53 protein-coding genes (2 of these 53 cut by a window edge) are annotated in these 57,194 nt (G+C 63.8%); 28 read left to right on the top strand and 25 right to left on the bottom strand.

Annotated elements, in window-relative coordinates; all coding sequences use genetic code 11:
• Window positions 1-1,008 carry the 5' portion of a dihydroxy-acid dehydratase gene (gene ilvD, locus QQ658_RS12505; RefSeq protein WP_286025168.1) on the bottom strand. The gene continues 840 nt to the left of window position 1, outside the view, so only the first 1,008 of its 1,848 coding nucleotides appear in the window; the start codon lies at window positions 1,006-1,008; its stop codon lies off the left edge, out of view.
• 363 nt (window positions 1,009-1,371) lie between these two features.
• On the opposite strand from ilvD, the gene QQ658_RS12500 reads away from it, so the two are divergent.
• Genes QQ658_RS12500 through QQ658_RS12490 form a run of 3 tightly spaced genes read left to right on the top strand, consistent with a single transcriptional unit; the run spans window position 1,372 to window position 5,627 of the window.
• On the top strand, window positions 1,372-2,460 hold the full coding sequence (locus QQ658_RS12500; RefSeq protein ID WP_286025167.1) for an AAA family ATPase: 1,089 nt from the start codon (window positions 1,372-1,374) through the stop codon (window positions 2,458-2,460).
• A gap of 9 nt (window positions 2,461-2,469) precedes the next feature.
• Window positions 2,470-2,634 (top strand): translation initiation factor IF-2 N-terminal domain-containing protein, encoded by a 165-nt coding sequence (locus tag QQ658_RS12495; protein ID WP_286025166.1) that lies wholly within the window; start codon window positions 2,470-2,472, stop codon window positions 2,632-2,634.
• Window positions 2,635-2,645: 11 nt separating this feature from the next.
• The gene (locus tag QQ658_RS12490; protein WP_286025165.1) at window positions 2,646-5,627 is read left to right on the top strand and encodes a UvrD-helicase domain-containing protein; all 2,982 of its coding nucleotides are present in this window, start codon (window positions 2,646-2,648) and stop codon (window positions 5,625-5,627) included.
• 53 nt (window positions 5,628-5,680) lie between these two features.
• Here the strand turns inward: QQ658_RS12490 and QQ658_RS12485 are convergent, their stop codons facing one another.
• Genes QQ658_RS12485 through QQ658_RS12470 form a run of 4 tightly spaced genes read right to left on the bottom strand, consistent with a single transcriptional unit; the run spans window position 5,681 to window position 10,945 of the window.
• On the bottom strand, window positions 5,681-7,348 hold the full coding sequence (locus QQ658_RS12485; protein ID WP_286025164.1) for a dihydrolipoyl dehydrogenase: 1,668 nt from the start codon (window positions 7,346-7,348) through the stop codon (window positions 5,681-5,683).
• Between the two features lie 12 nt (window positions 7,349-7,360).
• A complete protein-coding gene (locus QQ658_RS12480) occupies window positions 7,361-8,917 on the bottom strand; it encodes a dihydrolipoamide acetyltransferase family protein (RefSeq protein ID WP_286025163.1) in 1,557 nt (518 codons plus the stop codon).
• Window positions 8,918-8,920: 3 nt separating this feature from the next.
• Window positions 8,921-9,937 carry an alpha-ketoacid dehydrogenase subunit beta gene (locus QQ658_RS12475; RefSeq protein WP_286025162.1) on the bottom strand — a complete coding sequence of 339 codons (1,017 nt, stop codon included), beginning with the start codon at window positions 9,935-9,937 and terminating at the stop codon, window positions 8,921-8,923.
• 15 nt (window positions 9,938-9,952) lie between these two features.
• A complete protein-coding gene (locus tag QQ658_RS12470) occupies window positions 9,953-10,945 on the bottom strand; it encodes a thiamine pyrophosphate-dependent dehydrogenase E1 component subunit alpha (protein WP_286025161.1) in 993 nt (330 codons plus the stop codon).
• A gap of 281 nt (window positions 10,946-11,226) precedes the next feature.
• Here QQ658_RS12470 and QQ658_RS12465 point away from each other — a divergent pair, with 281 nt between their 5' ends.
• Window positions 11,227-12,396, top strand: coding sequence for a GAF domain-containing protein (locus QQ658_RS12465; RefSeq protein ID WP_286025160.1), 1,170 nt, complete (start codon window positions 11,227-11,229; stop codon window positions 12,394-12,396).
• Between the two features lie 25 nt (window positions 12,397-12,421).
• Here the strand turns inward: QQ658_RS12465 and QQ658_RS12460 are convergent, their stop codons facing one another.
• Together QQ658_RS12460 and QQ658_RS12455 are read right to left on the bottom strand one after the other, a co-directional pair.
• On the bottom strand, window positions 12,422-13,075 hold the full coding sequence (locus tag QQ658_RS12460; protein ID WP_286025159.1) for a nucleotidyl transferase AbiEii/AbiGii toxin family protein: 654 nt from the start codon (window positions 13,073-13,075) through the stop codon (window positions 12,422-12,424).
• Window positions 13,068-13,706 carry a MarR family transcriptional regulator gene (locus tag QQ658_RS12455; protein ID WP_286025158.1) on the bottom strand — a complete coding sequence of 213 codons (639 nt, stop codon included), beginning with the start codon at window positions 13,704-13,706 and terminating at the stop codon, window positions 13,068-13,070. Before QQ658_RS12455 ends, QQ658_RS12460 begins: the two co-directional genes overlap by 8 nt.
• Window positions 13,707-13,911: 205 nt before the next feature.
• Between QQ658_RS12455 and QQ658_RS12450 the strand changes: the two genes are divergently transcribed.
• From QQ658_RS12450 to QQ658_RS12430, 5 genes are all read left to right on the top strand, one after another.
• A complete protein-coding gene (locus QQ658_RS12450; RefSeq protein ID WP_286025157.1) occupies window positions 13,912-14,169 on the top strand; it encodes a ribbon-helix-helix domain-containing protein in 258 nt (85 codons plus the stop codon).
• Window positions 14,166-14,543: a type II toxin-antitoxin system VapC family toxin gene (locus tag QQ658_RS12445; protein ID WP_286025156.1), complete on the top strand. Its 378-nt coding sequence runs from the start codon at window positions 14,166-14,168 to the stop codon at window positions 14,541-14,543. Before QQ658_RS12450 ends, QQ658_RS12445 begins: the two co-directional genes overlap by 4 nt.
• A gap of 62 nt (window positions 14,544-14,605) precedes the next feature.
• The gene (locus QQ658_RS12440; protein ID WP_286025155.1) at window positions 14,606-14,764 is read left to right on the top strand and encodes a hypothetical protein; all 159 of its coding nucleotides are present in this window, start codon (window positions 14,606-14,608) and stop codon (window positions 14,762-14,764) included.
• A 95-nt stretch (window positions 14,765-14,859) separates the two neighbouring features.
• Window positions 14,860-15,084 carry a FitA-like ribbon-helix-helix domain-containing protein gene (locus tag QQ658_RS12435; protein WP_286025154.1) on the top strand — a complete coding sequence of 75 codons (225 nt, stop codon included), beginning with the start codon at window positions 14,860-14,862 and terminating at the stop codon, window positions 15,082-15,084.
• On the top strand, window positions 15,081-15,476 hold the full coding sequence (locus QQ658_RS12430; protein WP_286025153.1) for a type II toxin-antitoxin system VapC family toxin: 396 nt from the start codon (window positions 15,081-15,083) through the stop codon (window positions 15,474-15,476). The genes QQ658_RS12435 and QQ658_RS12430 overlap by 4 nt, the downstream gene beginning before the upstream one ends.
• A 93-nt stretch (window positions 15,477-15,569) precedes the next feature.
• Here QQ658_RS12430 and asnB read toward each other — a convergent pair whose 3' ends face one another.
• Entirely contained in the window at window positions 15,570-17,468 is a 1,899-nt protein-coding gene (asnB, locus tag QQ658_RS12425) for an asparagine synthase (glutamine-hydrolyzing) (protein WP_286025152.1), read from the bottom strand.
• Between the two features lie 328 nt (window positions 17,469-17,796).
• Here asnB and QQ658_RS12420 point away from each other — a divergent pair, with 328 nt between their 5' ends.
• From QQ658_RS12420 to QQ658_RS12395, 6 genes are all read left to right on the top strand, one after another.
• Window positions 17,797-19,308: a methylmalonyl-CoA carboxytransferase subunit 5S gene (locus QQ658_RS12420; protein WP_286025151.1), complete on the top strand. Its 1,512-nt coding sequence runs from the start codon at window positions 17,797-17,799 to the stop codon at window positions 19,306-19,308.
• Window positions 19,309-19,321: 13 nt separating this feature from the next.
• Window positions 19,322-20,878: an acyl-CoA carboxylase subunit beta gene (locus tag QQ658_RS12415; RefSeq protein WP_286025150.1), complete on the top strand. Its 1,557-nt coding sequence runs from the start codon at window positions 19,322-19,324 to the stop codon at window positions 20,876-20,878.
• 8 nt (window positions 20,879-20,886) lie between these two features.
• Entirely contained in the window at window positions 20,887-21,174 is a 288-nt protein-coding gene (locus QQ658_RS12410; protein WP_286025149.1) for an FtsB/FtsL family cell division protein, read from the top strand.
• Window positions 21,175-21,209: 35 nt separating this feature from the next.
• Window positions 21,210-21,572: a biotin/lipoyl-containing protein gene (locus tag QQ658_RS12405; RefSeq protein WP_286025148.1), complete on the top strand. Its 363-nt coding sequence runs from the start codon at window positions 21,210-21,212 to the stop codon at window positions 21,570-21,572.
• A 165-nt stretch (window positions 21,573-21,737) separates the two neighbouring features.
• Complete coding sequence (locus tag QQ658_RS12400) at window positions 21,738-22,052, top strand: DMT family transporter (RefSeq protein WP_286025147.1); 315 nt, start codon at window positions 21,738-21,740, stop codon at window positions 22,050-22,052.
• 101 nt (window positions 22,053-22,153) lie between these two features.
• Window positions 22,154-22,447, top strand: coding sequence for a type II toxin-antitoxin system Phd/YefM family antitoxin (locus QQ658_RS12395; protein WP_286025146.1), 294 nt, complete (start codon window positions 22,154-22,156; stop codon window positions 22,445-22,447).
• 100 nt (window positions 22,448-22,547) lie between these two features.
• Here QQ658_RS12395 and QQ658_RS12390 read toward each other — a convergent pair whose 3' ends face one another.
• The 4 genes from QQ658_RS12390 to QQ658_RS12375 form a co-directional block, all read right to left on the bottom strand.
• A complete protein-coding gene (locus QQ658_RS12390; protein ID WP_286025145.1) occupies window positions 22,548-23,210 on the bottom strand; it encodes a hypothetical protein in 663 nt (220 codons plus the stop codon).
• Window positions 23,211-23,351: 141 nt separating this feature from the next.
• Window positions 23,352-24,611 (bottom strand): hypothetical protein, encoded by a 1,260-nt coding sequence (locus QQ658_RS12385; protein ID WP_286025144.1) that lies wholly within the window; start codon window positions 24,609-24,611, stop codon window positions 23,352-23,354.
• A 112-nt stretch (window positions 24,612-24,723) separates the two neighbouring features.
• Window positions 24,724-25,476, bottom strand: coding sequence for an SDR family oxidoreductase (locus tag QQ658_RS12380; protein ID WP_286025143.1), 753 nt, complete (start codon window positions 25,474-25,476; stop codon window positions 24,724-24,726).
• Between the two features lie 80 nt (window positions 25,477-25,556).
• Entirely contained in the window at window positions 25,557-26,687 is a 1,131-nt protein-coding gene (locus QQ658_RS12375) for an NlpC/P60 family protein (RefSeq protein WP_286025142.1), read from the bottom strand.
• Window positions 26,688-27,071: 384 nt separating this feature from the next.
• On the opposite strand from QQ658_RS12375, the gene QQ658_RS12370 reads away from it, so the two are divergent.
• From QQ658_RS12370 to QQ658_RS12350, 5 genes are all read left to right on the top strand, one after another.
• On the top strand, window positions 27,072-27,821 hold the full coding sequence (locus tag QQ658_RS12370) for a phosphoglyceromutase (RefSeq protein ID WP_286025141.1): 750 nt from the start codon (window positions 27,072-27,074) through the stop codon (window positions 27,819-27,821).
• A gap of 415 nt (window positions 27,822-28,236) precedes the next feature.
• Window positions 28,237-30,306, top strand: coding sequence for a PTS mannitol transporter subunit IICBA (locus tag QQ658_RS12365; RefSeq protein WP_286025140.1), 2,070 nt, complete (start codon window positions 28,237-28,239; stop codon window positions 30,304-30,306).
• A gap of 4 nt (window positions 30,307-30,310) precedes the next feature.
• Complete coding sequence (locus tag QQ658_RS12360; RefSeq protein WP_286025139.1) at window positions 30,311-31,357, top strand: zinc-dependent dehydrogenase; 1,047 nt, start codon at window positions 30,311-30,313, stop codon at window positions 31,355-31,357.
• Between the two features lie 252 nt (window positions 31,358-31,609).
• The gene (locus QQ658_RS12355; RefSeq protein ID WP_286025138.1) at window positions 31,610-32,410 is read left to right on the top strand and encodes a DeoR/GlpR family DNA-binding transcription regulator; all 801 of its coding nucleotides are present in this window, start codon (window positions 31,610-31,612) and stop codon (window positions 32,408-32,410) included.
• A gap of 192 nt (window positions 32,411-32,602) precedes the next feature.
• Window positions 32,603-33,595, top strand: coding sequence for a 1-phosphofructokinase family hexose kinase (locus QQ658_RS12350; RefSeq protein ID WP_286025137.1), 993 nt, complete (start codon window positions 32,603-32,605; stop codon window positions 33,593-33,595).
• Window positions 33,596-33,820: 225 nt separating this feature from the next.
• On the opposite strand, the gene phoU is transcribed toward QQ658_RS12350, so the two are convergent.
• Window positions 33,821-34,486 carry a phosphate signaling complex protein PhoU gene (gene phoU / locus QQ658_RS12345; RefSeq protein WP_286025136.1) on the bottom strand — a complete coding sequence of 222 codons (666 nt, stop codon included), beginning with the start codon at window positions 34,484-34,486 and terminating at the stop codon, window positions 33,821-33,823.
• A gap of 320 nt (window positions 34,487-34,806) precedes the next feature.
• On the opposite strand from phoU, the gene QQ658_RS12340 reads away from it, so the two are divergent.
• A complete protein-coding gene (locus QQ658_RS12340) occupies window positions 34,807-35,952 on the top strand; it encodes a sensor histidine kinase (RefSeq protein WP_502928964.1) in 1,146 nt (381 codons plus the stop codon).
• Window positions 35,953-35,955: 3 nt separating this feature from the next.
• Window positions 35,956-36,633, top strand: coding sequence for a response regulator (locus tag QQ658_RS12335; protein ID WP_286025134.1), 678 nt, complete (start codon window positions 35,956-35,958; stop codon window positions 36,631-36,633).
• Here QQ658_RS12335 and QQ658_RS12330 read toward each other — a convergent pair.
• The 3 genes from QQ658_RS12330 to QQ658_RS12320 form a co-directional block, all read right to left on the bottom strand.
• Window positions 36,630-37,001, bottom strand: coding sequence for a PTS glucitol/sorbitol transporter subunit IIA (locus tag QQ658_RS12330; protein ID WP_286025133.1), 372 nt, complete (start codon window positions 36,999-37,001; stop codon window positions 36,630-36,632). The genes QQ658_RS12335 and QQ658_RS12330 overlap by 4 nt on opposite strands.
• A gap of 189 nt (window positions 37,002-37,190) precedes the next feature.
• Window positions 37,191-37,883, bottom strand: coding sequence for a triose-phosphate isomerase (locus QQ658_RS12325; RefSeq protein ID WP_286025132.1), 693 nt, complete (start codon window positions 37,881-37,883; stop codon window positions 37,191-37,193).
• 94 nt (window positions 37,884-37,977) lie between these two features.
• Window positions 37,978-38,580: a hypothetical protein gene (locus QQ658_RS12320; protein WP_286025131.1), complete on the bottom strand. Its 603-nt coding sequence runs from the start codon at window positions 38,578-38,580 to the stop codon at window positions 37,978-37,980.
• A gap of 73 nt (window positions 38,581-38,653) precedes the next feature.
• Between QQ658_RS12320 and ispD the strand changes: the two genes are divergently transcribed.
• Together ispD and ispF are read left to right on the top strand one after the other, a co-directional pair.
• Window positions 38,654-39,400, top strand: a complete 747-nt coding sequence (gene ispD, locus QQ658_RS12315) for a 2-C-methyl-D-erythritol 4-phosphate cytidylyltransferase (protein ID WP_286025130.1) — start codon at window positions 38,654-38,656, stop codon at window positions 39,398-39,400.
• On the top strand, window positions 39,397-39,870 hold the full coding sequence (ispF, locus tag QQ658_RS12310) for a 2-C-methyl-D-erythritol 2,4-cyclodiphosphate synthase (RefSeq protein WP_286025129.1): 474 nt from the start codon (window positions 39,397-39,399) through the stop codon (window positions 39,868-39,870). Before ispD ends, ispF begins: the two co-directional genes overlap by 4 nt.
• Here the strand turns inward: ispF and QQ658_RS12305 are convergent.
• Entirely contained in the window at window positions 39,863-41,095 is a 1,233-nt protein-coding gene (locus QQ658_RS12305) for a neutral zinc metallopeptidase (protein WP_286025128.1), read from the bottom strand. The two genes, ispF and QQ658_RS12305, sit on opposite strands and share 8 nt — an antisense overlap.
• A 183-nt stretch (window positions 41,096-41,278) precedes the next feature.
• Here QQ658_RS12305 and QQ658_RS12300 point away from each other — a divergent pair, with 183 nt between their 5' ends.
• Window positions 41,279-43,015, top strand: a complete 1,737-nt coding sequence (locus tag QQ658_RS12300) for a DUF2207 domain-containing protein (RefSeq protein ID WP_286025127.1) — start codon at window positions 41,279-41,281, stop codon at window positions 43,013-43,015.
• 301 nt (window positions 43,016-43,316) lie between these two features.
• Here the strand turns inward: QQ658_RS12300 and QQ658_RS12295 are convergent, their stop codons facing one another.
• From QQ658_RS12295 to QQ658_RS12285, 3 genes are all read right to left on the bottom strand, one after another.
• Window positions 43,317-44,540 (bottom strand): S1C family serine protease, encoded by a 1,224-nt coding sequence (locus tag QQ658_RS12295; protein ID WP_286025126.1) that lies wholly within the window; start codon window positions 44,538-44,540, stop codon window positions 43,317-43,319.
• A gap of 388 nt (window positions 44,541-44,928) precedes the next feature.
• Window positions 44,929-48,330 (bottom strand): PPi-type phosphoenolpyruvate carboxykinase family protein, encoded by a 3,402-nt coding sequence (locus tag QQ658_RS12290; RefSeq protein ID WP_286025125.1) that lies wholly within the window; start codon window positions 48,328-48,330, stop codon window positions 44,929-44,931.
• Between the two features lie 324 nt (window positions 48,331-48,654).
• Entirely contained in the window at window positions 48,655-49,308 is a 654-nt protein-coding gene (locus tag QQ658_RS12285; RefSeq protein WP_286025124.1) for a TIGR03085 family metal-binding protein, read from the bottom strand.
• A gap of 214 nt (window positions 49,309-49,522) precedes the next feature.
• On the opposite strand from QQ658_RS12285, the gene QQ658_RS12280 reads away from it, so the two are divergent.
• Both QQ658_RS12280 and QQ658_RS12275 read left to right on the top strand, forming a co-directional pair.
• The gene (locus QQ658_RS12280; protein ID WP_286025123.1) at window positions 49,523-49,906 is read left to right on the top strand and encodes a DUF6394 family protein; all 384 of its coding nucleotides are present in this window, start codon (window positions 49,523-49,525) and stop codon (window positions 49,904-49,906) included.
• A 79-nt stretch (window positions 49,907-49,985) separates the two neighbouring features.
• Window positions 49,986-51,776, top strand: a complete 1,791-nt coding sequence (locus QQ658_RS12275) for a potassium channel family protein (RefSeq protein WP_286025122.1) — start codon at window positions 49,986-49,988, stop codon at window positions 51,774-51,776.
• A 54-nt stretch (window positions 51,777-51,830) separates the two neighbouring features.
• Here QQ658_RS12275 and QQ658_RS12270 read toward each other — a convergent pair whose 3' ends face one another.
• From QQ658_RS12270 to QQ658_RS12260, 3 genes are all read right to left on the bottom strand, one after another.
• On the bottom strand, window positions 51,831-53,297 hold the full coding sequence (locus QQ658_RS12270; protein WP_286025121.1) for an alanine/glycine:cation symporter family protein: 1,467 nt from the start codon (window positions 53,295-53,297) through the stop codon (window positions 51,831-51,833).
• A 112-nt stretch (window positions 53,298-53,409) separates the two neighbouring features.
• Complete coding sequence (locus tag QQ658_RS12265) at window positions 53,410-54,189, bottom strand: HpcH/HpaI aldolase family protein (protein ID WP_286025120.1); 780 nt, start codon at window positions 54,187-54,189, stop codon at window positions 53,410-53,412.
• Between the two features lie 200 nt (window positions 54,190-54,389).
• Window positions 54,390-54,704, bottom strand: coding sequence for an endonuclease domain-containing protein (locus tag QQ658_RS12260; RefSeq protein ID WP_286025119.1), 315 nt, complete (start codon window positions 54,702-54,704; stop codon window positions 54,390-54,392).
• Window positions 54,705-55,586: 882 nt separating this feature from the next.
• Between QQ658_RS12260 and QQ658_RS12255 the strand changes: the two genes are divergently transcribed.
• Window positions 55,587-56,072, top strand: a complete 486-nt coding sequence (locus QQ658_RS12255) for a hypothetical protein (RefSeq protein ID WP_286025118.1) — start codon at window positions 55,587-55,589, stop codon at window positions 56,070-56,072.
• Between the two features lie 26 nt (window positions 56,073-56,098).
• Here QQ658_RS12255 and QQ658_RS12250 read toward each other — a convergent pair whose 3' ends face one another.
• Window positions 56,099-56,833 carry a sulfite exporter TauE/SafE family protein gene (locus QQ658_RS12250; protein ID WP_286025117.1) on the bottom strand — a complete coding sequence of 245 codons (735 nt, stop codon included), beginning with the start codon at window positions 56,831-56,833 and terminating at the stop codon, window positions 56,099-56,101.
• A 135-nt stretch (window positions 56,834-56,968) separates the two neighbouring features.
• Window positions 56,969-57,194, bottom strand: partial view of an MFS transporter gene (locus QQ658_RS12245; protein WP_286025116.1) — the 3' end only. Its footprint extends 1,235 nt past the window's final position; 226 of the gene's 1,461 nt are visible here — the last part of the coding sequence; the start codon falls outside the window, past its right edge — the gene reads right to left on this strand; its stop codon occupies window positions 56,969-56,971.

Below are 57,194 nucleotides of genomic sequence, written 5' to 3'. Positions count from 1 at the left end.
TGGGATTCCGCCGGCGCGGTGCACGTCTTCGATGAAGTAGTTCTTGGTGTTCGGAGCCACCTTGCAGATGCAGGGGACGTGACGGCTCAGCTCGTCAATGTCGTCCTGAGTGAAGTCAACTCTCGCCTCCTGAGCGGCCGCCAACAGATGCAGGATCGTGTTCGTCGAACCGCCCATGGCGATGTCCATCGTCATGGCGTTCGAGAAGGCCTTCTTGGTGGCGATCGACAGCGGCAGCACCGAGTCATCGTCCTGGTCGTAGTAACGCTTGGCGATCTGGACGACGGTGCGTCCGGCCTCTTGAAAGAGTTCTTTTCGGAAGGCATGGGTGGCCAGCGTGGTGCCGTTGCCCGGCAGCGCCAGGCCGAGCGCCTCGGTCAGGCAGTTCATCGAGTTGGCGGTGAACATGCCCGAGCACGAGCCGCAGGTCGGGCAGGCAGCCTGCTCCATGCGCCACAGTTCGTCGTCCGAAACCTGCTGGTCGACGGCGTTGGTCATCGCGTCGATCAGGTCGAGCCGGTGCGACTGGGAGCCGTCGTCCATGGTCACCGGACGCCCGGACTCCATCGGGCCGCCCGAGACGAAGACTGTCGGAATATTCAGCCGCATGGCCGCAATCAGCATGCCGGGAGTGATCTTGTCACAGTTGGAGATGCACACCAGCGCGTCGGCCTTGTGGCCGTTGACCATGTATTCGACCGAGTCGGCGATGATTTCGCGGCTGGGCAACGAGTACAGCATGCCGTCGTGGCCCATCGCGATGCCGTCATCGATGGCGATCGTGTTGAACTCGCGGGCGATGCCGCCGGCCTCTTTCACCGCGTCGGCGACAATGGTGCCGACGTCGCGCAGCCCGACGTGGCCGGGTACGAACTGGGTGAAGCTGTTGGCGATCGCGATGATCGGCTTGCCGAAATCCTCGTTGGTGAGCCCGGTGGCGCGCCAGAGTGCGCGGGCTCCGGCCATATTGCGGCCGTCGGTGGTCGTGCGAGATCGCAGCTTCGGCATGATCGTCCTTCTTTCGCCTTCTCAACAAGGCTAGCTTCCGGCGCAATTGCTGCCTCGCAACCGACACCTCGTGGACGCCTGCAATGGCAGGTGGCAAGGGATGATGGCGCTTCGATCGGACCGCCTGGTGAGATGAGGCACCGTCGGTGCTTGCCCGTGCCCCTGATTCGCGGCGCGGAGGTTTGCGGGCAATAGTTCGGCTTCTGTTCGCCCTGAGCATATTTGAACGCCCTGTTAGGCTCACAAGAGCTTTGGTCTATTCATCCGGGACGGAAATGTCGCGCGAGCCTAAACCTCTCTGACTAGCGGTTATTCTCGGTTTTCGGGATGATTTGAAGCCTTCGGAGACCTACTGTGGTCGCTATGGCACAGCTGATCGATACCCCCAAGAACCCCGAAGTCGTCGACGACCAAGACCCCTTTGCCTGCGACCCGAATGCGACCACCGACAATTCGGACGAAGCCATCGAAGAGTTCAGCTTCAATTTCGGCTTCGGCGAGCTGGAGCCCGAGTTTCCGGAGATCCAGCGGGATCTGTCGTCCGAGGCCATCGTGTCGGCATTGGCCCAGGACGTTCGGGGCCAGGAGAAGGCCATCGCCACGGTGGCCGAGAGTCTCGCTGCCCCTCTCGCAGGCTTGAAGATCAGACCCGAGCGTCCACATGCAGTGTTCTTCTTCGCAGGGCCGACCGGGGTCGGCAAGACCCAGCTCGCCAAGTCGCTCGCCCGTGTCGTTTACGGCACCGACCGGGCATTGATCCGCCTAGACATGAGCGAGTACGCCGATGGCCAGGATGCGCGCATGAAGCTCATCGGGGGATCCCGGATCTGGAAGAACAGTTCAACCGAGGGTTTGCTCACCACCCGTGTGCGCCGCAAGCCGCTCAATGTCCTTTTGCTCGACGAATTCGAGAAGTCGGATCCGAGTATCTGGCCACTGTTTCTGCAGATCTTCGATGAAGGGATACTCACCGATGGCTGGGGTAAGACTGCTCACTTCGACGAGTCGATCATCGTGATGACAAGTAATCTCGGTGCCGAAGAGGCCACTGCTCCGCAGGTCGGCTTCGGCGCCACAGACGGAGAAGTGAGCTTTGACGCTGAGCGCCAGCTCGGGGTCATCGCCAAGGCTCTGCCGCCCGAATTCATAGGACGCATGAGCGCAACGGTGGTCTTCGATCCACTCGATCGCTATGCGATCCGCGAGATCGCTCGCAAGGAGGTTTCTGGGCTCACGGAGCGTCTGGATGAGCGAGGCTGGCACATCTTGTGCGACGAAAATGTGCCGGCCTGGATCGCGGACGTCGACTACGATCCGGCCCATGGGGCCCGATATCTCCAGCGGACGATTGAGCGGCACCTGTTGCGTCCGCTTGCAAAGATCCACTCCCGCAATGCCCGGGTCTCGGTCGCGGACGACGGACGCTGGCTCGAAGTCTCCGAAGCAGCGTGAGGACAGACCATGACGACCAAGGCTCGGGTGTACGAACTCGCGCGGGAACTCGGGATCAGCTCCCGCGAACTGCTCGCCACGCTCACCGAGATGGGGGGTTCGTCCGCTCGACGTCTTCGACACTGGAGGCTCCGGTTGTTCGGCGAGTGCGCGCGAAGTTCGGCGCACCGCTGAATGATTCTGTAATGACCGGTGCGGACGTGCCGGCGTCAGCGGAATCAACGCCGGGCGCGCCTGCGGCCAAGAGCGAGCTGCAGCCGGCGTCCACCTGGTATCAGCCCACTGCTGAACGCATCACCGGCACTCTTCCTGCCGACTTGGAGTGTGACTTTTGGCAGGTCACAGTGCAGATCCAGTCCAGCGGGCTACTCGACCGGTGCGACCTCGGTTACCGTTTCGATCAATGCGTCACCGATTGGGTGAGAACCCACCTGGTCGAGGAACTGACCTCCGATCCGGAACCCACTATCGGGAGAATCACGCAGTCCCGGTTGCGAACCCGGCCCAGAATCCGAGACGCGATGGACACTCAGATCGCCCGATGGTGCCGAAATGCCTTGCCGGATAGGATCAGGGGCGATCTGGCAGGCACCGATCACTTGATGGAATCCTCTTGGCTCCTCGAACAAATCGGTACCGCCAGAATCTACGAAGCCTGCCTCGTGCAGTGGCTCCAGGACGGGTTCCCGGCCGCGGGTGTTGACCTGGCCGGTCTCGGCCCACATGCCCGGTCGGTCATCATTGATCACGTCGTCGAATGGTGTCGCGAGAACGTTGCTTTCGGCAGCGGTAGACCCTTCGTCCCGAATCGGGAGCAGGCGGCCGTTATCGCAACGACCGGGCAGCATGCGCTGGTGGCGGCGCGTGCTGGGAGTGGGAAGACCGCAACCATGGTCGCCCGCACGGTATTTCTCATCAAAGGACGCGGGGCTGACCCGAAATCGATCATGATGCTCGCGTTCAACAAAGATGCGGCCAAAGAGATCGAGACCAGGCTGGCGAGCCAACTCGGACCAGAGCAATTGCCCTATGTGCTGACCTTTCACGCGCTCGCCCACCGGATCGTCCACCCAACAGGGACGCTGCTTGCCGATGCGTCTGATGCGTCCGGTACCGGTGGTGAGCTTTCCTGGTTTGTTCAGAAATGTATTGACGAGCTCATGGATGACCCGGACTGGGAGCGTCGCGTCAGGGACGTGATGCTCGAGTACTTCAAGGGTGACTGGGAACGCATCAAGGCGTTCGGCCAGGTATCTGCGAGACAGGGCCTGGCCGAGCGAGCAGGACTCGCCCGCGAGAGTATCAAGGGCGATTTCGTGAAGTCTTATGGCGAAAAAGCGATCGCAAATGCTTTGTATCTGAACGGGTTCACTGGCGACTCGGAGCACACGAACGAATGGACCTACAAATACGAAGCTGACGTCTTCTGGAACGGAGCCAATTACAAGCCTGATTTTATGATCTTCGATCCGGTTGATACGAGCTCCGGCAAGCGGCGCAAGCATGTGGTCATCGAATATTTCGGCATGGTGGGCGATCTGGAATATGACCAGATTTCGCAGAAGAAGCGCGACTACTGGGCGGAATGGATTGAGAAGAACCCGTCCGAATCTGTGACCTTCCTGGGGTACCTTCCTGAAAATGTCGCGGACCCGGGTTTCGAGGCGGCGCTGTTGCATGACCTGCGGGCTGCCGGTCTGCCTCAGCCACCGAAGCTGGGCGAGGATGACATGTGGGAGCGGGTGGGAGAACGCGCTATCGACAGGTTCACCTCAGTCGTCCGGCAGATCATTTCCCGAGCGCGGCAGCGCAGTTGGAGCAGTGCACAGCTGAAAACCGAGCTGGGTCAAGCACCGCATGGCGCTGTCGGGCCGGGCGCGGTTACCGAACTGGCAGCGGATGTGCTCGGCCGATATGAGGCGAAGTTGGCCGACAGTCACAGCAATGATTTTCCGGGTCTGATGTGGCAGGCCATCGGCAAGGTTCGCAGTGGCGAGACCGAGTTCGGCGGTGGTGCGCGGGAGGTGGGTTCGTTGGCCGGGCTTCGGCACATCGTCATTGATGAGTTTCAAGATTTTTCGCTGATGTTCGACGAGCTTATTCAGGCGATCTTGGCGGTAGCGCCCGGCTGCACGGTGATGACGGTGGGCGACGACTGGCAGGCGATCAACGAATTCGCAGGCAGCGACACCAGATATTTCCACGATTTCGAAAAGGAATTTCCGGGAGCACAACGCCTTGAATTGGTGACCAATCGCCGCTCCGCGAAGGCCATCGTGAAGGCCGGTAACACCCTGATGAGCGGGCGCGGAACACCAGCGAAACCGGCGGCCGATGCCGGCGAGGGAGTCATCCGCACCTTCGACCTGGATGGGTTTTGGCCCACTGCAGACGAGCAGAAACTGTTCGACGCCTGCGACCGGCTAACACCCGCACTATTACGGCTGATCGCCGAACACCTGGCACATGGACGAACGGTGGCTGTGTTGCGCAGAAACGGCCACGGCCGGTTCGTTCACTTTGGCAGCGGCAAGGCCGCGGCTCATCAATCGGTATGGGGTTCGTTCGATGAATACGGCTCTAAGTTCCTCGAACTGCTGGGTGTAGAAGACTCGGACAGCGTCCATTTCGGTACGATTCACAGCTTCAAGGGGCAAGAGGCCGACGCCGTCATTCTGGTCGATGTGGACGACCACAATCATCCGTTCGTTCACCCGACCTGGCAGATGCTGCAGGTGTTCGGGGACACTCCTGAGAAGTTGACCGATGCCGAACGGCGATTGTTCTATGTCGGGATCAGCCGCCCACGCGAGTATCTCGATGTGCTCACGTCCGCGTCGGGCGCGTCACCGTTCTGGAAGGCCTTCTCCGCTACTCTCGCCGTCTTGCCGGACATGCCTGGCGCATTAAGCCCGGACGATCGGGTGGAGATCCTGGTCAGTAATGCCTTGGGCCCTGACCTCGACGGATGGAGAGCGGATCTCAAGTCGTCCGGTTTTACCTGGCGAGGCGCACCTGACGATTGCTGGAGCATGACTACCGATATGGACTGGCGGCACCTGCTGGACGCCGATTCATGGGCCAAGCAAGCAGGCACTCAGATCACAGTCATTCAGCAAGACAGGGTCATCCACGAGCATTTCGTTCCAGACGAAGCTTCGCAATGATGAGTAGGAGTTTGGGCCCCTGCCGGAGGGGATCGGCAAGGGCCCAAACAGGTTTACGGCAGTGCGTGGATTGCCCGGCCCAGCGAAGCCAGCACCGACTCGTGCATTGCTTCGGAGACCGATGGATGCGGGAAGACGGTCTCGGCTAGCTCGTCGGCGGTGGCCTCCAAGCTGCGAGCGATCGAGAATCCCTGAATCATTTCGGTGACCTCCGGCCCGACCATATGCGCGCCGAGCAGTTCACCGGATTCGGAGTCGAAGATGGTCTTCACGAACCCGGCGGCTTCACCCTGGGCCAGGGCCTTGCCATTGGCTGCCAGATCGAAGACACCCATCTCGATTCGGCGCCCGAACTCGCGGGCCTGTTTTTCGGTGTATCCGAGGCTCGCAATCTGCGGACGAGAATAGGTGCAGCGAGGCACGAAGACCCGGTCCAGCGGACGAACCCCCGCAACTCCGGCGAGATGGTCCACACAGATGATCGCCTCATGACTGGCCTTATGAGCCAGGCATGGACCGCCCGCGACATCTCCGATGGCATAGAGCCCTGCCACCCCGGTGCGGCACCATTCGTCCGTGGCAATGAAGCCGCGCTCGAACCGGACGCCGAGCTCGGCCAATCCGAGTCCCTCGGTATTGGGCACCACTCCGGCGGCGACCAGCACGTGCTCGCTGTGGATGGTTTCGGATTGTCCGTTCGCGAGAGTGATCGTGGTGGTGACGCCGGCTCCGTTGTCCCGGGCGGCGTCGCCGCTGCCCGCTTCGGCTGATCCTAAGATGCTGCCCGGCGGCATGTCATGGTCGGCTGGAGATGATCCCGCGAGTGCTTCTGGCTCCTGTGAGGTGACCGAAACAACCCGTACGCCTGCTTCGCACCGCACCCCCTGAGCCTGCAGTTGACGCACCATGGCTGCCGAGACTGCTGCGTCCTCGGCCGGAAGGATCGAATCGAGCGCCTCCAACAGCGTGACCCTGGTGCCGAGGCCCGCATACAGACTCGCGAACTCGGTGCCGATCGCGCCGGAACCGATGATCACCAGCGATTCCGGCAGCTTCGTCGGACGCAGGGCGTCGGTTGAGGTCCAGATGTTCTTGCCATCCGGTGTAATGCCGGGCAGCACCCTCGGACGCGCACCGGTCGCGACGATGACGTGATCGGCGTGCAGCACGCGCGCCGGGCCCGCGCTCGTGCCGTTCCGCAGGATACGACCGGAGCCACGTGCTCCCGCATCCTCGAGCTGCGATGCGTCGGGTCGGCGGGTCCCGTCATGGGACCGCACGGTCTCCGCACTGTGCGGCTCACCCGCTCGCTGGCGTCCATCAGGTGTCGCTCCTGCCTGATCGGTAACACTCACCTCGCCCTTGCCGGTCAGTTTCGCGGAACCGGTGATGACCTCGACTCCGTTTGCTGCCAGCAAAGCACGGACGCCCGCGACCAGCTGGGACACCACCGAATCCGAGAACTTCACCAGCTGCCCGATGTCGAACACGGTTCCGCCCGGCACGGTGAAACCATACGTGCCGGCATCGGCCAATGTGTGGGCAACCTGGGCGCCGTGCAGCATCGCCTTGGTCGGGATGCAGCCCACATTGAGACAGACCCCACCTACGTTTCCGCGCTCGACGATGGCAGTTCGCAGCCCGTGCTGGGCGGCCCGGATCGCGGCGACATAACCGCCCGGCCCGGCACCGATCACCAACACATCGAACGAATCATTCATGGCAGTCATCGTTCACACCAGCATCTGGGCCGGAGCCTCGAGGATCGACCGCAACTCGGCGGCGAACCGGGCTGCCAAAGCCCCGTCGACGATCCTGTGGTCACTGGCCAGCGAGACCTCCATGATGGTGTGCACGTCGACCTGATCCTCATCGTCCACCACCAGCCGTTTCACCCCGGCACTGACCGCCAGAATCGCGGCCTGCGGCGGATTGATGATCGCGTCGAAGCTTGTCACCCCATACATTCCCAGGTTCGAGACGGTGAAGGTGCCACCTTGGAAGTCGTCGGCGGCCAGGGTCTTCGCCTTTGCCCGGGTGACCAGATCACTCACCTCGGCCGAGACCTGACCGAGCGGCTTCTTGTTCACACCGCGCACGATCGGGGTGATCAGCCCTTCGGGCAGCGAAACCGCGACGGCGATATCGGCATCGGCGAACTGGACGACGGTCTGACTGGCTTCATCGAACTGCGCGTTGACTTCGGGAATCCTGGTCAGCGCGAGCCCCGCCGCCTTCACCACCAGATCGTTGACGCTGACCTTCACGCCCGGCACCGTGGCGTTGATCTCGGCGCGCAGCGCGAGCGCAGCGTCCATTTCGATCTCGGTGTTCACCCGGAAATGCGGCGAGGTCTGGTAGGACGACTGCAATCGCTGACCGATCGTCCGGCGCATCGGGGACAGCGGCTGCGGCGTCGCCTCATTGGCCTGGACGACCGGTTGCGCGGCAGCTTGAGTCGTCGGCGTCGGTTCACCCGATTGCAGCTTGCGGATCGCCTCTTCGACATCGGCCCGGCACACGCGTCCCCTCGAACCGGTGGCCCGGCAGTCATGCAGATTGATGCCGCGCACGTGCGCGAGCTTGCGGGCAACAGGCGTGGCCGCGACGGCGGAATCATCGGTGTGCGAGCGCAGCCGCACCTGCCCGCGTTCGGTCTTCGGCTTCGCCGCGAGCTGGCCGCCACCAGCGGTGATGGCTTGCTCGACGTCGGCGATGCTGACCCTGCCGTCGCGCCCCGAACCGGCGACCTTGCCCAGGTCGATGCCGTTGGCGGCTGCGAACTTCACGGCGCGAGGGGTCGCCCACACGTCGGGCGCGGAGGCGCCCCGCAGGTCTTCGGGAATCATAAGTTCACCCGGACGAGGAGCGGGCGGTGCGGCCGCGGCCCGCTTTGCTGCGGAAGGCCCTTCAGTGGTCGCGGCGGTAGATGCGTGAGCTGGTGTGGGCGCGGAGGCCTGCGGTGCCGCCGACTCTTCACCATCTGTGGCCGCGGTGACCCCGCTCTGGGCGGCGATGAACGCATCGATCTCGGCGTCCGCCACCTCTGACGGTGCACTGACCGCGATCAGCGCACCCACCGGGAAAACCTCACCAGGCCGGGCGATCAACCGGCGCATGGTGCCGTCGAACGAGGCCTCCATGTCATTGACGAGCTTGGACGACTCGACCGTGCACAACACCTGGCCTTGCGTGAAGGACTCACCCTCGGCGATATTCCAACTGCCGAAAGTGCCTTCTTCCATGGTCAGCCCCCACTTCGGGAGGGTGATGGCTTGAATCTCGGCCATGGCTCAGGCCCCCACAACGGCTCGAACGGCGTCTTCGACCTTGGCAGCGCTCGGCACCCATTCCTTCTCCAGTGCTGGGGAGAACGGAACCGGGGCGTGCGGTGGGGTGATCAGCTTGATCGGCGCCTTGAGCTCGCTAAAGAGATTGGTCGCGATCGTGGCGACCACATCGTGGCCGAACCCGCAGCGGGCAGTGGACTCGTCGACGACGACCGCTCGTCCGGTTGATGCGACCGATTCGAGAATGCCTTCTTCGTCGAGCGGGCTCGTGGTGCGGGGATCCACGACCTCTACTGAGATCCCCTCACCAGTAAGTTTGTCGGCGACCTGATTGGCCACCGTGACCATATTGGCCAGGGCCACGATCGTCACATCGTCACCTTGGCGGGTGTAGTTGGCCACGCCAAACGGAATCGTGTACGGGCTGTCGGGCACCTCACCTTTGATGTCGTATAAGGCCTTGTGCTCGCAGAAGATCACCGGATCGTCGTCACGGATCGCCGCCAGCATCAGGCCGCGAGCGTCATACGGGCTCGACGGGCAGGCAACCTTCATGCCGGCCGTTGCGGTGAACAAGTTGTAGGGCGACGCCGAGTGCTGGGCGGCGGCACCGATACCGGCGCCGATGATGCCGCGCATCACCATAGGCGTTCTGGCCTTGCCGCCGAACATGTAGCGGAACTTGGACGCCTGATTCCAGATCAGGTCGTAGCAGACTCCGAAGAAGTCCATGAACATCAACTCGGCCACCGGCCGAAGCCCGGTCGCGGCCGACCCCGCGGCAAGGCCGAGGATCGCGGATTCGGTGATCGGGGTGTCGATGACCCGTTCGTCGCCGAACTCTGTCCACAACCCTTTGGTGACGCCGAGGACGCCGCCGAATGCTTCGATGTTTGGGTCGGGATTGGTGCCGCCCTTGCCGCCGCGCTGGTCTTCGCCGATGACCACGACGGTCGGGTCTTCGCGCATCGCGTCTGTCAGGCCGGCCCGGATGGCCTCGCGGTAACTCATTTCAGTCATGTTTGTCTCCTTGGCTCAGTAGGACGCGTAGACGTCGGTGGTCACCTGGCTGGCGTCGGGCCAGGCTGCTGCCCGCGCATATGCGACGGCTTCGTCGACTTCCTTCTCGGCGGCGACGTCGAGGGCATCGAGCTCGGCCGGATCGATGACATCTGTTGTCTTCTCACGGAAGATCTTCAACGGATCCCGGGTGGCCTTCTGTTCCTCCAGTTGCTCGGGGCTGCGGATCAGTGCCGCGTCTCCTTCGAAATGCCCGTAGAAACGCACTGAGCTGGCCTCAATAACCGATGGTCCCTCTCCGGAGCGGGCGCGGTCGACGGCCTGCCGGGCGGCCTGTCGGACGGCGAAATAGTCGGCGCCGTCCACCTTCACGGCAGGCAACCCGAAGGCTGCGGCGCGTCCGGCGATATCGCCCGAGCCAACAGAGAAGGCGGCCGCGGTGCCCTCGCCGATGCCGTTGTTCTCATAGACAAAAATGACCGGCAGATTGAGGACGACGGCCATGTTCATGGCTTCGAATGCGGTGCCCTGATTCGAGCCGCCGTCGCCGGTGAAGCTGACGGCGACGCCGTCGTTGCCGAGCGTCTTCGCTGACAGTGCTGCGCCGATGGCCAGCGGCGGGCCGCCGCCGACGATGCCGTTGGCGCCGAGCATGCCGACCGAGAGGTCGGCGATGTGCATCGAACCGCCCTTGCCGCGGCACAGCCCTTCGTCCTTGCCGAAGATCTCGCACATCATGCCGCGGATCTCGCAGCCCTTGGCGAGGCAATGCCCATGCCCTCGGTGGGTGGACGATATGTAGTCGGTTGGCCTCAAATTGTCACAGACGCCGACGGCCGTGGCCTCTTCACCCGCATACAGATGGATGAAGCCGGGCAGGTCGCCGGTCATGTTCTCGATATGCAGACGATCCTCGAAGGCACGGATCTCGGTCATCCGCCGATAGGCACCGAGTAGCTCTTCATGCGGATAGTCCATCCGGATCGCTTCGGTAGTAGGTGCACTCATGTGATATCTCCATCGATTCGTGTGAGGCTCCCGCTGGCTCTGCGGGTTGATTGACGCTACGACGGCGCCGGCATAGCGACCAGAGGATCGCGTAGGCGTGCCCGCAAAGCGAGGGGTGGCTAGGTGTGATTCGCGCATGTAACGTTCTGCAACGTTCGGGCGAGGTCATGCCGTGCGGGTAACAGGATTGTGCCGATCCGGGCAGGTGGGAATCCGCGGATCCCGGGTTACGATTGAGGCAATCGCCCACGCGTCAATGGGGTAGCGCAGGTGAGGTCATCATGGGCTCTTACGACGTGGCGTTCGCGCAGTCGGACGAAGGTTCGCACCGGGAGGTGCTGGAGCGGATTCATGCGGCCTGGTTCAGCGGTGATCGTCCGCCTGCTCAGCCTCGTCCGGTGATCAGGGATTCATGGCTGCGGGTGAGACGTGCCGGAATGAACCCGGCGAAGATACCCGCCACGGTCGAATCCGAACCGGACGCCGGTGACGCCGCGATCCTGACTCTGCTGCCGGTCATCGAGTCGATTCTCGGCCCGCTGGTTGACGACTCGCGGGTGCTTTTGGTGCTCTCCGACGCGCAAGGGACGATCCGTTGGCGCTCGGGGGAGCGTGCGATCATGAAGCGGGCCGATGAGTTCTCCTTTCAGCCCGGCAACAGGTGGTCGGAGAAGGCCGTCGGCACCAACGCCATCGGCACCGCGCTGAGCGCCGGAATCCCGGTGCACGTTCATGCTGCGGAGCATTTCTGTGTCAGCCACCACGCGTGGAGTTGTGCGGCGGCACCGGTGATCGACCCACGAACCATGCGCCCGCTTGGTGCCATCGACTTGTCGTTTCCCGTCGAAGACGCGAACCCGATGGCGATTGCGCTGGTGGCCAGTGTCGCCCGCCAGATCGGGGTCGAACTCAAAGCGGAGCACGGGCGAAGCCTCGATCGGTTGACTGCCTCGACCAGAACCCCGGTGAGCGGACGATGGGCGCTCGTCGACGACTGGGGCTGGGTGGCTGCGGCGGGTGAGATGCCGACGAAAGGGAAGCTTCGGCTGCCCGGCAATCCGCAGGGAGTGTTCACGGTCGACAGGCTCGGGTTGGTGACAGGGGACAGGGTGGCCGGCGGTTGGCTGCTGCGTCCCGCGGGAACATGGGCGAGCGTGCAGGAACGGTTGGAATTGACTCTGTCGGAGCATCGCTGCCGATTCACCGTGCAGGGCAGCACCGCCGGCGCGACGCACGAGTTGCAGGGACGCCGCGCCCAGATCGTGGCCTGGCTGGCCGATCATCCGGCCGGAGTGAGTGCCCGCGAGCTGGCCGAGGCGGTCTATGGACGCCCGGATGCCACGGCCGCAGTCCGCGCGGAGATCTGCCGCATCAACGGTGAACTGGGCACGGTCGTGCATTCGCGTCCCTACCGTTTGGACGACCAGATCAAGGTGATCGACGGGCGTTGACGCGGGCTATCGCCACACGTGAGTGTCAGAACGGATTCAGAGTCCGCATGCGTGCGGTCCAGAAATCCTCGATTAACCTTCGCGAAACGGGCAGTCCCGGATCATCGGCAACATCGTCCATGTAGCCGAGCCCGCGCAGCAAATGAGCGATCGCGGCGTCCGGAACTTTTGGCTGGTATCGCTGAATGAATAGCTCCAAGCCATTCTCCAACGAGATGTCGGTTTGCTCCTCGATCATCATGATGTCGAAATAGTCCCGCAATTCGCCGCGATCTCCGATGACCTTGAGTTTGCTTGCCATCAGATCAGCCACGGACGCGATACGGATTCCGGCGAAGACGGTGGGCGCTTCCACATTGCGTTGAGAGCCGGCCTTAAGAAATTGGATCTTGGTGCGGTTGAAGATGCCGTTGAGCGTGCCTGGCACTACAAGTGTCGGAGCGAAGTCGCCCAATTCAGATAGTTGTGCCGCGAGTTGATCGACATTGAATTCACGCTCGGTAAAGAAATCCAGGTCTCGTGAAATGCGGTGTTTCAGGTGGACGGCGAGCGCTGTGCCCCCAGCCAAATATGCAGACTTGGGAACAACCGGAGTGATCGCCGTCCATGTCTCGGCGGTCCCGCCTGGAAGAATCTCCTGGACCGACGCCAGGTCGTGGCTGACCCCTGACTCAGTCATCGCCAGCAACCAAACGTGCGAGTGATTTGGTTCTGGCGTCGACGCCGCGGACAGAAACGGCGTTCCGGATCGCTTCAGGCGGGAGATGCTGAAGTGCCCACAACATTGCCTCGGCGCCGTCTGAAGTCAGCATGCGGTGAGCGACGAAAGCTGCGTCCTCGGGAAGGGACAAGGCGTTTGGATCTGTGTTCCAGAACAGATGCTGGAATCTCCTGGGTAGATGCTCGGGAATTGCAGGACGAACTGGGGTTGGGAGCGTCGCCGATCGTGCCGCATGCCGAATCGCCTGTGGCCATTCACCTTCACTTCGGGCATGCCAGCGGGTCACATTCATCGCGCGTCCCCTGGCTTCCGTTCTTGATTTACGTTCAGCCAGGCCGTCCTTTTCCAATTTCTGTAAGACCCTGGACGCTACCGTCGGGCTGATGCCTGATTTGGTGGCGGCCGCGCGCGCTGATGCCAGGCCGAGGGGAGAACGAATGAGGGCTGCCAAAATGAGCACCTGCTCGCGAGTCATGCCATCGGGGATGAGCGGAGTGGCTCCGATCTCGCGAGATATGGCTTCGTACGCGCCATCTGGAATGTGCCTGGCCACCCCACGTTTCGTCCGGGCAACCTGGAGCTCGTCCAACTCGCGATGGACGCGCGGAATCGAGACACCCAAACGGCGCGCCAATTCGGAAGTTGTGTCCATATCGTTATTCTATCAGGGGCGCTGGACGGGGGTTTCTGCGAGGTGCGCAATTTCGCACATGGGCGGACCGCGTCACGCGGGTGAAATCACGCGGCTGTTGACTACTAGCATGGTTAGCGCGAACGTGATGTATCATTACATCATGATGCGCACCCAGATTTCCTTGACCGAGGATGACCGCGCTCTCCTTGATGCCGAGGCCGCGAGAACCGGACGATCGATCTCTGCGCTGATCCGAGACGCCGTCGTCCAGGCCTATGGCTCCAAACGAGGTGCGCAAGACGATCTGCAGGCGATTGAGGACGCGTTCGGTTCGTGGCGTGATCGGGATATCGATGGCGGGTCGTATGTCGAAGGCATCCGATCCGGCACCCGCTTGGCTGAGGCTCGAGCGCGATGAGCGTGCTCATTGATACCTCGGTGCTCATCGATGTGCTTCGTGGCCATCGCCCAGCCGCTGTAGTCCTGAAGACTGCTCGCATGAATGGACTGCTTCACGCGAGCGAAATCACGCGGCTCGAAGTTTTGGCTGGCATGCGGCCATCCGAGGAGACTTCCACTCGTGCTCTGCTAGGCGCTCTCACCTGGCACAGTGTGGACGAAGAGGTTGCCGAGATCGCCGGTGAACTCGGCAGACGATGGCTCCCGGGCAACCGCGGTATCGACTCTGCAGACCTCGCGATTGCTGCGACGGCGACACTGCTGGATGCCCCGATTCTCACCTGTAATGTGAAGCATTTCCCGATGTTCAATGGACTGACTGCTCCGTATTGAACTCCGGATCGGCGCGGTTTGCGGCGAGATTCGGTGCTGCGATAGCTGAGAGGAGACGTGACATGACAACCGGAGAAGCTACCTGCCAATGCCGGGTAGGACGCTGCCGTTGCGACGGCATCGCCGATCTCGCCGAGTACGGCTATGACTACTGCGGCTGTTGCATCGCAGGCTGTCCGAGCGTCCACGACGAAGCGCAAATTGATGAGCCGACGGGTTAATGCGAACTCGCTGAGCCGCGAAGACGCAGGTGGCGAGTAGCTTCAACGAGACCGGCTCCCTTGTGTGCGTATTGCATGTGCGACATGCTATATGCATGGCAACACTACAAGTAAGGGATGTTCCCGAAGAACTCACACGAGAATTGAAGGTGCGCGCAGCATCCGAGGGACGCTCGCTTAGCCAGTACGTGCTCGAGCAGCTGACCGAGTTGGTGTCGCGTCCTACCAAACAACAAGTCGTGGGGATAATCATGAGCAGAGACCGGCCCGAGGTCAGCGATCCGGCCGAGGAACTACGGCAGGCGCGGGAACAAGGATGAGTTCGCTCGTCCTGGACGCCTCCGCAGCAGCCGAACTCTTGTTGGGGCGTGGCCGTGCGCCTTCAATCGCGAAGGCAGCCGTCAAGTACGACATGCATGCACCGCAATTGCTGGTGGTCGAAGTGGCGTCGGTGCTGCGAGGCTGGACGCTGAGCCATCAGATAACTGAGGTGCGGGCGCGCCGCGCTCTGGACGACCTTCGGCTCTTGGGTATTCAGCTCTACGACCTTTGGCCACTGGTGATTGACGGGTGGCGACATATTCACAATGTGTCGATGTATGACGCTACCTACGTCGCCCTCGCCCAGGCGCTGAAGTGCAGGGTTGTGACATGCGATCTGAAGCTGGCGGCGGCAGTAGGCGATGTGGCCTGGGTTCCGGACGAAGGCTGATCCGCAGACTGCTATATGGCTGGTCCGCAATCTGCTGGACAAGATATCCGCAAAGTGCGGCATGGGTTTTCGGTCAGTAGAGCGACCCACGTCTCACAATTGGACCGGGTAGACCGGGTGCGGCACCTCGGGCTTCAACTGTTCGGTGACGAAGATGTCGTACCAGAGCATGAAGACCAGCAGGGTCCAGATCTGGCGGGAGTTGTCGGCCTCGCCCTTGCGGTGGGCGTCCAGCATCTCCAGCGCCGCGGCCGGGTCGATGAATTCGGTTGTCCCAGCGTTGGTGATGATGTCCCGCGCCCACTGATACCCGTAGTCGTCCCGCAGGTAGACGCGAACCGGCACCGGGAAGCCGAGCTTCTTGCGGTTGAGCACGTGCGGCGGGACGACCGGCTCGAGCGCGCGCCGCATGGCGAGCTTGGACTGGTTGCGGGTGATCTTCTGGCTGATCGGGATGTGCCGGGCGACCTCGAATACTTCCTTGTCGAGGAAGGGCACGCGTAGCTCCAGCGAGTTCGCCATGGTGACCTTGTCGGCCTTCACCAAGATGTCGCCGCGCAGCCAGGTGAACAGGTCGATGTGCTGCATCCTGGCGACCGGGTCCCAGCCCTTCGACAATTCGTAGATGGGGTCGGTGATCTCGCGGAACGAACTCGGCGTGTAGTCGCGCAGCACGGCTTTGACCTGCTCCTCGCGGAAGTTGCGGGCGTTGCCGTAGTAGCGCTGTTCGAGGTCGATCGAGCCACGCTCCAGCAGGCTCTTGCCCCGGAATCCTTGGGGAAGCACTCGGCTGACCGCCGCCAGTCCCTTGCGTAGGGGGTTGGGCAACGAGGTGAGTGGACGCAGGCTCAGCGGCTCACGGTAGATGTTGTAGCCACCGAACAGCTCGTCCGCGCCCTCACCCGACAGCACCACCTTCACATGCTTGCGGGCCTCGCGGGCCACGAAATACAGCGGCACCAGCGCGGGATCGGCGACCGGATCGTCCAGGTACCAGACGATCAGCGGCAGCGTCTCGCACAGCTCCTGCTCGCTGACCGTCTTGATGAAGTGCTTGACCCCGATCGCCTCGGCCGACTCGGCTGCTACGTCGACCTCCGAATATCCCTCGCGTTCGAAACCGGTCGTGAAAGTCAGCAGATTCGGGTTGTATTTCTTCGCCAGTGCCGCGATAGCGGTCGAATCGATGCCCCCCGACAAGAACGAACCGACGGTCACATCGGCTCGCATATGCTTCGACACCGAATCGTCCAGCACCTCGAGAATCTGCGAATACAGCTCTGTTTCGGCTTCAGGCCCGTTCACCTTGGCCGGCGCAAACCGCGGACGGAAGTAACGCTGGGTGGTCAATTCGCCGTCGCGCACCATGAACGAGGTACCCGACTCAATGCGGCGCAGGTGCGCGTCCATCGACTCGGGCTCGGGCACATACTGCAGGACGAGGTAGTGCCGCAGGGCGTCCTTGTCGACCTCGGCAGGTCCGGTAAGCGCGCGCAGGCTCTTCGCCTCGGACGCGAACCCGAAGCCGTCGCCGGTCTCGGCCAGATACAACGGCTTGATGCCGAACCAGTCGCGGGCCCCAAAGACCGTCTGGGTTTCGGTGTCCCAGATGACGAAGGCGAACATGCCGCGCAACTGCTTGACCCAGTCGGCGCCGTGATAGTGGTAGCCGGCCACGATCGACTCGCCGTCGCCCTCGGTGTGAAAGACCGCGTGATCATCGGCGGCCAGCCGGGCGCGCAGCTCGACATAGTTGTAAATCTCGCCGTTGAACACCATCGCATAGCGCTCGGGGTTCTCGGGCGGCCCCCAGCGCAGCGGCTGCTTGGACCCTTCGATATCGATGATGGAGAGCCGGTTGAAGCCGAAGACTGCGTGGTCGTCGTGCCAGACATCCGTATCGTCCGGCCCGCGGTGGCGCGCGCAGGCCATGCCATGACCGACCTGCTCAACTCGCGCTTCGTCAAGCGCACCGGTCGAAATGAAGCCCATCAAGCCACACATCGGGATACCTACCGTCCTGCCGATTGCTGGATTCGCCCAGATTTGTTGCTCGCCACTCGTGAAGCGGCGCAAACCTGCAGACGAGCATAGCGATCATGGCCTAGTTGGCTCGGCTGTGGTGTGCAAGAGCTTCCGCGATTGAGCCCGAGCGGTCGCGGCACGCTGTCCTGGTCCAGCGTGTCAACGCCTGTCAGAAGGTCGTGAAGGAGTGGCTATGGCCCTCTCCAGATGGCCATAGCGAAACCAACAAAAATGCATCGCTGCTGTTTTGTGCCCCGGGTGCTCACGAGTGGTAAGGCCATGAAACAATCAGTACATGAGTCCGCGACAAATTGAGGTCTCCGAACCACGCGAGATTGGTATTACCGAGCTGGTGCTGCGCGACGGTCACCAGAGCCTGTTGGCTACCCGTATGGCCATGGAAGACATGGTCGACGCCTGCGCAGATATTGACGCAGCCGGTTACTGGTCTGTTGAGTGTTGGGGCGGAGCAACATATGACAGTTGTATTCGTTTCTTGAATGAAGATCCGTGGGAGCGCCTGCGAACCTTCCGCAAGCTTCTGCCGAACAGCCGCCTTCAGATGCTGCTGCGTGGCCAGAACCTGCTGGGCTATCGCCACTACAACGACGAGGTTGTCGACAGGTTCGTCGAGAAGTCGGCCGAGAACGGTATGGATGTGTTCCGTGTCTTCGACGCGATGAACGATCCCCGTAACCTCGAGCACGCCATGGCCGCCGTGAAGAAGGCGGGCAAGCACGCCCAGGGCACCATCTGCTACACCGTCTCCCCGGTACACACCACCGAAGGCTATGTGAAGCTGGCCGGCCAACTGCTCGATATGGGCGCCGATTCAATCGCCTTCAAGGATATGGCCGCACTGCTCAAGCCGCAGCCGGCATATGACATCGTCAAGGGCATCAAGGACGCCTACGGCCAAGACGTGCAGATCAATGTGCACTGCCACTCGACCACCGGCGTCACCCAGGTTTCGCTGATGAAGGCCATCGAGGCCGGCGCCGACGTGGTGGACACTTCGGTCAGCTCGATGTCGCTCGGCCCGGGCCACAACCCGACCGAATCCGTGATCGAGATGCTCGAGGGCACCGGTTACACCACGAACATCGACATGGAGCGCGTCTACAAGGTGCGCGACCACTTCAAGAAGATCCGCCCGAAGTACGCCGAGTTCGAGTCCAAGACCCTGGTCGACACCAAGATCTTCGATTCGCAGATCCCTGGCGGCATGCTCTCCAACATGGAGTCGCAGCTGCGCGCACAGGGCGCCGGCGACCGCACGGACGAGGTCATGGCCGAGGTTCCGGTCTGCCGCAAGGACGCCGGTTACCCGCCGCTGGTCACCCCGTCGTCCCAGATCGTCGGCACTCAGGCCGTGTTCAACGTGCTGATGGGTGAGTACAAGGTCATGACCGGTGAGTTCGCCGACATGATGCTCGGCTACTACGGCGCCTCGCCCGCCGAGCGCAACCCCGAGGTCATCAAGAAGGCCGAAGAGCAAGCCAAGAAAGAGCCGATCACGGTTCGTCCGGCCGACCTGCTCGAGCCTGAATGGGACAAGCTGGTCGACGAGGCATCGAAGCTCAAGGGCTACGACGGCACCGACGAAGACGTGCTCACCTATGCACTGTTCCCGGGAGTCGCGCCGACCTTCTTCGAAAACCGCAGTGAGGGCCCGAAGTCGGTTGCCCGCACCGAAGCCCAGATGAAGGCTGCTGCCGAGGGCCAGGCGAATGCGCTTTCCGGCCCGATCAGCTACAACGTCACCGTCAACGGGATCAGCAATACCGTTTCCGTCGAGCCTGCCTGAGGGGGACACCTAGATGGCTAAGCAAAACACCATGGAAGAGCGCCTGGCGCACCTCAACGAGGAGCGCGCACGCGTGATAGCCGGTGGTGGCGAGGCGCGCATCGAGAAGCAGCACGACAAGGGCAAGCTGACCGCTCGTGAGCGGATCGACGCCTTCACCGACCCCGGCTCGTTCATCGAAACCGGCGCGTTCCGCAAGAACCGCACCACGGCTTTCGGTATGGACAAGGCCGATATGCCGGCCGATGGCGTGGTCACCGGTCATGCATCGGTGATGGGACGCCCGGTCTACATCGCCAGCCAGGACTTCACTGTCGTGGGTGGCTCGGCCGGCGAGGTGCACAACACCAAGGTCACCGAGACGATGGAAAACGCGCTGACCAACGGCGCGCCTTTCGTCTTCATCAATGACTCGGGTGGCGCGCGCGTCCAAGAGGGCATCGATTCGCTGTCCGGCTACGGCAAGGTCTTCTTCGCCAACGTCGAGTTGTCCGGTGTCGTGCCGCAGATCTCGATCATCGCCGGCCCCTGCGCCGGTGGCGCGGTCTACAGCCCGGCGCTGACCGACTTCATCATCCAGACCCGCAAGGCCCACATGTTCATCACCGGGCCCGATGTCATCAAGCAGGTCACCGGTGAGGTCGTCACCCAGGACGCCCTGGGCGGTGCCGATGCTCACCAGTCGATCTCGGGTGTCACCGATTTCATCGCGGACAACGATGAGCAGGCGCTGCTGATCGCCCAGAAGATCCTGAGCTTCCTGCCGCAGAACAACGCGGAGGAGCCTCCGGTTCTCTACCCGGACGACAACGTCGAACTCCAGCCCGAGCTGCGCGACGTCGTTCCGATCGAGGGCAACAAGGGCTACGACGTGCGCGATGTCATCGGCAAGCTCGTCGACTACGGCGACTTCCTCGAAGTCAAGGCCGGCTATGCCACCAACATGGTGACCGGTTTCGGACGCATCGTCGGGCGCTCGGTCGGCTTCATCGCCAACCAGCCGAAGTCGATGTCGGGTGTGCTCGACATCAACGCCTCGGACAAGGCAGCCCGGTTCATCCGCATCTGCGATGCCTACAACATCCCGGTGATCAACCTGGTCGACGTACCCGGCTTCCTGCCCGGCGTCGCTCAGGAGCACGGCGGCATCATCCGCCACGGCGCCAAGATGCTGTTCGCTTACTCAGCTGCCACCGTGCCGAAGATCACGGTCGTGCTGCGCAAGGCCTACGGCGGCTCGTACCTCGCCATGTGCTCCAAGGAACTGGGCGCTGACAAGGTGTTTGCCTGGCCGAGCGCCGAGATCGCAGTGATGGGTGCCGACGGCGCCGCGGCGGTGGTCTTCCGCAAGGAGATCAAGTCCGCCGAGGATCCCGAGGCCAAGCGGGCCGAGTTGGTGCAGGCCTACCGCGATGAGTTTGCGACGCCGTTCGCCTCTGCCGCCCACGGCTATGTGGACGACATCATCGATCCTGCCGACACCCGCCGTCAGATCGCGACCGCTCTGGCCTTGTCCGCGAACAAGCGCACTCAGCGTCCGCCCAAGAAGCACGGCATTTTCCCGGTCTAGGAGTTTGGATGAGTAACGAGACGAAGGATCTGTCGACCGCTGAACTTGCGGCGCTGATCGAAAAGCTGACCAAGCGGGTCGAGGAGCTGGACGCCGAGGTCAACCGGCTGAAGGCCGATCGTCCGGTTCCGGAAGAAGATCTGATGGCCATTGCGGCGGCCGCGGCCGCCTACATGGGTTACAAGGGCTCGGTGCGGGCCGTCAGCTACGCGAGCCGTACCGGCTGGAGCGCAGCGAGCCGCCGCGCACGCACGACGAACAATTCGCGGGGCACGATGCCAGTGGCATCGCTGTGACCGGTGTCTGGTTGATGAACTGAAAGAGGAATGACATGCGTCTCAAGATGACAGTCAACGGCACCGAGTACGTCGTTGATGTTGAAGCTGAGCAGGAGGTCCGGCAGGTTCCGGCTCCGATCGTGATCGGTGGTGGACCGATGTCTGCGCCCACCCACCAGACCGCTTCGGTGCCCGGCTCGGCCGCCAACGCGATCACCGCGCCGCTCGCCGGTTCGGTGGCCCGCATCCTCGTGAAGGAGGGCGACAAGGTCGATGCCGGCCAGGTCGTCATCGTTCTCGAGGCCATGAAGATGGAGACCGAGATCACGGCGCCGAATGCCGGTACCGTCGACTCCATCTTGGTGGACGTCCGCGAGGCCGTCCAAGGTGGTCAGGCTCTGGTCACTCTCGCCTGAGAGATCTGAATCAGCAACTACAAGGGGCTCTGGTCGTCCGGTTGGACGATCGGAGCCCCTCGCTTTGTTGGCTATACTCGCTTGCGGCATCGCGCTCTTCGATGCCGCGGACGAGTGGCCCGCCGTACCCGCCCATGCACGACGGTCGAGGCAGTGGAGTTTGTGATGTCGTGGTTCATCCTGATTCTTTCCGGCCTGATGGAGACCGCTTGGGCGACCGCTCTGGCGCACAGCGACGGCTTCCGCAACGTCAAGATGGTTGTGATTTTCCTGGTGGCCCTGGTGCTATCGATGGTCGGGCTGGGTTTCGCTCTCAGAAGCCTGCCGGTCGGTACGGCCTATGCGGTCTGGACCGGAATCGGCGCCATCGGTACGGCGACGCTGGGCATGGTCTTCTTCGGAGATCCCGTGACCGCCGGCAGGATCGTCTGCTTGGTGCTGATCGTCAGCGGAATCGTCGGCCTGAAACTGCTGGGCTGATGCACACCTCGGCAACGTTCGCGAGGCCAGTGGTTGCGTTTACCATGTGACGATCGAGGTAGACCAGTTTTAGGTTGACCAGACCATGGGACACTTGAGCCATGAGCATCACCGTGAACGTTCAAGAGGCGAAGACCCGACCATCAGAGCTGCTTCACCGTGCAGAAGCTGGTGAAGAAGTGGTGATCGCCCGCGCCGGGAAGGCCGTTGTACGGATTGAACCGGTGACTCCACGGCAACGGGATTTCAGTAGACCTGCCCTTCCCGGACTGCCGTCATTTGACGAGTCCCAGTTTCTTGATCCGATGCCGGAAGACGAGCTTCGATCGTGGGAACAGGGACACGGTGATGATCCTCTGACAACGCGGATCGCTCCGGAAGGCGGAGCGCGGTGACGGCATACTTGCTCGATACGCATGTGGTTGTGTGGCTTGCTGTTCAATCCGTACCGCTGCCCGGGCGCTTTGAGGCACGATCTCGAGATCGCGGACGCCATCATGGACGGCTCGGGATTTGGGCGAAGACCTCGTCTTCGACGCCGGTGAGGGTCAGCGGCGTGGCAGCAGCCTCGTCGTACCATTCGGCGCCGGAAAGCCCATTGGCCCTGCTCTGTTGAGCCATCAGCTGCAGGATCTTCTCGGGATGCCGGTAGGCGAACATCGACGAGCCGTGCTTTTCGCCGGGGTGCCCGGGCCTGTCGCTCCGCTTGAGTTTGCGCTCGTCCATCATTGGCCCCACAAAGGTGAACCCGCTCTTTGAGCCGAGCAGTGCGTACCAGACGGGATGCCATGGTCCATAGACGGTGTGGCTCAGCGCATATCCGCAGTTTGTCCACTGCCGGACGCTGCGGGGAGAAATCTCCTGATAGGCCATCACTTCGCAGAATCGCGGCGACAGAAAATGTCCGATGATGATGCCGTGCTCACAAATTACGAGCCGATAGTCGGCGACAAGGTAGAAGATCCCGTATACAAACAGGGTGATCAGCAGAAGGTAGTTCAGATTCCCGATAGGGTTCCGGATTGCAAAGCCGACGATCAGGAGCCACAAGCCGAAGAACAACAGGTGCATCCACATCGGAAATGTCTGTCGAAAGGTCTTGATCGGGCGTCCGAGAACGTTCGGATATTTGCGGCACAGCCGACGTGTTCGTCCCACCAGTGAACCTTTCTGCAGATCCTAGCTCCGCTAAATCCGCCGACTTTTCCTACTGCGCGTCCCTGCGGGGTGCGCACACTACCGTGCCCACCGGCAGATTCAGGTTTACGCCAATTAGAGCACCGGCCGGGTTGAAGGCGCTTACGGGTTCCTCCTCCTGCGGCTCCGGACGAGAAGCCAGACGCCCAGCAGCGCAGGGATGCTGGCCACGGTGAACCAGGGCCACCAGAGAATTCCCGGCGTGTTCGACCGGACGAAGTCGACCGCTGCGCCATAGGGCTGCGTCCGGGCTGCGGTGACGAAGGCATCACCGACCGGCAGCACTCCGAATGCGAAGGCGCGGCCGTCGAGACCGCGGACGCCCCGCCAGGGCAGCGGCAGACCGAGGAGCTCGGCCTCCTGGTTGAGGCGGGTTGCCAGCGCGATGTCGCCATTGGCCTGCGCGGCCCCGAGCGTCACCGCGGAGGCCGAAAGCGAGACACCGGCGATCAGCGGACCCGAATCGACATCACCCGGCTTATCGCCATCGGAGGCCGGGTATTCACGTACGCCCATCAACACGAATTCACGCGTCACGAACTGTTGAGTGAAGCTCGCCCACTCTGCCTCGGCCAGGCCGGGGTCGATGTCGCGCAGGTAGGTATTGATGATCGCCTGCGAACTTCCGCGCGGTCCCGATACCGAACTGCCGTCGGTCGTAGTGAAGGCGTGGCCGATGAGCCCGGTTGCCGGATCGCGCCAGTCGTCGATCTGGGCGAGCAGCCTGTCGGTGGCTTCGTCCAGCCCGTCGATGGGAGTCAGCCGGTCGGCCTGATGCACCGCGGCCCAGGCCGCCACGAGGTCGCATGGCCAGGCCTGCCCGGGATAGGAGGTGAGCGGGGGCTCGCCCGGCGCGTCCAAGGCCTCGAGCAGTTGAGCGGCCTCATCGTGTACCTCGGCCAGTTGACCGTCATCACCGGTCACCGCCGCCTGCTGGACGAGCAACAGCAACCGCCAGCCGTGATAGAACGCGCCGTGCGGCACCCCTCGGTGGTCGTCACCGAACCGCTCGGCCACCTCGTCGCGGCCAGTCGCCGCGACCGCAGCAGTGACGACAGCCATATTCTGATCGACGTTCTCGCCATCAGCGGCGAGCCTGCCCGCGGACAGCCCGGTCAGCACCCAGGTGAAGAACTCACCCTCGGGAAAATAGGCCTGCATATCGGCGCCTGCGCCGTCGTCCAACTCGCGGGCGAGCGTGCGCACATGCGCCGCCTCTCGTCCGGGCGAATAGGGCGAACTGAGCCGTGCACTGAGCAGATGCCACCAACCCGAGACGCCGATCACCAACAAGATGACGGCTAAGACCGTCAGCCAGCGTTTCGTCGGAGAGCGAGATCCGCTCATAGTTTTCTGCATCACGATCCTTGACGATTGCGGCTCAGTAGAAGCCTGCACTAGTGAAGCTGTCTCAGTATGACTGCTGCAAGGTGCAAGAAGCCGTCGGCTTCGTCCCGGGCATTCGCTCGGCCTGCTAGCTCCTCGCGACCTTCCAGTTGGACGCCTGGGCCCTCGGCCTGATCACCAGGCGATCGATGTTCACGTATTCGGACAAGGTGGCGATCCAGCGCACGCATTCGGCGATGTCCTCGGCGACCAGCGGCTGGTCGACCCCGGCATAGACGGCGTCCGCCTTGGCCTGATCGCCCTCGAAACGTACCAGCGAGAACTCGTCGGTCCGCACCATGCCGGGGCTGATCTCGCACACCCTGACCGGACGCCCGGCCAGCTCCAGGCGCAAGGATCCCGCCATCGAGCGCTCGGCAGATTTCGCCCCGCAGTAGCCCGCGCCACCCTCGTAGGCCGTCTCGGCGGCGGTGGAGGTGATGAAGATGACCGCGCCGTGCGCCTGCTCGATGGCGCCCAACAGCGCTTGAGTGACGCGTAGCGAACCGGCGACGTTGATCTGGTACATCTGCTCCCAGTCGGCAACATCGGCCGTCTCGATGGGATCCTGCCCGAAGGCGCCTCCCGCATTGTTCAGCAGCACGTCGCAGCGCGGCCCGACGGCTTCGGCGAGAGCGTCGACCTGAGCCTGGTCGGTGACATCGCAGGCGATGGCCACGCCACCGATCTCGTCCGCGAGTTCGGTGAGACGATCAATGCGCCGCGCAGCGCAGAAGACTGTGAAGCCCTCACCGGCCAGAGCCCTGGCGCTCGCGGCCCCGATGCCGCTGGATGCGCCCGTAACGACAGCGATCTTCCGGTCATCTGTGGATGTAGTCATGTGGCCAATTCTGGCATCGGTGCCCAGGCGACGCGCTCGGACCCGGCTATCGCGAGGCCTTCCCACCGACGCGCTGGAGGCTACTTGGTGGCGCCCGGCAGCCAGACGGCGGACCATCCGATGATCGGCTCGTGCCAGTCGTCGGCAGGCGTGTTGATCGACATGGTGCCGACTCCGGTGGATGCGCCGTTGCTGTAGATCTGGCCGTCACCGGCATACATGGCGACGTGCCCGTAGGGGTTGCCGCTGGGCAGGCCGTCGTACCAGATGAGTGCGCCGACCGGGATGTCTTCCATATCGGTGTGCATCATGCCGGCCGCGGAGATGACTCCGGCGGCGTCCTGGGCGCTGGCGATGCCGGCGCTGGAGTAGCCGTAGAAGGCCGACACCAGGGCGAGGCACATGTTGCCGTAGTTCTGGTCGCCGACCATCGATTTGGCGGTCTCCATCGCCTGGGCGGGAGTGTTGGGGGCCAGCTGACCCGGAGCGGTCACTCCCTCGATCGCCGGTTTGGCGGTCAGCGACATCAGCGGTTCGCCGGCCGCGAACTCGTTGCTGAGTTCTGGACGCTCGGTATCGCGGCTGACCGAATCGACCCGGACGCTGACGGCCTGGTCGGCGTCGGCGTTGGCCGCGAAGAGGCCGCTCGTGGAGGGAACCGAGTCATTCGCGGAGACCGCCTGAACCGACATCCCGACGCCGGTGAAGGCGACTGCGGCGGCAAGCCCGACCACGCCCATGGCGCCCTTACGGCGGCGGACCTTACGGGCGACGAAGGCGTTGGACTCGGGTGCCGGAGTCGAGCCGACAGTGAGAATCGCGGTGGTGTCGAGAGACTCGGTGGGGATCTCGGCTTCGGGATCGGCGGGCAGCTCGGCGCGCATCGCCTGGGCGGCAGCGGCCACCGGGCCGGCGATAGCGGCCACCAGGACGGCGTTCCTGGCTGCGGTGGCCGGATCCATCGCCCGCTTGGCCCCACATCGCTCGGGGGTTGCGAAGACGTCGATCGTGACCTCATCGGCCGGTTCTACCAACGCCCTGCGAGCGGCACCGCCTGCGGTGTGCTGCGCATAAGGCATGGAACGGGTGGCCGTGTAAGCCAGCGAACGTGTCGGGGTGTACGTCTGGGAATGTGTCGCCAGATAGGACAGCGAATCATCATCGCCGACAATCTGGTCGCATGCGTCCAGTGGTAGTGCCCTAGCAGCCATTCTCTTCCTCAGCAACCCAACTTCGGGTTGTTTGCGCAACCCATCACGCTTGATTGATCCTTCGGTGAAACTGAGAGAACCCCTCGGTTTCTTAAAGAATCTTAAGAGTCCTTCTCAAGAACCGCAAACTGGGGTGGCCTTTTATTGCCAGCGCATCATCGCGCCTCGGTGATCGTCCTAGTCAAAGCGAGGTTAGGAAAAAATACTCAGGACGCCGACCGCCTCTCAGGTTGCCGTTCTCGCTGTCGTCCGGGCCACCTGACAGTGATCGGACTCCCTTGGCTAATCCTGAGAAACGGAGATCAGAAGCGCAGAGCGCAGATCGCCACATCGATTCGTGTCTGCTCTGGTTCACGGCGGGGGACGCGCCTTTAGAATGTGCCCATGACCTACAAGCTCATCCTGCTCCGCCACGGCGAGAGCGAATGGAACTCCCTCAACCTGTTCACCGGCTGGGTGGATGTCGATCTGTCAGAGAAGGGCGTCGCGGAGGCCAAGCACGGCGGCGAGTTGCTGGCCGAGCAGGCCCTGCTGCCCGACAAGCTGCACACCTCGTTGCTGCGCCGCGCGATCCACACCGCCTACCTCGCCCTCGACAACTGCGACCGGCACTGGATTCCGGTGGAACGCTCCTGGCGGCTCAACGAGCGCCATTACGGTGCGCTGCAGGGCCTGAACAAGGCCGACACCTTGGAAAAGTACGGCGAGACCCAGTTCATGCAGTGGCGCCGCAGCTACGACGTGCCGCCGCCAAACCTCGACGAGGATGCCGAATACTCGCAGTTCCATGATCTGCGCTATGCCGACATCCCCGAGGCCGAGCGTCCGCGCACCGAGTGCCTCAAGGATGTCGTGGCCCGCATGCTGCCGTACTGGGAGTCGTCCATCAAGCCCGACCTGGCCGAGGGCAAGACGGTGCTGGTGGCTGCGCACGGCAATTCGCTGCGGGCGCTGGTCAAGCACCTCGACCAGATCTCGGACGAAGACATCGCCGGGCTCAACATTCCGACCGGCATTCCGCTGTTCTATGAGCTGGACGACAACTTCGAGCCGGTCACCAGAGGCGGACGCTACCTCGACCCCGAGGCCGCTGAGGCGGGCCAGAAGGCCGTCGCGAGCCAGGGCAAGAAGTAGCTCAAAGCTGACGCCGGAGTGCAATGTGAGCGCGCCGGTCAGTGGTCACATTGATGCCAAATTGACTTGGCAGCGCTCGAAGAAACGGGGCTGGATTCATCTGCGAGGGTGGATCCGGCCCCGTTCTGTTCGTCCGGCTCCCTAATCGCTGACGATCGGTATCTCCGCTGTCCACCCTCCTGGCGATCTATTTTCGGTCAACGGCACGGGCAGTATGAGCGGCCTGCGGACGTCATCGAAGAGCATGTGCAGGCCGACCAGTAGATGGTGAAACAAAGCTAAAACAACAAAAAGCAACGACCGCATGACCAGAAAATGTTGACTTCGTGTTTGTTTGTGTTGCATCATGGTCGCGTGGACAGCAGAGTTCACAACGGACGCGTTGCAGCGTCCCTGCAACGACACGGAGGTCGACATGTCACTTCCTGACGCGAGAGTCAACAAGAACTTGGAAGGACCGGGCGCGAGAGCCCGGATTCAAAAATTCGGCGGGTTCCTCGCCGGCATGATCATGCCCAACATCGGGGCGTTCATCGCCTGGGGCCTGATCACCGCGCTGTTTATCGAGACCGGATGGATACCCAACGAGAAGTTGGCCACCCTGGTCGATCCCATGATCAAATACCTGCTGCCGCTGCTGATCGGCTATACCGGCGGCAAGACGGTGCACGGTACCCGCGGCGCGGTGATCGGCGCGGTCGCCACGATGGGCGTCGTGATCGGCTCGGACGTGCCGATGTTCCTTGGCGCGATGATCATGGGCCCACTGGCCGCCTGGCTGCTCAAGAAGCTTGACAATGCCCTTGAAGGCCACATTCCGTCGGGCTTCGAGATGTTGATCGACAATTTCTCGCTCGGCATTCTCGGCATGATCCTGGCCATTCTCGGCGGCCTGGGCATCGGTCCGGTCGTCGGAACCCTGATGGCCGTGCTGGCTTCGGGTGTCGGCTGGCTGGTCAACAATCATCTGTTGCCGCTGGCCTCGGTTATCGTCGAGCCCGCGAAGGTGCTCTTCCTCAACAACGCCATCAACCACGGCATTCTCACTCCGCTCGGCATCGAGCAGGCGAAGGCGGCCGGCAGCTCCATTCTCTTCATGGTGGAGTCGAACCCCGGCCCGGGCCTCGGCCTGCTGCTGGCGTTCTGGGTGGCCGGCACCAAGAAGGTCCGGCAGTCGGTTCCGGGTGCCGTCATCATTCACCTGTTCGGTGGCATCCACGAGATCTTCTTCCCGTATGTGCTGATGAAGCCCAAGACCATCCTGGCCACCATCGCCGGAGCCATGAGCGGATTGTTCGTCGGTGGCCTGCTCGGCGCCGGCCTGGTCGGCCCGGCATCTCCCGGTTCGATTCTCGCCTGGTTCATCATGACCCCGCGCGGCGGCTACCTTCCGATGATCGTCATGTTCCTGGTCGCCACAGCCGTCTCATTCGCGGTCGCCTATCTACTGATTCGCGGTGACAAGAAGAAGGACGAGGCGGCTGAGCTCGAGGCCGAAGGCCGGCAGGCGGACGCCGCCGGGCAGGCCGTCGCAGAAGCGGAAGCGGGCGGCAGTACTGCGTCCGTGCTGGGCAGTGATGTCAGCAAGGTCATCATCGCCTGCGACGCCGGCATGGGGTCCTCGGTGATGGTCGCCAGCCAGATGAAGAAGAAGCTGGCGCCCTACGGCATCGAAGTGGCTCACACCCCGGTCGATCAGATACCGGCGGACGCCCAGGTCGTGCTCACGCACGAAGGTTTGGCGGCGCGAGCCATCAAGACCGCACCGAATTCACTGGTCGTGCCGTTCAGCAACTACATGGGCGATCCGGCCTTCACCCGGGTCGAAGAGGCCATCCGCGACGGACGCAGGCTCACCGCCACCGGCATCAGCGGAGAACCCGTCGGCGCGGCCGTAGCCGCCGGAGCCGGACGGGGAACCGCCACTGCGGCAAGCCCGTCGTCCGCAGCAGCCGAAGACATTCCCGAGCATGTCGTCGATGTCGAGGTCACCGAAGAGCCCACCACCTCGCAGCCGGTCGCCCGCAAGCGCAAGACCTACACGCTGGCGGCCGGCGTCCTGCCCCGGGAGAACGTGCGGCTCGGATTGGCCTCGGTCTCCAAAGAAGAGGCGATCCGGCAGGCCGGTCAGGTGCTCGTCGACAATGGAGCGGCCGATCCGCAATACATTGAGGGCATGATCGACCGCGAATCCGAGATCTCCACCCTGCTGGGGGAGGGCATCGCGATTCCGCACGGCACCAACGCCGCCCGCGCGCACGTGAAGCACGCCGCGCTCGGCTTCCTGCAATTCCCCGATGGCATCGACTGGGACGGCAAGCCCGCCAACCTGGTGATTCCCATCGCGTCCAACAGCGACGAACATGTCGGCGTGCTGGCGGCCCTGGCCACCACGCTGGCGGATCCGGCCAAGGCCGAGCGGCTGCGCGCCGCAACCGATGTAGACGAGGTCATCGACCTGCTGACCCCAGAAAACGAGGAGTGAAATCATGAAGGCAGTGCGGTTCTACGCGCCGGGAGACGTGCGCATCGAGGACGTTCCGGAGCCGGTCTGTGGCCCCAAAGAGGTGAAGATCAAGGTCAAGAACTGTTCGACCTGCGGCACCGACGTGAAGATCCGCAACAACGGGCACGTCAACATCACCCGGGTCACCACGATGGGCCACGAGGTCGCCGGTGAGGTCGTCGAGGTCGGCGCCGAGGCACTGGGCGACTTCAAGGTGGGCGACCGCGTCCAGTCGATCGCCGCCGTGCCGTGCGGTGAATGCCACGAGTGCAAGAAGGGCTGGATGGAGGTCTGCGAGAACCAGACCTCGGTCGGCTATCAATACGATGGTGGCTTCGCCGATTACATGATCGTGCCGGAGCAGGTGCTGAAGGTCGACGGTCTCAACCACATTCCGGATGGAGTGGGCTATGACGAGGCCTCGGCTGCCGAACCCTTCGCCTGCGCGATCAACGCTCAGGAGCAGTTGGGCATCGAAGAAGGCGATTTCGTGGTGGTCTTCGGTGCCGGCCCGATCGGCTGCATCCACACCCGCATCGCCCGTGGCGTGCACAAGGCCGGAACCATCGTGATGGTCGACATCAACGGTGAGCGGCTCGAGATGTCGGCGGACGCCGTGCACCCCGACCACATCATCGACTCGTCCAAGGTCGATGTCGTCGAAGAGGTCATGAAGATGACCGGTGGCCGCGGCGCCGATGTGGTGATCACCGCCACCCCGGCGAACATCACTCAGGAGCAGGCGCTCGCGATGGCCGCCCGCAACGGCCGGATCTCGTTCTTCGGGGGGCTGCCCAAGAACAATCCGACGATCACCTGCGACTCGAACCTGGTGCACTACCGCCAGCTGCACATCCACGGCGCGAACGGTTCGGCACCCGCCCACAACAAGCGGGCCCTGCAGTACATCGCGTCCGGTCAGGTGCCGGTGAAGGACCTGATCACCCGGCATATCCCGCTGGAAGATGCGCTGCAGGCGTTCGACATCGTGGCCAAGGGCGAGGCGATCAAGGTCACCGTCGAGCCCTGAGCCCGATCGACGAAACCAAGGTGGCTGCCGAAATGGACGATGGCTTGTGTTACGCCGCAAGCCAAGATCCATTTCGGCAGCGGCCGGCTCGGCTGATTCTGCCCACGACGGAGGTTTTGATTGCCGGAAAGCGAGCCGCATCTTTTCCCGGCGAGCGTCGGCAATCAAACCACTCTCGCCAAATCTGGCGGCGGCGATGCATTCCGGAAACGGCAGATCCGATAGTTTGGCGCTGGACGAAGGGAGCCCCGAATGTACGCGCAAGAACGACAGCAAGAGATCGTCTCGCGTGCCCGCAATATCGGACGCGTCTCCGTCGCCGAACTCGCCGATCGCTTCGATGTCACTCCCGAGACGATCCGCCGGGATCTGGACGCGCTGTCGGCGCAAGGCCTGCTCAGCCGGGTGCACGGCGGGGCGGTGCCGGCCGGGAAGCTGCGGTTGGCCGAAGCGTCGCTGGGCACCAGGGCCGAGGCGGCGCCACGCGAGAAGCTGGCCATCGCAGCCAAGGCGGTCGAGTTGCTGCCCCACACGGAGTCGCTGACCGTCCTGCTGGACGCCGGCACCACGACCGGCCAGCTGTGTGAACTGCTTCCCGATCAGGTCTCCCTGGTGATCACCAACTCGGTGCCGTCGGCGGGCACGCTGTCGATGCGCCCGGGCTTGGACGTCACGCTGCTGGGCGGCCAGGTGCGCGGCATCACTCAGGCAACCGTCGGCGCCCAGACCGTCGAGGCATTGGAGAGCCTGCGGGTCGACGTGGCTTTCGTGGGGTCCAACGGGTTCTCCACCGATCACGGCTTCTCCACGCCTGATCCCAGTGAGGCGGCGATCAAACGGGCGATGGTGCAGGCCGCCAACGAGGTTTACGTGCTGGCCGATTCGTCCAAATGGGGCATCGACTACCTCGTCCGGTTCGCGGGTCTGGACGCGGTGACTGCGCTGGTCACCGATGCCGCGCTGCCCGGGGAGGCTGCCCAGGTGCTGCGAGCCGCGGGGCTGCGGGTGGAGGTTGCCGGATCGCAATCGCTGTCACCGGCACGGGCAGGATGACCGCGCGGTGCGCACAGCCGCTGCGCCAGGCCGGGTCGATTCCGGCGAATCGGATCGAGTGTTCGTCCGCGACGATGTGCCCGCTCTGTTGCTACTGCGGCATTCAACCGGCGTCAGGCACCTGATTGACGCATCGCCGTGCTTCGTTTTGCGGCATGATTATTCGACATCATTCATGAAAGGGTCCCGAAGATGACTGAACCGCAGCCCGCCCCGTTGGTCGTCACTTTCACCGCCAACCCCAGCCTGGACCGCACCATCGCGCTCGACGACGAGCTGTTGCGCGGTGAGGTGCAGCGCGCGGTATCCATCACCGAACAGGCCGCAGGCAAGGGCATCAACGTCGCCCGTGTGGTCGCCGCGTCCGGACGCCCGGTGCTGGCGGTGTGTGCCGGGCTGGACGAACAGTTCAGCATGCTGGCCGCCCGCGCCGCCGAGCCGCTGCCGATCAGGGGCATCCAGCTGGCGCCCGGCCAGCATGTGCGGGGCAACACGACGGTCACCGAACCGAGCGGCGTCACCACCAAACTGAACGGGCCGGGCCCCCGGCTGACCGCCCAGCAGGTGGCCGAGGCGTCCCTGCTGTTGATGGACGCCGCCGAGGGTGCCAACTGGGTGGCGCTGTCGGGCTCGCTGCCGCCCGGAGCGCCGGTGGATTGGTATGCGCGGCTGGTCGACGGGCTGCACGATACCGGCGCCAAGATCGCCGTCGACACCTCGGATGCCAGCCTCGACGCAGTGCTGGCCGGGCTGCCCAAGGGATCGTTCGACCTGATCAAACCGAATTCGGACGAACTGGCCCAGCTGACCGGGGGAGACGCGGCGGCATTCGAGCAGCAGGCCAAGACCGGCCAACTCGATGAGATCGTGGCGGCCGCGGCCGGCCTGCACGCCAGGGGCATCGCCAACGTGCTGGTGACGCTCGGCGGCTCGGGTGCGGTGCTGGTGAATGCCGAGGGCGCCTGGTACGCGTCCGCCCCGAAGATCACGGTGGCCAGCACCGTCGGCGCAGGCGATTCATCGGTGGCCGGGTTCATCCTGGCCGATGTCGCGGGCAAGTCAGCGTCCGAATGCCTGGCCAGCGCCATCGGCTACGGGTCGGCGGCTGCCTCGTTGCCCGGCACCACCCTGCCGCGTCCGGACGATCTGCCGGCCGGCGAGGTGGTCTGCACTCGGCTGCGGTGATCGTCCCGAGCGCCCCGACTGGTCGGGCCCGCCGGGACTCCGCGATATCGCTCGCCGTAATTCTTGGACGCTCGCCATCGTGCATATCGCCTACCCAAAGGGAGTTTGCTGCTGTTGCAACAGCAGCAAACTCCCTTATGGCGAGCGTTATGCAGCGCGGTGGGCGTTTGTGGAGCACATTCTGGCGGACGACGAGCGTTCACGACGGACGGCGAGCAGTTCGGTCTACGTGGACGGCCAGTTCTCGCCTTCGGGGAAGTCGCCGGTGATGATGTAGATGATGCGCCGGCCCATCGAGACGGCGTGGTCGGCGATGCGCTCGTAGTAACGCCCGAGCAGTGCGACATCGACCGCGCTCTCCACACCGTCGGTCCAGTCGTCGCCGAGGATGACCCGGAACTGCTCGCTGCGCAGATCGTCCATCACCTCGTCGTCTTCGGCGAGTTTCTTGGCCTCTTCGAGATCGCGCTCGGCAAGCACTCGGCCGGCGTTGCCCACCATCTCTTGGGCGACCCGCGACATCTGCTTGAAGTTCTCCCGCAGCGGCTCGGGCACCGCGTGCTCGGGATAGCGCAGCCGGGCGATCTTGGCGACGTGCGCCGCGAGGTCGCCCATCCGGCCCAGCGCCGCGTCCATCTGAATCACCGCGACCAGGGTGCGCAATTCGCCGGCGACCGGGGCCTGGCGAGCCAAAATGGTGAAGGCACGCATCTCGAGTTCATCGTGCATGGCATCAATCCGGGAGTCGCCGCTGATCACCCGCTCGGCCAACTGCAGGTCGGCCTCCAGAAGCGCCCGGGTGGCGTCCCGAACGGCAATCTGTACCGAATCGGAAATCACGACCAGTTCGTTCACGACGCTCTCAAGGTCGCTTTGATAGATCTTGCGCACTGGATACCTCTCTTCTCATGCCCGATTCCGGGTCAAGCCTGAACAGTTCAATCGGGCTCCGGCGCTCTCACTTGCTCACTCGCGTGACTCTAGTCGAGTCCGGTGGGCCGAGCGGCGCGAGGCGCGGGCTTGATGGTGGCCCGCTCTGCACCAAGGATGCCTCATCGACTTGGCGCGTTGGTGAACTCCGGATGAACATTGCGTCGTTGCGTCGCCGGCCGCACTCCCGAAATGACATTTCACGCGCAAGAAATAGCAGGTCCGCTAGCAGATATGGATCGTCCGGTCGGCCGAACACGGCACTGGACATCTCTGGCATGATCGAAGACGTGGAGGTTGTACTGGCTGTCGTGCTGGGCCTGGCCATCGGCTTGGCCGCGATGCCGGTGCTGCGTTGGCTGCGGGTACTTTCGCGCGCCACCCAAGCCGACCTTGCGGAACGAACACCGGAAGTCAGCGGCCAGTTGGAGGCGACCATCGGCTTGTTGCGATCGGCAGCACTGGTGGTCGGGCCCTACGACGAGGTACTGATGTCGAACCCCCGCGCGCGCACTCTCGGTCTGGTGCGCGGCTCCCGCATCGTCCCAGAAGAACTGCTCGACCTGGTCCGGCAGGCACGGCGATCGGGTCAGGGCATGGGGTCCGCGCTCAAGGGACGCCGCGAGCTCGGCATGCCGGTGGTCGAGCTGGCGGTGCGCATCGTGGCGCTCGGCGACGGCCTGGTTCTGGCGATTGCGGACGACCGGTCGGCGCAGGTGCGCACCGACGAGATCAAACGCGACTTCGTCGGCAACGTGAGCCACGAGTTGAAGACCCCGGTCGGGGCGATCAGGGTGCTGGCCGAGGCGCTTGAGGGGGCCTACGACGACCCCGAGGCCGTGCGGCGTTTTTCTGCCCGGCTGATTACCGAGACCGACCGGTTGAGCGAGCTCATTGCGCAGATCATCGAGCTGTCGAGGCTGCAATCGGACGATCCGATGCTGCAGCCATCGGTGGTATCGGTGGACGATGTCGCCAGGGCCGCCGTCGACCAGTGCCGGGAGCAGGCGCTGGCCCGGTCGGTGCAGCTGAACGCAGCCATCGCGCCCGGCCTGACGGTGTTGGGCGATGAACATCAGCTGACCACCGCCGTGGTGAACCTGATTCAAAATGCGATCAATTATTCGGATCTGGGTGCGCGGGTGTCTGTCACCACCAGGCGACCTGTGGACGACGACGATGATTTCGTCGAGATCGCGGTCTCTGATAACGGCATCGGCATAGCCCCGGACGAACAAGACCGGATCTTCGAGCGGTTCTACCGCGTGGACTACGCGCGCGGCCGGGCCGAGGGCGGCACCGGGCTGGGCCTGGCCATCGTGAAACACACCGCGGGGGCGCATGGTGGTTCGGTGAACGTGTGGAGCAAGCCGGGCCAGGGGTCGACCTTCACTCTCCGGCTGCCCGCCTACCAAGATGAGAGGTAACCAGTGACCCGCATTCTGATCGTGGACGACGAGGCGTCCTATCGCGATGCCGTCGGCTACATGCTGCAACGCGAGGGATTCGAGGTCGCGGAGGCAGCCGATGGCGAAGCCGGCCTGGCCGAATACGACCGAGGCGGCGCAGATCTGGTGCTGCTCGACCTGATGATGCCGGGCATGGGCGGCATCGAAGCCTGCCGGCAACTCCGGGTGCGGGGCAATGTGCCGGTGATCATGGTGACAGCCCGCGATTCCGAGATCGACAAGGTGGTCGGCCTGGAACTGGGGGCCGACGACTACGTCACCAAACCGTTCAGCCATCGCGAGTTGGTGGCCCGCATCCGGGCGGTGCTGCGCCGCGGTTACGACACTGAGCCGTTCTCCGAGGTGCTCGAGGTGAGCGGCGTGCGGATGGACGTCGAACGCCACGAGGTGACCACGGGCGGCGGGCAGGTGCGGCTGGCGCTCAAGGAGTTCGAGTTGCTCGAACTGCTGATGCGCAATGCCGGGCGGGTGATGACCCGCGGGCAGCTGATCGACCGAGTCTGGGGCGCCGACTATGTGGGCGACACCAAAACCCTGGACGTGCATGTCAAACGTATCCGCGCCAAGATCGAGGACGATCCCGCCCATCCGGTGAAACTGCAGACGGTACGGGGGCTGGGCTACAAGTTTGCGGGCTAAACCTCGCTGAAACTGATCTGGCTGCCCGGCTCGGGAATTACGGGCGTGGGCCCGGATGCCTTGATGGCTCCGGGCAGGAGCGACTGATCGGGTTGGTCGATGTAGATCACCACGTGACCAAGTTCGGTGAGATTGTCACTGGCCCGGCCACCGACCTCGTCCAGCACGTAGGTCTGGCCGGCGAAGCTGAACTGGTCACCAGCCCGCAGCGGACGCGAAAGACCGGTGGCACGATCGTGCACGACACTGACATCGGCGAGCGCCTCAGGTACCGGCTCACCGAACAGGATCAACACACCCGAGCGGACGATCTCGACGGCGTCGATGCCCACTCGGGTGATAGTGGAACTCCAAAGTGGTGTGGACATACATCTCTCCTGTCGGTCATGTGTCGGTCCGAACCCGGTGCCACTGAGTGAGGAGTGTATCCGCACAACATGCCGTTCGCACCGCTCGAACCAATCCCCGCTACTCCGCTCGCTATCGACGGTGTCGTCGGCGGACGGCCGGGTTGAGTTGAGGCCGCGGCCCGCGCGGTGGCCGCGTGCGTTAGTTGTTTACGCGTTCTTTTTGTGCTCGGCGATCGCGGTGAACATCTCGGTGAGCACCTGGCGCCAGTCAGGATTCTGCACGATTCCGCTGGTACCGCCCGAGGAGTCCGCGCCCTGGGCGAGAGCGTTCGCGACATCTTGGCCGTCGGTGACGCCCGCGGCCTGGATGACCAGAATCTCCGGGTTCACCTCTTTGACGATCTTGGTGGTGCGCGCCACGTAGTCGCCCGCGTCCATCTTGCCGGTGCCGATATTGGCGGTCGGCTCGCAGATCATCATGGCGGGACCCATGGTGGCGATCGCGCGGCACTGGGCGTCCGAATCGGCGCAGACGACGGTGGCCAGCCCGACCTCGCGGGCCCGCCGCATGGTTGCGTCCAGCACGTCGAGAGTGAGCTGATGCTCGGCGTGGTTCAGCACGACCGCCTTGGCGCCGGCCTCCACCAGCGATTCGGGCAGGATGAACCCCATGCCACGGCCCTTGACGATCGGATCCATGTGCTGGGCGGTGATCGTCAGGTTCTTGGTGTGCTCGCTGACCATCCGCAGGTCGACATGCTGGGCGGTGAACAGCACGTCGATACCGAACTCGCCGGCCAGCTCGTCGGTGAGGGTGGCCAGTTTGAGGGTATCGGCGCTGCCCAGATAAGCCTTGGGGTTACAGATCAAGAAGGGCGGTTCCAATACTCGGGTGGTCATGGCATCCTCCATGGACGATAGGCACAGCTCGTTGTGACGGCTCGATTCTTTCACCGGCCAGCAGACGCGGCAACCTGGCGCCGGCCGGACCGGCTCAATTGGTCTCGAACATCGGATCGGAATCGAGCAGGTCGATGAGTTCGCGGGCGCCTGCCACCACGGTGAATCCCTGCTCAGGAGGGGCTGTCACGATCCACGAGTGATCATCGGGCCAGATCAGATCGGGACAGCGGCGAAAGGCAACCGGTCCGGTGTCGCGGAACCACTGGACCACCGGCTCCAACCGGCCGCGGAACAATAGATAGCGACGCGCCGATAGCTCCAATCGACTATGCAATTGAGTGTCGATCCAGGACGCCGTATCGGCTCGGCGCCGGTCTCGGAAAGCGGTGATCTGCGATCCGAATTGCGCCGCAGCATTGACCGCTCTCGCGAGCCCGCTTGTGGGACGGAGATAGCCGTCGGCTGTGATACCGCCACCAAAGATGCCTGAGTGCCCTTCCCATAAGCCGTAGCTCACCTCCTGTTGTAGATGGGGCGGGGTGACGCATCTCAGCAACGCGATGAGCTCGGCCAGTGCCGTGGTCGACAGATCGTCACCGTCGTGCACGATCTTCCGGTAGGCGTCGAAGCCATCCGGCACGCTGCTGTCCAGCCAATCGGCGAACCGGAGATCATCGGTGCGGGAGGGAATCATGCCTCAAGCCTATGGGTCGCGCATCGCTGTGCCTCACAGCGAGAACCGGCTGTACTGTGCCAGACTTCTGCTTATGGCATCCCCGGTAGTAGCTGTGGTGGTCGGCGCCGGACTGGGCTTGCGGTACGGAGGCAGAACCCCCAAACCCGCCCTCAAGGTGACCGGCCGAACTCTGATGGTCATGTCGATCGAAGCGATGGCGGCCGGTGGCTGCACTCACGCGGTGATCGTGCTCAACGAGCAGGTGGCCAGGCAACTCGGCCCCGAGTTGGCCGCGCTACCGATCCCGGTCACCCAGGTGCTGGGTGGGGCGTCCCGGCAGGAGTCCGTCTATAACGGGCTCAAGGCGGTGCGCGACGATGCCAAGCTGGCGGGGGCCGAAGTCGTGCTGGTGCACGACGCGGTGCGTCCGATGGTGCCGGCCAAGGTCGTCGCCTCGGTCATCGAGGCCGTCCGTTCTGGAGCGGAGGCGGTTGCCCCTGCGATCCAGGTGGCCGACTCGATGCGCCTGGTGGACGCCGAGGGCGCCTCGGCGATCATCGACCGCTCTCAGCTGCGGGCGATTCAGACCCCGCAGGGTTTTCCGCTGAAACTTATCCTCGCCGCCCACGAGAAGATGGCTGCCTCCGGCGCAGCGTTCACCGACGACGTGTCGTGTGCCGAGCAGGCAGGCCACCGAGTCACGCTGGTCGAGGGCTCCCGGCTCTCGATGAAGGTCACCGAGCCTACCGACCTGACCATCGCGCAGGCGCTGTGGGACGTACGAGACACCCTGGGACATCACTCCGGACGCCGGATCCGCCGGCACTTCGGCTCATGATCCGCACCGGTATCGGCACCGACACCCACCGGTTTGCCGAAGGCGTGCCGATGTGGGTGGCCGGGCTCCATTTCCCGGACGAAAGCGTCGGCCTGGCGGGGCATTCCGACGGTGACGTGGTCTGTCATGCCATCTGCGACGCCCTGTTATCGGCCTGCAAGCTGGGTGACATGGGTTCCAATTTCGGCACCAGCGAGCCCGAGTGGGCCGGGGCGTCCGGCGTGGCGTTTCTCGCCGAGACCAAGCGCCGGGCCGAGGCGGCGGGCTGGCAGATCGTCAATGTATCGGTGCAGCTGATCGGCAACCGTCCCAGGATGGCCGCCCGCCGCGCCGAGGCGGAGGAGTTGCTGACCCAAACCCTGGACGCGGATGCCAGTCTGAGCGCCACCACCACCGATGGCCTCGGGTTCACCGGCAGGGGCGAGGGGCTGGCCGCTATCGCGTCCGTGTTGGTCGAGCGAACTATTTGACCTCTGCGTCCCCGACAGTGAAGGTGTTGCACGAACTCAGCAGCGAATTCTGGTAGCCGGCCATGAACCAGGCCTGCCGGGTGTCGCCGTGCCCGTGATTGCCATCATAGTTCGGGTCGCCGGTGAGCACATCGTCGCCGATCGAGTAGAACAACTCCGAGAGCTCCTGAGCGCTGGTGTCATCGACGCCGACCGAATAGCCGACCGACTGAATGAACTCGCCGGCGAAGCAATCAGCCTGCACCTCGAGGCGGCGCGAGAAATTGTTGGCAGTGGCTTCGTCAGAGTTCTGCTCCCAGGCGACCTCGGAGATCAGGATTCCGGTGCGGGCCTGAATCGCGTGCCCGAATTCGTGCGCGATGACCGACTCGACGACGTAGTTCACACCCTGCAAGTCGGCCGGAACGATCTCGGGTAAGTCGGCGGCGTAGTAGACCTGCTGATCGGCGGCGCAGTAGGCGGCATTTTGCATCGGCATCTCGCCGCACTTGGTGTTCACCGACGTCGTGTAGATGGTGACGCTCGGACGCACGGCCTGGTAGCCGGCCTGCTCCAAGGTGGGGCCGAAGACGCGCATCAGGCAGCCGGTGAACTCGTTCAAGTGATTTTCGAGTTCGGCCTGTGAGGCGTTCATCAGATCGATCGGGGTCGCCTCGCACCGCACCGGAACCGCGACACCCTGGTCATAGATGGAGTTGGTGGTGAGCCATTCCTGAGCCTCGCTGTAGGTCTCGGGCATCGGGATCTCCGGGGGACTCGTGTCGACCTCGGGAACCTGATAATCCTCGTTCTGGTATTCGGCCGGCGGGTTCTGAACCGGATCATCGGTCTGGCTGAACACGCTGAAGGCGACCATCGCGAGCACGAACCCGCCGATCACGAAGAGCACCAGCTTGAGAACCGACGAGCCCCGTTTGCGGGGTGCCGGTCCGCCCGGCACGCCCATGTTGTAGCCGAAATTCGCCGGCGGACGCTGCTGTGTGGCTTGCCAACCGGCATTGTTCGGCGTCCATGCGGGACCTGCCGGAGGTGCCCAGCCTGCTTGCGGACGCGGCGCGCCCCACTGCTGGCCGGGAGACCATTGCTGCGGCCGATTGCTCGGCGGGCTCCACTGCGGAGCGGGCGCCCACTGCTGCGCCGGCTGGCGCGGTGCGCCCCACTGATTAGAAGGGCCAAAGCCGGTGTTCGGCCGGTTGCCTTGGTTTTGCTGCCCCCATTGACTCACGGGCATAACCCTAGGCCATCGCGGGCCTACGGCAGCCTGTGATCAGCGAACGGGCATGCCACGCCCATCCATTGGGCAGAACCGGTGCTGGCTGGGCCACTCGTGCGGTACCTTGGACCCGATATGCCGCGACACATTGCCCCGCGGTGGGTCGCCAACTGATCGTCCAGAAAGGCATGCCAGGTGAGCACTCGTTCCAAATCGAGCAGACCGCGGTCGGCACAGTTCACGGCCCTCGCCGCCGGAATCACGTTATTGCTCAGCGTATTGGGGTTCGCCTCGCCCGCCAGAGCCGACGACATGGCCGAAAGCTACGTCGTCTCCGGCGAGGTGCAGGCCGACGGCACGTTGTCGATCACCGAGACGATCACCTTCGACGGCGCCGGCCCCAGCGACCTCGAACAGCGGCTGGCTACCTCTCGCCCGCAACTGAACTACACCCAGCTCGACTACGAGATCGCCGACGTCACCGTGACCGCCGGCGGTAGTGATCTCGAGCCCACGATCAGCAACGACGGCGACTACCTGGTGATCGGCGTCGACGCGTCCAAGGCGGGCAGCGAGCCGGTGGTGATCAGCTACACCGTGATCGGTGCGGCCATGGCACTGCCCCAGGTGAGCGGTCAGGACGATCTGACCGAGGTCTCCTGGCGGGTCTTGCAGGGGTTGAATGTCGGCGTCCAGAAGGTCAGCGGCGAGATCGCGCTTCCCTCGGGCACTCACACCTACGACATCGACTGCGAGGCGGGCCCGCCGTCGGCGACCGCGACCTGCACCACCTATGCGTCCGGCACCTTCGATGCGCTCAATCCGCAGTTCACCGACGGCCCCCGCGGTGCGGGCGAGGTCGTCGTGCTGACCTTCTCCGTTCCGACCGCGGCCGTCGCCGCCAACCAGACCCTCACCGAGCATTGGACGCTGGACCGTGCCTTCACCGTGCACGGCGCGCCGCTGATCTGGGCCGTGGCCGCCTTGATCGTCGGATTGGGCGCATTGTTCTTGCTGCACCGCTCCAGGGGCGCCGATCTCAAGGGTGGCGGTCCTGTTCCGGTCGGCAGGTTCGAGCCGATCGCCGCCGGCGAGGAACGCTTCGAACTCGTCGAGAACGTTCGCCCCGGTGAGGTCGGGACACTCGTGGACGAGCGGGTTGATCCGGTCGACATCACCGCCACCATCATCGATCTCGCGGTACGCGGACACATGACGATCGTTCAGCTGCCGCACGAGAACGCGAACACCAACATCGACTGGACTTTCGAGCGCCGCGAATCCACCGGCGAACTGCAGCCCTACGAGCGCGTCATTCTCGATCGCGTGGCCCCGGCAGATGGCACGTCGGTGACCGTCTCGAAGATCAGCGGTACGGTCCGTGAGTCGGTGGGTGAGGTACAGGACGCCATCTATGACGAGGTCGTCAACGAGGGCTGGTTCGCCGCCCGCCCCGATTCGGTTCGCAACACCTGGGGACGCATCGGCTGGATCTCGGTCGGGCTTTCGGTGATCGCGTTGGTGCTGCTCGCGGCCTTCACCGACCTCGGCCTGCTCGGCCTGGTGCTGGTCGGGCTGGCCGTCGGCCTGCTCTGGGTCAGCCAGCAGATGCCGCGCCGCACGGCAAAGGGTGCGTCCATCCTCAGCGGGCTGCAGGTATTGGCGATGACGCTGGCCACCCAGCCGACCGATCGGCTGCCGAAAGAGAACACCTACGACGAGATTTCCCGTGTGCTGCCCTATGCGGTGGTGCTCGGCGGTCTCGACCGTTGGCTGGACGCGCTGGTCGCTGCGGACGACGACCCGGGCGTTCCCGATCCGGAAGACCTGTCCTGGTATCACGCCCCGGGCAGCTGGCAGCTGTCGGACTTCCCGTTCTCGATCGAATCGTTCATCACCACGATGCAGGGGACGCTGTACACCCGTCACTGAGCCTGCGTGTGCAAAACCTTCCATGATTGTGAGCGAGGGTGGGCTGGGACTGGTTTCGCAGGGTATTTGCGGTGAGTTGCGGAAGGTTTCGCACGGTCTGGTCCAGTCGAGTGAGTGTTTTGGAGTCATGTCACGCGCATTGTGACCACTATCTGGGGCCTCTTTGTGGGGCCGACGCGAGTAGCGTGTGCAAAACCTTCCATGATTGTGAGCGAGGGAGGGGTAGGACTGGTTTCGCAGGGTATTTGTGGCGAGTTGCGGAAGGTTTCGCACGGTTCGGCGTGTGCGAGGGAGAGGCTTGTCAGTTCGTGGGACTGGTGCCCAGGGTCATCATCGCTTCGTGGGCGTCTCCTTGCTCATCGGTCCAGGTGACCTCGACCGTTTCGTCGGGGTCGTGGGATTCCAGCACCTTGAGCAGGCCGCTGGCCGTGTTCACCGGCTCACCGGCGAAGGTGTCGATGGTCGATCCGGGCGTGATACCGACGATCTCGGCCGGAGAGCCGGGCTCGACCGTCGAGACGACCGGTATGTTGTGGGAGCCCAGACCGATGCCGAGCCAGGCCCCCGGACCGACCCTGGTCTGCTCACTTTGGCGTCCGGCGGCGATGTCGTCGGTGATGCCGGTGGCGGTGTCGATCGGAATCGAATAGGTGGTCATCTCATTCGAAACCGGATCCTGCCCGGCACTGGTGACACCCACCACCTCTGTCCGGTCGTTGAAGGTCGGGCCGCCCGAGTAGCCGGGAATGGCGCCGGCAGACGATTCGATCATGCCGGTCGCGTCCTCCCAGCCGTAGCCGCCGAATGCCGACTCCAGCGAGACGGTCGCATCAAGCGCCGTCACCCCACCGCCGGTGGCGAGCAGCACCCCGCCGCCATCGCCGTTGCCGACGGCAACCACCGGATCACCGGGGACGACCGGTTCACCGGAGATGGTGGCCGTCGCCAGCCCGGCCGCGCCCTCGAGCTGGATGAGAGCGACGTCGGCCCAGACGTTGCGTCCGAGCACGTCGGCGGTGAAATTGGTGCCGGTGTCGGCGATCTGGGCCTGCACGCCGGTGGTGTCGGCAACGACGTGATAGTTGGTGAGCACCAGGCCGGATTCGTCGAGCACGATGCCGGTGCCCGACGCGACGCCGTCGTCCAACTGTCCCTCGATGAACACGACGCCCACACTCATCTGTGCGGTGACGGCGGTCGAATAGGTCGGGATGTGCCGCGATTCGTCTTTGGTGATCGGCGGTCTGGGGTGAAACCCATTGCGAAGGGCAACCTCTGCCGGTGCGGCCAACTGCCAGCTGACCAGCGCGAATGCGGCCAACAGGACGACCATGACGGTGGCCCACAGCGCGACCTGGCGTCTCTTGGCCGGCGGCTGGGGCCGTGCCGGTGCCTGCTGGGGGAGCGAGCCCCACGGCGCCGCAGCCGGCATGCCCCAGGGTTGGCCGGTCGGTGGCGGCCAGGCAGGTTCACCGGCGTAGGAGCCGTGGGCGTGGCCGGCGCCCGGATACCGTGGCTGCGACACGGGCACCCCCTGCAAACACTTGGATGGACGGCGGCCCGCCCGCGTCCTGACTTATCTGATGCACAGTTTATTGCTATGTCCGCATTTGTCGGCAGGTGAACAAGGCGTGGCCCATTCCCGCGCTCGAAATCTGCTCCCGCGCCCGATATATCGGGCGCGTCTTCGTATTTCGGGCGCGGCTCGGTGATGCCTGCTGCCCGAGGGCGTCACCGGCGGGCACGCAGCTGGGCCGAGACACGGATGGCCGGCCACCCGCGAGGGGTGACCGGCCACCGTCAGCCAGAACACTTCGACGAATCATCGCCAAGTGTCGCGCTGACTCTTCGAGATGCCTTCAGAGCCCATGGGCTCCGCCCATCGGCGGACTCGGGGCTCGATGATCAGCAGGTCAGGCGAACTTCACCTGGCGTCCGATCGTGCCCACCAGAGACTGGCGGTAGCTCGGGTCGGCGAGCTTGCTCAGATCCTGCTCGGCGTCGGCGATGCGTCCGTTCAGGTCGAGACGCTGCACGACCAGCTCGTTCTCCGGCGCGGCGGAGAACTCGCGGATCGCGTCGAGGCCGGTCTGCTCGTGATTGACGTCGAGCACCTGCTTGGCGTCCAGACGAGCCGCGTACCAGTCGCTGGCCAGCACCGACTCACGGGTGAACTGCTCACGGAACTCGGGGCTGTCGAGCGTCCACCCTTCGGTGGTGGTGCCGTTCGCCATGATCTCCAGCAGGCCACGCAGCGGAGGAACCGCCAGATCGATACCGCCGTCGGCGAAGTAAGCCTGGGCGACTCGCTGATGGGTCTTGACGATGACACCCATCGACTCGGCGAAGGTCGCCAGGTCCTGGGTCTCCGGACGCAGCATCTCGTCGGTGAAGACCACATCCGGGTGCAAGAAGACGCGTCCGAAATAGGTGGTCGCGAACCGCTCGTTCATCCGGTAGCCCAGCCGGGAGGCCAAGACCTGCGTGCCCTCGAACTCGAAGTCTTCGAGGCGCTCGAGGTAGCCGTCGGCGATCAGATTGCACGCGCGGCGCTCGTCGGGCCACATCCGGCTGAACAACTCGGGCACCAGCATCGAGATGTCGTGGTCGACCCTGATCTTCGGACCGATATAGCCGGCCGAACTCAGCCAGCCGTCGTAACCGGTCAGCGCGTAGGCCAGGAAGTTATTGTTCAGGTCGACGATCGGGGGCAGCGCGTTGAACGGGCCCTTGGTGAGCGCACCCTCCGAGCCGGCGCCGGTGGTCGAGGGAGACTTGCCGGTCATCGAGGAGATGAACTCCATGAACAACTCGGGGAGCTCCATATAGTGCAGCGGGTTGTAGACCGACAGCGGCGGCACCCCCGGCTCCTTCGGATTGTTGCGCCTGCCGGCAGCCGAGATGTCGACCGACAGCGGAGCAAACGCGTCGCTGGGCAGCTTGCGCACCAGCTTGGACGCCAGGTCTGCCGATGCGGTCGCCTTCGGATTCGCGACATCGGGCCGGGTCTGCAGGTAGCGCGGGTTCTTGGACCGCTTTCCGTTCACGATGCGCGACTGGTCGGAGGCGATCCAGAACCTCGGCGAAGCGTCCTGCGGCATCTCGGCGACCTTGCGGATCAGATCCTGCATCGGCTTGGTGTATTCGCTGAACGCCTGGGCGTCGGTCATCAACTCGCGAGCATCGTCATGGGTAAGCGGCTCGAAGTTCGAGATGAAGGTGCCTTCCTTGGCGAAGTCACGCTCGGCCTGCTTGTCGTAGCCGCGGTGCACCGCGTCGTCCGGACGCTGGAAGAGCAGCTGCTCGCAGTTCATCACGAACTTGCGGGACAGCCCCTCCTGGTTGCCGAAACCGGCCGGTGCCTTCTCGAACGGCGAGCACACGGTGGAGGCGGTGATGTCGTCCTCGGTCTGCACCTTGATGGCCGGGCTGAAGTCCGGACGCAGGCTGAACAACCGCCAGGAGCCGTCGGGCTGGAAGCCGACGCGCAGCTGGTTGACGATGACCTTCTCGCCATCGAGGCGCACCATATTGCCCTCGCGCCCGTTCATGATGCCGACGCTGAAGTGGCTACGCCAATCGGTGCCCCACTCGGGCTTGTAGTAGCGCTTGACGGTGAACAGCAGCTCCTTGATGTGCGCCGGAATCGAGCGCAGGAAGTCGTTGTACTCGGCGGTGTATTCGCTGCGCGGGGTCAGCAATTTGATGACCGAGCCCAGGGAGCGCTCGTCCGAGAGGATTTCGCGATGGTCTTTGCCGTTGCGCTCGGCATCGAGGAAACGATCGGAGAAGTCGGAGTCCAGCAGCTTTTGGACCTCTTCGATGTCATGGTCGAACTCGGCGGTGTAGGCATTGCCGAAGACGAACGCGTCGGCCAGCGACTTGCTGATCTCCGACTTGCCGCCGCCCGACACGGTGGCCGGCTTGTGGCAATCGGTGGAGATCGGGGAGATGCCGATCAGATGCCACTGGGTCTCGTCCATCTCGCGGTGCTTGGCGTACACCCGGTAGCCGTTCGGGGTGATGTAGACCTTGCCGGTGAGCAGCTTGATGGTCTGCTGCCCGCCGGACGCATCAGTCCAACTGATCGTCTGATGACGCATCGAGTAGTCGGCGCCGCCCGGAACCAGCACGATGTGCGGCTGAGTCAGGTCGATGGCATGTCCCTCGGGCTGCAACTCGAAACGCTGCGGGTCGCGGGCCAGCACGTCTTCGAGGGTGTAGTCGGCCGGGGTGTAGTCGTCGTGGAACTCCGGGCCCAGGTTGTAGGCGGGGTAGACGCGGGCACCCCCCGAATGCTCCTCTTCGGCGCAACCGAGCAGGTTGGCCGAATACGAAAGCTGCGTCTTGACTTCCTTCTTGCAGTAGCCGAAGTAGTTGTCGGCGATCACGGTGACGATCACGCCACGCTCGTCGCGGGCGCAGCACTTGAAGGCCTGGCCGTTGTTGTAGAGCTCGTCCTCGTCCTTCCAGCACTGGCCGTCGCGGCGCTCGCGCTCGGTGGCGTCGTCCCAATGCGGCATGCCGAGGCTCTTCTTGGTGACCTTGGTCAGGTGTGGGGCCAAGATGACGCAGCCGGTATGGCCCGACCAGGTGGCCGGGTCGAGAGCGGCGTCGTTTTGCGGCAGCATCGGGTCGCCGGCGTTGCCGAAGATTCCTTCGACGAAGTCGAGGTTGCAGACCAGGCCGCCCGGCACGATGAAGCGGGTCTCCATGGTGCGCGCGCCGCCGCAGCCGGGAACCGCCGGCACCACCAGCGGGCGAAGCAGCAGCGACACGAAGCAGGCCGCCGGATTATCCTGATTCGCCGTGTAGGGCAGCACCATGTCTTCGTGCGGCGGCTTCATGGCCAGGCTCAGGAGCTTGGCGAAAACATCGCGGCGCACGGCGATCTTGTCGTCCGGAATGGGCAGGCCGCCCTGTACGACGTGGAAGACGCCGGCGGTGGTGCGGCGGTCGTTGGCCGGGTTGTGCAGCACGCCATTGGTCAGCCGATAGCTCGACAGCAGCGGGGAGTGGAACTCGTCGCCGTCGACGGGCAGGCTCAGACCGCGGGCCAATCCGGCCTGGTCGAGGACGAGGGTTTGCTTGGGCAGCTGGGGCTTGGGCTCGACATCGGAGAGGTAATCGTCGAGGAAGTCTTGAATTCGCTGATCGACCGGACACAGCCGGTCGGCCAGCCGGCGGGACAATTCGCGTTGCCGGGCCAACAGCGGCTCGACGAGCTCGATCCCGCCATCTCCGGCTTCTGCGCGGGGCAACTCCAGTAGAGCCAGCCTGAGATTGATGGCAGAGTTCAAATTATCGGCAGACATAAGGTCATCTTCCCAGATTGATTGCAGTGTGTGAATATTCGTCGGGAACAACGGCATTCTGAAGCGGGTAGTTGCCAGCAAGTTGCCAACGGGGTCCCGGATCGGGCGCCATATCGGCTGGCCAGAGCGGTTTTGGTGATCTGGAACGCCCCAGGCCCGCAGCTTTGACCAGGTGATGCGCGACTCGCCCGGGCTCCACAAACTTGGTACGCGCGGAATACAAAGATACGCACGGAGCTTCGTGCGCACGCTCGCATTTCGTGCGCACGAATGGGAAACATCCCTGGGTCGGACTCACTGCGGCACCGCGACAGAGGACTCGGGCTAGACCGACAGCGAAATCGAGCGCACCTTGGCCAGGCTCTCGGCCGGACCGTTCAACTGCACCTGCGCCGCAGACTCGCGTCCGAACAGCCACAGCAGCAGCTCACCGGGCTCGCCGGTCACCGTCACCGGCGCGGGTCCGGTGGCCACGACCTGCTGCTGATCGGTGGCCTTCTGGTCGCGAATGCGTTGCAGGATGATGCCCACCTGGGCTCGGCGCAATCGCATGCCCGCACTCGAGGTGACGATCTCCCACAAGGCGTCGTCGGTTTCGGGCGGCAGCACCCTGGGGCCGACGGGGTAGGGGCCGCCACGCCGCAGGTCCTCGTGATGGACGAAGAACTCGGCGCTGTTCGCCTTCGCGTCCACCCAACCGATGCGAAACGGGCTGATGCCCGAGGGCCCCTTGGCGACCAGCGCGACCAGGTCGTCGAAACTCATCTGCGTCATCAGCTTGGCCATATGTGATTCGGCCGTATTGAGGAAGGGGACGAACATGCCCAGGGCGCCGATCGGATCGGATTCGCGCATCCGCAGATGGGCCGCCAGATGATGAGCCGTCCATCCCTCGCACAGGGTCGGCGCGTCCGGGCCCAGGGTCAGCATCAATTCGCACAGTTCCCGGCGTTCCGACCGGGCAAGAGTCTCAGTCATATCCCGCTCCTTATCGCTGTCTCCATACTGGCACGGACTTCCCAGACCAGATCCGGGCGCAGGCGCGGGCAATTTCTCGGACGCGGAAACTGCGCAGCGTCCCCTCTGGCCTTACGCTTGATCATGTTCCAGCTTGGACTCCGTCGCTGCCCACCCGGTCACCGGGCGCGCGCCCCGCGAGTTCAGGCGTTGGCCGGTCTACGTTGGAGGACGCATGAATTTGGAGAAGGTCGTCTTCGGCTTCTTCATCACCTTCGCCGCCGCACTCAATTTCGGCTTCTTTCTGGGCCAAATCGACGACGTCACCGTGCACAACGGTATCGAGCTGGCGGCCGCTCTGGTGACCAGTCTGGTTGCCACGGTCCTCAAATTCGGCGACCGCACTCAGCTGGGCGCGATTCACCTCGCGACCAGCCTGGTCGCCGACCTGCAGCTACTGATAGCCGCCGGAATGTGGGTATGGGCCGGGCAGGTCGCCGTCAGCGGCATGACCGGCGCGCACATGTCCGTGGTGGTGTCGCTGTCCGGCGGGGCGCTGCTGGCCAATGTCGTCTCCGTCGTGCTGATGGTCAGCGAGATCATCCAGGTGCGGCGCTGAATCGAGCGAGATGCCCCCGATAAATTCAGCTCAACGGCAGACCGAGCTGAGCGACGTCTTCTATCTCATCCTGCGCAGGATGAGATTTCCGTTCCTGCTCATCATCGGCGTCTATACCTTCTGCGCCGCCGGGCTCGCGCTGATTCCCGGCACCGACCCGGCGACCGGCGAGCCGGGCTCGCCGATGAGTCTCTTCGACGCGTTCTACGTCGTCAGCTTTACTTCCACGACCATCGGATTCGGCGAGGTGCCGCACCCCTACAACGCGATGCAGCGGATGTGGCTGACCGGAACCATCTATATTTCGGTGGCGGCCTGGTCGTACTCGCTGGTCAACGTGCTGGCGCTGCTGCAGGACAAGGGCTTCCAGAATGCGGTGCGGATCGCCAACTTCACCCGGCACGTCAACCAGATCCGTTCGCCCTTCTACATCGTGTGCGGAATCGGTGAGACCGGACGAATGGTCTGCCACGGGCTGGATCATCTCGGGCTGCGGTTCGTGGTGCTGGAGATCAACGACGAGCGTCTCCAGGAACTGCGGATGGAGGACTTCAGCGTCGATCCGCCGAGCGTCCGGGCGGACGCGAAAGATCCCACGCTGCTTCGCCAGGCCGGCCTGATGAACCCGAACTGCCGGGGTGTGGTGGCGCTGACCGACGACGACCCGACCAACCAGGCGATCGCGGTCAACGTGCGCCTGCTGGCGCCCCGGGTGCCGGTGCTGGCCCGGATCCGCGACACCGAGACCGAAACCCACATCGGCGTGTTCGGCGGCGATCTGGTGATCAATCCGTTCGAGCAGTTCGCGGAATCGTTGGCGGCGGCCATCACGGCGCCCGAGCGCTACCGGCTGCGCAATCTGATCACCGGGTTGCCGGGGTCGGTGATCACCGTCATCGACCCGCCGCCCAAGGGCCATTGGATCATGTGCGGCTACGGCAGATTCGGGCACATGATGGCCGAAGAACTGCGCTCGGTCGGCATGAGCCTGACGGTGATAGACGAATTGCACTTCGGCGATCCGGGCGTCGACATCAAGGGCAGTGGAAGCAAATCCGAGGACCTGAAAGCGGCAGGCATCGACACCGCGGTGGGGCTGGTCGCGGGCAATGCGTCCGACCCCAAGAATTTGTCGATCGCGGTGACCGCGCGGGCGCTCAAACACGATCTCTATGTGGTGGTGCGCCAGAACCAGATGAAGAACACCCCGCTCATCGACGCGTTCGACGAGAATCTGCTGATGGTGCCGAGCCAGATCGTGGCCAGGGAGTTTCTCGCCCGGATCACCACTCCGCTGCTGAACCGGTTCTTGAGGCTGATTCCGCAACACAATGAGGCGGAATGCGCCGACCTGCACCGGCGGCTTTCGTCGCTGAACCCGGGCCACTACCCCGAGATCTGGGATCTGACCATCAAGCTGAGCCGGGCCCCGGCCCTGATGGACCTGGTCAATGCCGGCGGGCGCTTCACCGTCGGCCACCTGCGGGCCGACCCGTTCAATCGTGGACGCCGGCTGGCGATGGTGGTGCTCTTGGTGCGCCGCGCCAACAAGAACATCCAGCTACCGGACGATGATTTCGTGCTGCGTTCCGGTGACCGGATCCTGCTGGCCGGATCGCTGACGGCCAAGCGGCACCTCGACCTGATCCTGCGCAACGCGAACACCTTGAACTATGTGATGACGGGCCAGGAGTCCAACGGGGGCACGGTGTGGCGGTGGCTGACCCGCAATCATCCGCCGGCCATCGTGCCGCTGCCCGGTGAATCCGAATGTCTGCCGCCGCTCGAGCACGAGACCGAGTCGCTGGAGGCGGCGTCCGACCCCGATGGAGAGGGCGCCGGTGGCAAAGCCGATCCTCCGGTTGGCTGAGTTCGGGCCGTGCGGGATGCGGGTCTCCACGTGGCGACCTGGGCCCGGCGCGGGCTAACGGTGGATCGCGGTCAGTCTGATCGACTCCCAGTGAGCGTCGATCGCGCCCCTGTGTCCTGTCATGAACTCGTCCACCTCGGCCTTGTCGGCACGTAGCTTCGGGTCGTGGTCGAGGTAGAACTTGGTCTCCCGGGCGATTAGGCCGCTGCAGATCAACAACCCGATCAGGTTGGGCAGTGCCATCAGCCCGTTGGCGATGTCACTGAAGGTCCAGACCAGGCCGAGTTCGGCGGTGCAGCCGACGAAGACGGCGAGTGAGAAGACGATTCGGTAGGGCATCACCCAGCGGCGTCCGAGGAGCTTCTCTATGTTGCGTTCACCGTAGTAGCACCAGCCCAGGATGGTCGAGTAGGCGAACAGAACCAGCGAGATCGTCACGATGTAGTGGCCCCAGGTGACCCTGAGGCCCGCGTCGAACGCCTGTCCGGTCATGGTGGCCGCCAGATCCTTGCCGCCCTGCCAGGTGCCGGTGGTGACGATGACGAGCCCGGTCATGGTGACAACGATGATCGTGTCGATGAAGGTCTGGGTCATCGACACCAGACCCTGGCGCGTCGGATGGGCGGTCTTGGCTGCGGCCGCCGCGATGGCCGCCGAACCCATGCCCGACTCGTTCGAGAAGATGCCGCGCGCGGTGCCCATCTGCAACGCGATGATGAAGGCACTGCCCGTGAAGCCACCCGCTGCGGCCGTGCCGGTGAACGCCGTTCGGAAGATCTCTGCGAAGGCCGCTGGGATGGCAGCGGCGTTCATGCCGAGCAGAATCAGTGCCGCGACGACGTAAACGGCGATCATCACCGGGACCAGAGCGGAGGTCACCTTGCCGATCGATTGGATGCCACCGATCAAAACCAGGACGGTTACGGCGACCATCACCAGGCCGGTGACCACCGTCGGCACACCGAACGAGCCTTCGATGTTGCCGGCGATCGAGTTGGCCTGGGTGCCGTTGCCGATGCCAAAGGCCGCGATGGCGGCAGCAATGGAGAAGAAGGTGGCCAGAAACGTGCCGAACTTTCCGCCGATCGCATCTTTCAGGTAATACTGCGGACCACCGGTGATATCGCCGCGCTTGTCACGATGGCGAAATCGCACCGCCAGAAACGCTTCGGAGTACTTGCTGGCCATGCCGAGCAGACCGGTCACCCACATCCAGAACAGAGCTCCCGGCCCACCGATGGACAGCGCGGTCGCGACGCCGACGATGTTGCCGGTGCCCACAGTGGCGGCCAATGCGGTGGTGAGGGCCTGATACTGCGAGATATCCCCATCGCGCGAATCCGTGCCATCGTCCGATCGCTTGATGAAACCGAGCCATAGCGCTGAACCCAGCTTACGGAACTGGATCCCGCGAAGCCTGATAGTCAGCCATAGGCCGGTGCCGAGCAGTAGAGGGATGAGGCAGAAGGGCCCCCAGACGAAGCCATCAATGGCGTCCAGGATCTCGGTGAGGCGTTCCATGTGCGTTCTCCGGTCGAAGCAGGCCGATGTTGATGACGCCGAGTTTGCACGAACATTGTTACGCGCGCGCAACAGTCCCGAGCACGGAACGTTACGGCTCCGTCAGCTCCCTTTAGCTATCCATGCGCAGCTGTGACACCGTCTGCTTGACGGCATCGATGAGCATCAGGGCGTCCATCGAGTAGGTGACCGAGTCGAAACCCTGGGCGAGACGGTTGGCGGCATCTTGGGGTGTGGTGCCATAGATGAAGGAGGATTTGCCCTGGTCACGGCACAGTTGCTGCACCTTGGCGATCGCCTCGATGTGTGCCGGGTTCGCGAAATCACCCGGACGCCCCAACGCACCGGATAGGTCGAAGGGGCCGACGAAGATGCCGTCGATGCCATCCAGCGCGACGATCTCGTCGATATCGTCCAGGCAGCCGAGGGTTTCGCATTGCGGGATCAGCATGGTCTGCGCGTTCGAGACCTGCATGTAATTGTCGAGTCCGGCGGCCGCATAGTCGTCCGTCCAGTAGTGGGTGCCGGGCGTGGGTGCGATGCCGCGTTCGCCGGTGGGAAAGTACTTGCCCCACTTCACGATCTCGCGGGCTTCGTCGATGCTGCGCACGTTGGGGATGACGATGCCCATCGCGCCCGCGTCCAGCATCTTCAAGATGGACGCGCGGGATGAATCCTTGACGCGGGCCAGCGGCGTCAGACCGGCGGCCTTGGCGGCCCGGATCAAATTGAGCGAGGTCTCGACATCGTAGGGTCCGTGCTCGGTGTCGAGGATGACGTAGTCGAGCCCACCGTAGGCCATGCATTCGATCGCGGTCTGGTTGCCCAGCTGGAAGAACGTGCCCAGTGGATGCTCGCCGGCCTCGATCATCTGCTTCACCTTGTTGCGCATCGCATTCTCCGTTCTTCCTCGCCGAATCTCCGGAACTCTCGTGTCGCGGCCGCTGCGCCGCGCTCACCGCCACCAGATTAGCGGGGTACATCCGACCGTCCGTGCGAAACCTTCCGCGATCAACGCAAGAGAGCGATCTGTTCGGTGGATCGGGACGCGGCGTCGCTTCATTGCGGAAGGTTTTGCACGCAATAGACCGGCTACTGGCCTATTTGGTGCGCTGCTGCGGCAAGTGCAGCTTGTGTGAGTTCAATTACCTCCCGGGGGTCGTGCCAGATCGTCTGTGGAGTGAACTGCAATACTCGCCAGCCATCCGCGATGAACCAGTTCGCGCGTTGGCGGTCCCTTTCGAAGTCTTCGAGCTTCGAGTGATATTTGCGCCCGTCCACCTCCACGACGAGCTTCAAGGCATCGAACGCAATGTCGGGGATCACCGTGCGACCGGCACAAGTAACTTTCCTGTTGCCCACCCACCCGGTGATCTTGTGCTGGCGATAAAGGACCTGCAAGTCCATCTCAGGTACTGACCAAGGGTTTCCTGCTGCGCGTGTCAGGCATTCTCGGCGAGTTGTGGATCCGTTTCTTCCTGCGAGTAGTTCATTTGCCAAGGTCAGGGACCCGAGCGTGACGGTTCGGGTCCGAAGCGCCTCGCATAGGCCCTTCCAGTTTCCCATCGTGGCCATATCTAGAACGGTCAATTCAGGGCAGGTGATGGCGGCCGTGCCCCAGTTCGCGCGGAGCTCTGGTGGGACCTTCAGTCGGTGGAGCCGGACGATCTCAGGGTTGCTTCCTGCCTTCTCGCCTGCAAGATCAATTATCTCTCCGGGACAGTCTGGCCAGAACGTCACTCGGGCCGCCGACGCTCCCATCAGCACATGTCGCGGACACCATAGGTGCGCAGCATGCGCGCGGACCAGGGGGTTATCGGCCAAGGTTGCAGCCGTTAAGATACCTGGGCATAGCCGAACGAGTTTGCCTGCGGCGACTGCCCGAGTGAGTTTGCCCCGTGATTCCGGATAGCGTGCCACGGCAATTACTCCAGCGCCTTCTCTCAGCGCCTCGTCAATATTCATGCCTGAATGATTGTCAACTCGCCTTCGGATCGTTCAGAACTCCTTCTTCCTGTGGATAACTGGCTGAGCTACTGCTCTCCTGTGCAAAACCTTCCTCAATCGAGGCGATCGACAGATCGGCCCGGTGAAACGGTGGGCAGAGGCTATTGGTCGCGGAAGGTTTCGCACGGTAGCTCCCGATAACCCAAGGGGGTGCAATCGTGCGGCAGTGAAGGAGACCGGACGCAATTTGCGGCATCCGGGCAGCGTCCTACTCGGTACTCTGGTGGCAGCCGGTGGGCCTTGGACCGGACGATGTGCCCGGGTGCACGACAGGAGAGACTCATGCCAACCACAGCACGCACCGACCGCCATGGTTCCGGAACCGACCGTTGGGCCAGGGCCCGCAGGTCGGCAGTCCTCGTGGCCGTGCTCTGCGCGGTGGTGAGCGGGCTGGCCGGATGCACATCGGGCCCCGACTTCACCCAGGTGACCGTCAGCCGGGTGAACCCCTGGATGCCCGCCGACAACGTGTTGTGGGAAGTCAACGGAACTTCGGTGAAACGTACCCAGAGCGAGCCGGGCGACGAGCCCGGGTCCGCCACCAGTTCGTCCGTCAGCTATGAACTGGCGGACGAACGGGCCTTCCTCCAAGCGGTAAACCGCTTCCTCGACGCCGACGACGAGGCCACCTGCATGGACGCCACCGAATACTCGGTGGTGGCCGCCGACGCCGAAGGAACCCAGCACGGGAGCATGCTGCAGTACTGCGACGGCAGGGAGAAATACATCGACGACCTGATGAATGCCCTCGGCAGCGGCGAAGACTGATCGACCTGTCCGCCGGGGAACGAAGCTCAGAAGACCAGCAGGGCGGCCGCCGCGAGCACCGAGGTGAGCAGGGTCAAAATGTCGAAGGTGCGCTGCTTCACTCGTCCGATGACCTTCATCCCGATCAGCGCTCCGACGACGACCACCGGAATCAGGATCAACGCGGTGGTCAGCACCCGCGGCGTGAAGAGGCCCAGGGCCCCGGTCAGCGGAGTCTTGGCAAGGTTCACGATGAAGTAGAACCAGGCCGAGGTGCCCAGGAATCGCAGCTTGTCGACCTTCGACACCTGCAGATACAAGGCCATGACGGGGCCCGCGGCATTCGCCGCCATGGTGGTGAATCCGCCGGCGACTCCGGCGCCGATCGTGACCAGCCGGGGCGGACGCGAATTATCGCCCGCGGACGGCGGCTTGCGGCGGGCACTCACCACCAGCTGGATGAGCACCGAGATCAGCAGGATGGCACCGATGGATCTGCGCAGCACCAGGTCGTCCACCATCCGGATGAAAAGCGCACCCAGCAGCAGGCCGGGCACCACCGAGGGCAGCAAGCCGCGCAGCATCTGCCAATCGGCGGTCGTCCGGTAGCGCAGCACGGCGATGATGTCGCCGGTGATCAGCAGCAGCAGCGCGGCCGCCGTGGACTCCTTGGTCGGCATGACCAGCGCCATCAGCGCTACGGCGATCGACCCGAGGCCACCGAAGCTGGTCTTCGCGATACCGATGATCAGCGCTGCGGCAACCAGCGGTATCCACTCCATCACGATCTCCTCCGCGCCCCACGAACCGGTGGCGTCCTTGTTGGGAACTGCTTCAAAACGCGAACCAGTCGTCCAAACTCATGCGCAGCCTGAGGGTGCGCCACGATGGCCGACCGTTTTCGGCCCGCAAGGAGATTACTCCACCGGCTCCGCGTCCGGACGATCGTCTTCGCCCTCGATCGGCCGAGGCGTTCCGAGCTCATCGAGGCCAGGAGCGGTCAGGCCGGCAGCCGAATCCGGGGCATCGTCTACGCCGGCCGGGGGAGCATCCTGCGCACCCTCATCGGTCAGCGAATCGTTCACCACCGAATCCCGGTAGGTGCCCGAGAGCACCCGGTAGGGCTTCGATGTCAGCGCCAGC

This window comes from Propionimicrobium sp. PCR01-08-3 (genome assembly GCF_030286045.1).
In the GTDB taxonomy this organism is placed as follows: Bacteria; Actinomycetota; Actinomycetes; order Propionibacteriales; family Propionibacteriaceae; genus Brooklawnia.
This window is presented reverse-complemented; position numbering and strand designations above follow the sequence as displayed.

Coding starts and splice junctions, on each gene's coding strand:
- QQ658_RS12395 (WP_286025146.1), top strand. CDS start 22,154: ATGAGCATCACCGTGAACGTTCAAGAGGCGAAGACCCGACCATCAGAG.
- QQ658_RS12440 (WP_286025155.1), top strand. CDS start 14,606: ATGACAACCGGAGAAGCTACCTGCCAATGCCGGGTAGGACGCTGCCGT.
- QQ658_RS12445 (WP_286025156.1), top strand. CDS start 14,166: ATGAGCGTGCTCATTGATACCTCGGTGCTCATCGATGTGCTTCGTGGC.
- QQ658_RS12475 (WP_286025162.1), bottom strand. CDS start 9,937: ATGACTGAAATGAGTTACCGCGAGGCCATCCGGGCCGGCCTGACAGAC.
- QQ658_RS12495 (WP_286025166.1), top strand. CDS start 2,470: ATGACGACCAAGGCTCGGGTGTACGAACTCGCGCGGGAACTCGGGATC.
- QQ658_RS12365 (WP_286025140.1), top strand. CDS start 28,237: ATGTCACTTCCTGACGCGAGAGTCAACAAGAACTTGGAAGGACCGGGC.
- QQ658_RS12275 (WP_286025122.1), top strand. CDS start 49,986: ATGAGATTTCCGTTCCTGCTCATCATCGGCGTCTATACCTTCTGCGCC.
- QQ658_RS12360 (WP_286025139.1), top strand. CDS start 30,311: ATGAAGGCAGTGCGGTTCTACGCGCCGGGAGACGTGCGCATCGAGGAC.
- QQ658_RS12410 (WP_286025149.1), top strand. CDS start 20,887: ATGAGTAACGAGACGAAGGATCTGTCGACCGCTGAACTTGCGGCGCTG.
- QQ658_RS12415 (WP_286025150.1), top strand. CDS start 19,322: ATGGCTAAGCAAAACACCATGGAAGAGCGCCTGGCGCACCTCAACGAG.
- QQ658_RS12400 (WP_286025147.1), top strand. CDS start 21,738: ATGTCGTGGTTCATCCTGATTCTTTCCGGCCTGATGGAGACCGCTTGG.
- QQ658_RS12290 (WP_286025125.1), bottom strand. CDS start 48,330: ATGTCTGCCGATAATTTGAACTCTGCCATCAATCTCAGGCTGGCTCTA.
- QQ658_RS12470 (WP_286025161.1), bottom strand. CDS start 10,945: ATGAGTGCACCTACTACCGAAGCGATCCGGATGGACTATCCGCATGAA.
- QQ658_RS12380 (WP_286025143.1), bottom strand. CDS start 25,476: ATGACTACATCCACAGATGACCGGAAGATCGCTGTCGTTACGGGCGCA.
- QQ658_RS12270 (WP_286025121.1), bottom strand. CDS start 53,297: ATGGAACGCCTCACCGAGATCCTGGACGCCATTGATGGCTTCGTCTGG.
- QQ658_RS12405 (WP_286025148.1), top strand. CDS start 21,210: ATGCGTCTCAAGATGACAGTCAACGGCACCGAGTACGTCGTTGATGTT.
- QQ658_RS12375 (WP_286025142.1), bottom strand. CDS start 26,687: ATGGCTGCTAGGGCACTACCACTGGACGCATGCGACCAGATTGTCGGC.
- QQ658_RS12430 (WP_286025153.1), top strand. CDS start 15,081: ATGAGTTCGCTCGTCCTGGACGCCTCCGCAGCAGCCGAACTCTTGTTG.
- QQ658_RS12280 (WP_286025123.1), top strand. CDS start 49,523: ATGAATTTGGAGAAGGTCGTCTTCGGCTTCTTCATCACCTTCGCCGCC.
- ispF (WP_286025129.1), top strand. CDS start 39,397: ATGATCCGCACCGGTATCGGCACCGACACCCACCGGTTTGCCGAAGGC.
- QQ658_RS12485 (WP_286025164.1), bottom strand. CDS start 7,348: ATGAATGATTCGTTCGATGTGTTGGTGATCGGTGCCGGGCCGGGCGGT.
- QQ658_RS12465 (WP_286025160.1), top strand. CDS start 11,227: ATGGGCTCTTACGACGTGGCGTTCGCGCAGTCGGACGAAGGTTCGCAC.
- QQ658_RS12285 (WP_286025124.1), bottom strand. CDS start 49,308: ATGACTGAGACTCTTGCCCGGTCGGAACGCCGGGAACTGTGCGAATTG.
- QQ658_RS12435 (WP_286025154.1), top strand. CDS start 14,860: ATGGCAACACTACAAGTAAGGGATGTTCCCGAAGAACTCACACGAGAA.
- QQ658_RS12260 (WP_286025119.1), bottom strand. CDS start 54,704: ATGGACTTGCAGGTCCTTTATCGCCAGCACAAGATCACCGGGTGGGTG.
- QQ658_RS12480 (WP_286025163.1), bottom strand. CDS start 8,917: ATGGCCGAGATTCAAGCCATCACCCTCCCGAAGTGGGGGCTGACCATG.
- QQ658_RS12450 (WP_286025157.1), top strand. CDS start 13,912: ATGATGCGCACCCAGATTTCCTTGACCGAGGATGACCGCGCTCTCCTT.
- QQ658_RS12350 (WP_286025137.1), top strand. CDS start 32,603: ATGACTGAACCGCAGCCCGCCCCGTTGGTCGTCACTTTCACCGCCAAC.
- QQ658_RS12420 (WP_286025151.1), top strand. CDS start 17,797: ATGAGTCCGCGACAAATTGAGGTCTCCGAACCACGCGAGATTGGTATT.
- asnB (WP_286025152.1), bottom strand. CDS start 17,468: ATGGGCTTCATTTCGACCGGTGCGCTTGACGAAGCGCGAGTTGAGCAG.
- QQ658_RS12355 (WP_286025138.1), top strand. CDS start 31,610: ATGTACGCGCAAGAACGACAGCAAGAGATCGTCTCGCGTGCCCGCAAT.
- QQ658_RS12490 (WP_286025165.1), top strand. CDS start 2,646: ATGACCGGTGCGGACGTGCCGGCGTCAGCGGAATCAACGCCGGGCGCG.
- QQ658_RS12250 (WP_286025117.1), bottom strand. CDS start 56,833: ATGGAGTGGATACCGCTGGTTGCCGCAGCGCTGATCATCGGTATCGCG.
- QQ658_RS12325 (WP_286025132.1), bottom strand. CDS start 37,883: ATGACCACCCGAGTATTGGAACCGCCCTTCTTGATCTGTAACCCCAAG.
- ispD (WP_286025130.1), top strand. CDS start 38,654: ATGGCATCCCCGGTAGTAGCTGTGGTGGTCGGCGCCGGACTGGGCTTG.
- QQ658_RS12500 (WP_286025167.1), top strand. CDS start 1,372: ATGGCACAGCTGATCGATACCCCCAAGAACCCCGAAGTCGTCGACGAC.
- QQ658_RS12460 (WP_286025159.1), bottom strand. CDS start 13,075: ATGACTGAGTCAGGGGTCAGCCACGACCTGGCGTCGGTCCAGGAGATT.
- QQ658_RS12255 (WP_286025118.1), top strand. CDS start 55,587: ATGCCAACCACAGCACGCACCGACCGCCATGGTTCCGGAACCGACCGT.
- QQ658_RS12320 (WP_286025131.1), bottom strand. CDS start 38,580: ATGATTCCCTCCCGCACCGATGATCTCCGGTTCGCCGATTGGCTGGAC.
- QQ658_RS12330 (WP_286025133.1), bottom strand. CDS start 37,001: ATGTCCACACCACTTTGGAGTTCCACTATCACCCGAGTGGGCATCGAC.
- QQ658_RS12265 (WP_286025120.1), bottom strand. CDS start 54,189: ATGCGCAACAAGGTGAAGCAGATGATCGAGGCCGGCGAGCATCCACTG.
- QQ658_RS12370 (WP_286025141.1), top strand. CDS start 27,072: ATGACCTACAAGCTCATCCTGCTCCGCCACGGCGAGAGCGAATGGAAC.